We start from the raw sequence: 55,354 nt of genomic DNA, 5'->3' as shown, positions 1-55,354 counted from the left end.
TTCCCCTTCATCCTGCTGCGCGCGGACCACGCTTTCCCGCGCATCATGAAGCATCGCGGCGCGCGCAAGGCCAGGGGCAACTATTATGGCCCTTTCGCCAGCGCCGGATCGGTGAACACCACGATCAACGCGCTGCAGAAGCTGTTCCTGCTGCGAAGCTGTACCGATTCCTTCTTCGCCCGGCGCGACCGGCCTTGCCTGCTCTACCAGATCAAGCGCTGTTCAGCCCCTTGCGTCGGCCGCATCGAAGAGGCCGATTATGCCGAGCTTGTGCAGGAGGCGAAGGATTTTCTGGGCGGCAAGTCCAGCGCCGTGCAGCGCAAGATCGAGGTGCAGATGGCAGAGGCCGCCGAAGCGCTCGACTTCGAACGCGCCGCCATGCTGCGCGACCGGCTGCGGGCGGCGACCTTCATCCAGGGCAGCCAGGCGATCAATGCCGAAGGGCTTGATAATGCCGATATCTTCGCGATGGCGGGCAAGGGCGGGCAGATCGGCGTGCAGGCCTTCTTCATTCGCGGCGGCCAGAACTGGGGGCACCGCGCCTTCTTCCCCACACACACCGAGGGCCTTTCCGAAGAGGACGTGCTGCAAAGCTTCCTGACCCAGTTCTACGAGGAAGTGCCGCCCGCGCGCTGTATCCTCATTGACCGCGAACTGCCCGAGGCCGAGCTTCTGGCCGAGGCGTTCCGCGAGGGGGCGGGGGGTAAGGTCGAGATTTCGGTCCCCCAGCGCGGCGCCCGGCGGCGCCTGATCGCGCAGGCCACGCGCAACGCGATCGAGGCGCTCGACCGCCGTCTGGCCGAGCGCGGCACGCAGGCGAAGACCTTGCGCGAACTGGCCGAGTTCCTGGAGCTTGCCGAAGTCCCGCAGCGGATCGAGATCTACGACAACAGCCACATTCAGGGCGCCAAGGCGGTGGGCGCGATGGTGGTGGCGGGGGCGGAAGGTTTCCTCAAGAACCAGTACCGCAAATTCAATATCCGGACAGCGCAGACCAACGACGATTTCGGCATGATGCGCGAGGTCATGGCCCGTCGTTTCGCCCGGGTGATGGAGGAAGACCCGGAGCGTGAGAGCGGCACCTGGCCGGATCTGGTCCTGATCGACGGCGGCAAGGGCCAGATGACGGCCGTGCGAGAGACCGTGGAGGAACTCGGCATCGAGGATATCGCCCTGATCGCGGTGTCCAAAGGGCCTGACCGCAATGCCGGGCGAGAGATCTTCCATTTTCCGGACGGGAGGGAGAAGACGCTGCCGCTCAACTCACCCGTGTTGTTCCTGCTTCAGCGCCTGCGCGACGAGGCGCACCGTTTTGCCATCGGAGCCCACCGCGCCAAGCGCAGCCGGGCGATCACGGCCAGCCCGCTCGACGAAATTCCCGGCATCGGCCCGGCGCGCAAGCGCGCGCTGCTGCTGCATTTCGGAACGGCGGGAAAGGTGCGCGCGGCAAGCCTTGAGGACCTCCAGCGCGCGCCGGGTGTCAGCAAGGCCGTCGCGCAGACCATTTACGACTTCTATCACCCAAACGGGTAATCGGGCCTAGCGCTCAACTTCCGCCGTGACCCGATGGAAGAAGGGATGGTGCGGAGTCGCGCCATGGTGGATGTTCGTGAACGTGCCCCCGCACAGGCTGGCCAGACGGGCCTCGGCGGTCGAGATTTCCTCGCCGGCGCGAACGTCGACGTGGAGCTTGAGCTTGCCGTCGAATTCGAAAATGATGTTGACTGCCTTGGGAAATTCCGACTTGACTTGGTCAAGCAGCTTACCGAGTTCATCGGCGATGGAGGTGCTTCGTTGCGGCTGCGGGAACGGTTCGATCTGATTGACGTATGTTGCTTCCGACATGGTTCTGCCCCTTGGTCTTCGCGGCATTGTAACCGTTGTGGACCGATTTGGCAGCGGGATTCCGCACTTGCGAACGGTTATCAATCGTTAATCAGACCCGTACACCAAGCCTTCGCATGGCACGCCAGCCATAGGCTTTGGCCAGATTGCGCGCTGGCCAGCGGCCGGGGCTTCGCGGGCGCAGTCCGAATCTGCGCAGCAAGCCGTTGAAAGTCCGGGCGTCCGCTTCCGCGAAGCTCCATTCCGAACGCCAGGTGATCGACAGGGAAACCGAAGGCTCGGGGCCGTTGCGCACGAAATGCGGGGCCATGACGGGTACGAACAGGGCCTCTCCGGCTGCCAGGGGAAATTCGCGTCCGCCGGGGAGCAGATCGTCGCGCCATCGCAGTTCCCGCGCGCCGCCCGTGTGATAGGCCTCATGCGCCTCGTCGGGCGCATAGCGGGGGTTGCCGGCGGGAAACTGCGTCATCACCTTCGAACCGCGAACCTGCAGCAGGATATTGTGCTCGGGATCGAAGTGATAGGGCGTGACGCCCCCGGCCGAAGTCACGAAGACGAAACCCTGTGTCTTCAGCATCCGCCCGGTGCGGGCTTCGATTTCCGGGCGCAATTCGTCCAGGAGATCGGACAGCAGCGCGGCATAGGCCGCGTGCTGTTCGATGTTCTTGAGCACCGCCCAGGAATTGGTGGTCTCTATGTGCCGGATCGTTTCGCCGATGGGAATCCCGGTGGCTGCCGGCTTGCCGTTGACCCCGATCGGCTGGTTGCCGGCGTTGTACTCGATCGAGGCCTCGGGCAGCGCCTCGGCAAGGCGGGCGAGGGTCCCCAGTTCCATCAGCGGGTGAGCGCCGAGAGTGTGGACGAGCTTGTGCGGGGTCTCGGGGTAATGGGAGGCGAACATGGCGCGCGCCTCCGGCGAAAAAATGGTCATCGGTCGAACCCTGCGGGATTGCGCGCGGTTTCGGCGCGCACGAACTGGCGGAAGACGGAGCGGCGCAGACGGCCGCCGATGGCGATGGAAAGGCGGCCGATACGGCTTCGCTCGCGCCATAAGTGATCGATCATGGGATGATCCGCCGATGCGCAGCTATCGCTCCAGGCGATGTCCTGGCGTTCCAGAACGGCAAGATTCTCCCGTTGCAGCAGCACGCCGGGCGAAAAGCGGGCAAAGCGCTCGTCGAACGCGGTCTTGTAGGAGAAGGCGCCGGGCGGGGCCTGAAAGGTCGCCAGCATGGCGAGCGGCCGGCCGTCCAGCGTCAGCGTCAGCCGTTCGAGGCGTCCACGCCGCGCCGCGCCTTCCATGCTTTCGCGAAACATCCGCTCGGTACCCGCATTGCAGGCGAGCGCGGAGCCCGCCTTGCCTTTCCAGCCGGCGGCTTCGAGGACGAGGAAATCGTCGCACCACTTGTCGATGTCCGCAGCGTCCGTTCGGCGGGCAAAGAGGGCTTTGCCTTCTTCGGACAGCCGTTTCGCCTGCCGTCGCAGCTCCTTGCGCTTCTTACCCGAAAGCGAGACTTCCAGGTAGCCCTCGGGTGAGAGGTCCGAGGCCAGCATCGCGCGCTTTTCGAGGTGGACCGTTCCGGCGTGCCGTCCTTCGCGGGCAAGGACATCCTCAAGCGCCTTGTGGAGCGGGCCGCCAAGGGCAATGCCGCGCAAGTGCATGAACAGGGCCGAGCCGGGGTGCGCGTCCGCCCAGTTCAGCACGGCCTGCCAGAAGGGCACCTCGCACCCCCGCGCCACCAGAGGGACGCCGCAAAAGCAGTTGGCATGGAGCCAACTCGCGATCTGCGGCACGGGCCAGCGGTAATAACGCGCGGCGCGTACGACCGGCAGCAGGCCCGCAAGCCGGCCGGCGTGCTCGAAACGCAGTATCCTGACCCCACCGGTATCCGGCAGGTGGCGCAGGGACGGCAGCAGGTACCAGCTTTCGAAAAAGGGATTGGGCTCGGCGGCATCGAGCGCAAGGCGGTCCCACGCGTCCGTCTCCGCCTCCAGCGCCCGCCAGGGAACGCAGGTCAGGGAGGCTTCGGGGACATGCGCGAGGCCCGCTTCGACACCTGCCGCCGAACGCGCGATTTCGTCCTTTGCCTTGCTGGCCACGTTCGGGAACGTCCGGTTGTTGCGCGGAATGCTGCGTGCCGGGCCTAGCGGTTAACCATCAAGGAATTACTAACGGGGCGGGGAGGCGCGAGCGGGCGAACAGCGCGAAGTTCCTCGACGGGCACGAAGAACCCCGCCGGCGCGAACCGGCGGGGTCATTGCAAGGTCAGTGGTAAGGTGCCGTCAGCCGGCCGCGAGAGCGGCCAGCAGCAGCAGTGCGACGATGTTGGTGATCTTGATCATCGGATTCACCGCCGGACCCGCGGTGTCCTTGTAGGGATCGCCCACGGTATCGCCGGTCACCGCGGCCTTGTGGGCCTCGGAGCCCTTGCCGCCGTGGTGGCCGTCCTCGATGTATTTCTTGGCATTGTCCCAGGCACCGCCGCCCGAAGTCATCGAAATGGCGACGAACAGGCCGCTGACGATCACGCCGAGGAGCAGTGCGCCCAGCGCCGCGAAGCCGGCCGCCGGGTCGCCCGCGACGGCGGTGATCACGAAGTAGACCAGGATCGGAGCCAGCACCGGCAGCAGCGAGGGGATGATCATCTCCTTGATCGCCGCCTTGGTGACGAGGTCCACCGTCTTGGCGTAGTCCGGCTTGGAGGTTCCGGCCATGATGCCCGGATCGTTGCGGAACTGGTCGCGCACGTCGATCACGACGTCACCGGCGGCGCGGCCCACGGCGGTCATGCCCATGGCGCCGAACAGGTAGGGCAGCAGCGCGCCGAGCAGCAGGCCCACGATCACGTAGGGGTTCTCCAGGCTGAAATCGACCGTCAGGCCCGGGAAGAACTCGCGAAGGTCGGTCGTGTAGGTGGCGAAGAGCACCAGCGCGGCAAGGCCTGCCGAGCCGATCGCATAGCCCTTGGTCACCGCCTTGGTGGTGTTGCCCACCGCGTCGAGCGCGTCGGTCTTTTCGCGAACAGCGTCGTCGAGGCCGGCCATCTCGGCAATGCCGCCGGCATTGTCGGTGACCGGGCCATAGGCGTCCAGCGCGACGACCATGCCGGCCAGCGCCAGCATGGCGGTAGCCGCATAGGCAATGCCGAGCAGGCCCGCGAGCTGGTAAGTCGCGATGATGCCGGCAACGATCACGATCGTCGGCATCGCGGTCGCCTCGAGGCTGATCGCGAGGCCCTGGATCACGTTGGTGCCGTGCCCGGTTTCCGAGGCCTTGGCGATCGACCTGACCGGGCGGTAATTGGTGCCGGTGTAGTATTCGGTGATCCAGATGATGAGGCCGGTGATGACGAGGCCGAGAAGCGCGCAGTAGAACAGCACACGGCCGTTGAAGTCCGTGTCCGCGATCGGTGCTTCCATGCTGCCCAGGGCATATTGCATGGCGAACCAGATGGCCGGGATGGACAGCACCGCGGTTACCAGGAAACCCTTGTACATTGCGCCCATGATATTGTTCGATTTGCCGAGGCGCACGAAGTAGGTGCCGATGATCGAGGTAACGATGCACACGCCGCCGATCAGCAGCGGAAGCGCCATCATTTCCATCAGGTTGTCCGCCGTCGACAGCAGCAGGGCGGTGAGCACCATGGTGGCACCGACGGTGACGACGTAGGTTTCGAACAGGTCGGCGGCCATGCCGGCGCAGTCGCCCACGTTGTCGCCTACGTTGTCTGCGATGACGGCCGGGTTGCGGGGATCGTCCTCGGGAATGCCGGCCTCGACCTTGCCGACGAGGTCGGCGCCGACGTCAGCGGCCTTGGTGAAGATGCCGCCGCCAAGGCGCGCGAAGATCGAGATCAGGGAGGCGCCGAAGGCAAGGGCGGTCAGCGCCTCTACCACGGTGCGGTCCTCACCGCCGACAGTGTGGCCGGCCGGACCCGTCAGGTACCAGTAGAATACCGAGATCGCGAGCAGGGCAAGGCCCGCCACCAGCATGCCGGTGATCGCGCCGGCCCTGAATGCCAGTGTCAGCCCCGGCTGCAGCCCCGTCTGGGCCGCGGCGGCCGTGCGCACGTTCGCGCGCACCGAGATGTTCATGCCGATGAAGCCGGTGGCGCCCGAAAGGATCGCGCCGATCACGAAGCCGAGCGCCGAAACCCAGGTCAGGGTCACGGCGATGATGATGGCGACGACGACGCCGACCAGCGCGATCGTCGAATACTGCCGCTTCAGGTACGCCTGAGCGCCTTCCTGGATGGCGGCTGCGATTTCCTGCATTTTCTCGTTGCCGGCTGGAGAGCCCAGCACCTGACGACTGGTGACCAGGCCATAGACGATGGCCAGCAGCCCCAGGACAATTGCGATCGTGACTAGGTTCACGTAACGCCCCCTTCCCAATGTGAGTTCGCTATTTCGACGGGTTTTCCCGTTCGAAGGCGCAAGGGCTATAGACAAGAATCAAGGCTGGCAAGCGACTTATCCGCAGGTTGTCGGCAAGTCGCAAAGGGTGCCGCGGTGCTTGCGCCGCAGCGAGATCAGTGTTGGTAGCCGAGGTGTCCGGGAAGCGGTATTGGCTCGCCATTGTGAACCAGGGCCAGTCCCGCGCCTCCTCCGACGCTGCCGATGGCACTGACCTCGCAGCCGAGCCCGGCCGCGGCCTTACGAATTTGCGCGGTTCGCTGGGGCGGAGCGGTGAACAGCAGGCAATAGTCGTCGCCGGCCGTCATTGCCGCCAAGCGCGCGTCAAGATCCTGCCCCGCGACCTCGCGATGCGCATCTGACAGCGGGACCGATTCCACGGATATGACGATGCCGGCCCCGCTTGCCTCAGCCATGCGGCGGCTATCGACGAGCAGGCCGTCCGAAACATCCATCATCGCCGTCACATGAGGCGCCAGGGCGATCCCCAGGACAACGTCCGGGGCAGGGCGGCGATAGCGCCGGACAAGCCAGTCGGCGGTCACGGGGTCCGACCTTGCGGCGAACCGATGTCCCGAGAGGATCGCAAGGCCGAGGCCGGCATCGCCTATCGTCCCGCTCACCCACACCCGGTCGCCGGGCTTGGCTCCGCAGCGGGACGGTATCGCGCAGCCCTTGGGGCCGCGCCCGATGGCAGTCAGCGAAAAGCTGCGCGGGGCGCCTTGTGGCATGCGGACGGTGTCGCCGCCGAGCAGGGGAATGGCGAAGTGGGTCGCGGCCTGCTGAAGTCCCTCAAGGAAGCCGTGATCCCATTCCTCGTCGCCAAGCGCATAGGAAACGAGGCAGCCGACCGGCTCCGCGCCCTTGGCGGCAAGGTCCGACACGTTTACCGCCACGAGCTTCCATGCCACATCCGCTGCCGGATCGCCGGGCAGGCAGTGCACGGTCTCGACGATCGTGTCCATGGTGAGGACCAGCGTCTCGCCGCCGATCTCGATCACCGCCGCATCGTCGGCAAGACCGCGCGCGGCCGGATTGGTGGCGATGGCGCGCAGGGCTTCGATGAAGGCGAATTCACTGGTCACGCCCCGACCATGGCGATCCGGTGTCGGCAAGTCGAGAGGGTCAGCGCACCGCCTTGGCGACGGCGTCCAGCACGCCGTTGACGAACTTGGCCTCGCGTTCGTCGAAGAAGGCGTGCGCGACGTCGACATATTCGCTGATCGCGGCGCCTGTGGGCACGTCGGCGCGGGCCATGAGTTCGAAGGCGCCGCAGCGCAGGATCTGGAGCATGGTCTTGTCGAGACGGGCGATCGACCAGCCTTGCGCGAGCTTGCCGGTGATGCGTTCATCGATCTCGCCGCGACGGGCGATCACGCCCTTCACGATATCGTCGAAAAATGCGGTTTCGGCCTTGGCGTACCGGTCTTCATCGATTTCCATGCCGAGACGGTGCCGGTGGAATTCGTCGAGCAGCGTGGCGGCGGGAGTGCCTTCCATGTCGTGCTGGTAGAGCGCCTGCACCGCGGCGAGGCGGGCGGCGGCGCGCGCCTTCTTGGAACTGGTCATTGGCCGAGCCTTACTTGTATCGAGCGCGCATGCGCGGGGAGCCCTTCCGCGTCGGCAAGGGCCACGGCGGCGGGGCCGATGGCCTCTAGCGCCGCCTGATCGAGCTGGATGAAGCTGGTGCGCTTCATGAAGTCCAGTACCGAAAGGCCGGACGAGAACCGCGCGCGGCGCCCGGTGGGCAGGACGTGGTTGGGGCCTGCGACGTAGTCGCCCACGGCTTCCGGCGTCATGCGGCCGAGAAACACCGATCCTGCGTGGCGGATCGCGCGCATCAGTGTTTCGGGCTCGTCCGTGGCGATCTCCACGTGCTCGGCGGCCAGCGCATTGGCGAGCGCGGGAGCCTCGTCGAAGCTGGTCACGTCGATGATGACGCCGTTGTCGTTCCAGCTCGCGCGCGCGGTTTCGGCAGTCGCGAGGGCGGCAAGTTCGGTTTCGACCGCACGCGCCACCGCATCGGCAAAGGCGGCATCGTCGGTAATGAGGATCGACTGCGAGGTCGGGTCGTGCTCGGCCTGGCTGAGCAGGTCGGCGGCGATGCGGCGCGGCTCGTTCTTCGCATCGGCGATGACGAGGATTTCGCTGGGGCCGGCCACCATGTCGATGCCCACGACGCCGTAAAGCTGGCGCTTGGCTTCCGCGACCCAGGCATTGCCGGGGCCGGTGATGACGTCGACCGGGGCGATCCTGTCCGTTCCATAGGCGAGCGCGCCCACGGCATGGGCACCGCCCACGCGCCAGACTTCGTCGACAGCGGCAAGGTGCGCGGCGGCGAGGACCAGTGGATTGACCTCGCCCCCCGGTGTCGGGGTGACCACGACCAGCCGCTCCACGCCCGCGACCCTGGCGGGAATGGCGTTCATCAGCAGCGACGAGGGATAGGCTGCTCGCCCGCCAGGAACGTAGAGCCCCGCGGCATCGACCGCGCGCCAGATCGCGCCGAGGCGCACGCCGGCCTCGTCAACATAATCCCGGTCCTCGGGAAGCTGGGCCGCGTGGTACGCGCGAATGCGCGCGGCGGCGAGTTCGAGCGCTTCGCGCAGTTCGGGTTTCAGCGCTGCGAAGGCCGCGCGGCAATCTTCGGCGTCGATCCGCCAACCGCTTTCGTCGAGGTCATGGCGGTCGAAGCGACGCGTATAGTCGGCGACCGCCGCATCGCCGCGTTCGCGCACTGCGGCCAGGATGTCCGCAACGTCCCTGGCAACGTCGACGGCGCTCTCCCGGCGGTCGGCAACGACCTGCCGAAAGGCTTCGTCGAAGCCGGCGTCCCTCGTCGACAGGCGCAGCATCAGGCGGCCGCCTTCTCTTCGGCGACGAGGGCGCGGAAGCGCTCCACCAGCGCGGCAACACGCTCGTCGGTCTTGAGCGCGGCGCGGTTGACGATCAGACGCGCGGAAATATCGAGGATGCGGCTCGTTTCGACAAGGCCGTTCTCCTTGAGCGTGCGTCCGGTGGAAACGAGATCGACGATCCGGCTCGACAGGCCCAGCGAGGGCGCCAGTTCCATCGCACCGTTGAGCTTGACCACTTCGGCCTGCACACCCAGCTTCTCGAAATGACGGCGAGTGAGGTTGGGATACTTGCTGGCGATACGCAGGTGCGAGGGCGGCGGCCCGCCAACATCTCCCACCGGCTCGGCGACCGACAGGCGACAATGGCCGATGTCGAGATCGACAGGCGCGTAGAGGTCCGAATAGTTGAATTCCTCGACCACGTCCGATCCGACGATGCCGACCTGCGCCGCACCATGCGCCACGAATGTCGCGACATCGAAGGCGCGCACCCGGATCAGGCGCATGTCGCTGTCTTCACAGGCGAAGGAAAGCGCGCGCGATTTCTTGTCGTGGAACTCCGCGTCGGGCACCACACCGGCGCGTGCCATCAGCGGCAACGCCTCGTCGAGGATACGGCCCTTGGGCACGGCGAATGTCAGCGGTTGAGGCATAGGGCGCGCATTTAGGCGCGCTAAGGTGAAAGGGCAACACGCGATGGACGGCGAAGACAACCGTCGTCATCCCGGACCTGCTCCGGGATGACGGGGTCTTACTCCCCCGGCGCTCGCGCCTTGATGGCGACGGCGTGGACGCGGTTGCCCGGGATGTCGCCCAGCGCGGCGTTGACCATTCGCTGGCGCTGCAGGCGTGAAGCGCCGGCGAACCTCGCGCTCTCGATCTCGATGGTGAAGTGCGATTCGCCGCTGCCATCGTCGCCCGAATGGCCGCTGTGGCTGGCGGAATCGTTGATGATATCGAGGCGGGTCGGGGCAAATGCGGTGTCCAGCAGTTGCCGCATTTCCTGTGTGATGGTTCCAGTCATGGCTTCCATTTAGGCGCAAGTGCCTCCATCTTGAAGCCGGTGAAGTACAGCAGATTTCATGGACGATACGAATCCCGGGGACGCGAATGCCATTGGCCGGGGTGCGAGGAGGCGGGCGAATTCCGGGCGCCGGGGCCGAGGCCGTCCGGCTTTGACGGCCCGGGCGACTATCGCTGGTTCTGCCTTGAACACGTGCGCGAGTTCAATTCGGGCTACGATTTCTTCGAAGGCATGGAGGCGGAGGAGATTCTGCGCGCCCAGTCGCCGCTCTATGGCTGGAACACGCAGACCCGCGCCTTCCGGCCGGATGCGGGCGTGGACGATGTTCCGCGCTGGGCGGACTTTTCCGATCCGCTGGAGGCTATCAGCGGCAGGGCGCAGGCCCATGTGAAGCGCCGGCGGGCGGACATGAAGCCCGGGAACCACCGCTTCACCCCGAACGAGCGGCGCGCGCTCGACGTGCTGGGGCTGGACGGCGATGTCGACCGCAAGGGCCTGCGTCAGCGCTACACGCTGCTGCTGCGAAAGTATCACCCCGACCACAACGGCGGCGACCGGAGCCATGAACGGCGGTTGCAGATCGTCGTGGAGGCGTATCAGTTGCTGAGGAAGGCGGCTGCCTTCGCCTGACGCCGAGCGGGCATCATTCCGCCTCGCAGAGCGCTTTGAGCTGATCGGCGCATGCGCCCCAGCCTTCCACGAAGCCCATTTCCTCGTGGGTCTTGCGATCCTCGTCCCGCCAGTGCCGGGCGCGCGCGGTGTAGCGGGTGCCGTCACCCTCGGGCGTGATTTCCCAGATGCCGATCATGAAAGGGCCGGAGGGCTCAAGGTTGCTGGTCACCGCGTCCGTAGTGGCGAAGCGGCGACCTTCATCAAAGGCGAGGTAGATGCCGTTCTGTGGCTCCCTTTCGCCGTCGGGTCCGTGGAAGGTCATGTTGGAGGCGCCCCCGGGGCGCTTGTCCTGCTCGTCGATCTCGGCGCGCCACGGGACAGGGCACCACCATTCCTCTTGCCGGTTCGTCATGATCTCCCAGACCTTCGCCGGGGGTGCCGCGATGAAGCGGGTGACCGAAAGCTCCTTGTTCGTGTCGGGCATGCTGATCTCTCCTGGGGGTGGTCAGTCTCGGTCGGGGGCGCCGAGCGGAAAGAAGGGGCGGTAGGGGCGGGCATCCTCCACACACCGGGCGACGGGGCGAAGCTGCAGGAGATGCGCCCGCCAGCTCCTGAGCCGGGGGAATTTGTCGGAAATCGGGTGAACCCAGTCGGCATAGAACAGCGAAGGCGACGCCGCGCATTCGATCAGCGTCACATGATCCATCGGAGGATAGAAGCGCAGCCAGTCCTCGAGCCAGGCGTAGGTTTTCTCGAGCCGCGCCCGGGCTTCCCCGCACCGCGCCATGTCGGGACTTTCGGCATTGCACAGGTATTCATCCACGACAATCTGCATCGAATTCATGACATAATTGTCGAAGACCCGGTCGAGCATGCGCATCCCGATCGCGGCGTCCGGATCGTCAGGGATCAGCGTGCCTTCGCCCGTGTGGTGCCGGGCAATGTAGTCGATGATCGTGGTCGCTTCGAACAGCAGGTTTTCGCCGTCCTGAAGTACCGGAAACTTCCCGAGCGGACCGGCGGACTGGACAACCGAGACGTTCTCTGGATGGTCGGCGTCGACGATGCGGAACTCGAATGCCACGTCGTAGGCGTAGAGGGGGATGAGCGCCTTCCAGGTGTATGAGGAGAATGGATGACCGTAGAGCGCCAGCGTCATGCCTTCCATCCCCCATAAGGCACTGTCAGCGCTTCCAGGAAATGCCCATCGGGGCCTTCGAAATAGACGCCGCGGCCGCCGTCGTTGTGGTTGATCTCGCCGGGGTGCTTGCGGGCAGGATCGGCCCAGTATTGCAGGCTCTTCGCCCTGATCTTCTCTATGACCGCATCGAATTCCTGCTCGCTGACCAGGAAGGCGTAATGCTGGGGCGCGATGGCTCCTTCCTTTTCCGCGAAATCCAGCGAGACGCCGTTCGCGACCTCCACCACGCGGAAGTGAAAGAGGTCCTTCGGTTCGGGCAATCCGAACACTTCCGCCAGGAAATCGGCCGAACGAAAGCGATCGGTGCACCACACGATCGTATGGTTGAGCTGAACGCTCACGCCGGCTCTCCCGCGCGTGCTGCCTCGATAGTGGCAATGTCGATCTTTCGCATCGTCATCATCGCGTCGAAGGCGCGCTTCGTCGCCGCCGGGTCCGGATCGTTGTAGACGTCCAGAAGCTGGCGCGGGGTGATCTGCCATGAGAGCCCCCACTTGTCCTTGCACCAGCCGCACATGCTTTCCTGCCCGCCGCCCTCGACGATGGCGTTCCAGTAACGGTCCGTCTCGTCCTGATCCTCGGTGACGACCTGGAACGAGAACGCTTCCGAATGCGAAAACTCCGGGCCGCCGTTCAGGCCCATCGCCGGGATGCCCACGCAGGTGAACTCCACCACGAGCACTTTGCCCTCATCGCCGCCGGGATAGTCTCCGGGCGCCCGTATGATCGATTCGATCCGTGTGTCCGGAAAGGTTTCGGCATAGAAATTCGCGGCCTCTTCGGCATCGTGATTGAACCAGAGGCAGACGCGGTTCTTCGGGTTCATTTCTTCATCTCCGCGATCAGCGTGTTGTCGATGGCCTTGGCGGCCTTGTAGGCGGCGCGGTTCTGCACGCGCTCGGCATAGCCGACGAAAGCGCGGCGGGGGGGCATGATGCCGAAATTGAGGCCCCAGTCGACCGTGCTGCCGACATAGACGTCGGCCATTGTGAAGCGGTCTCCGCACACCCATTTGCTTCCGTCAAGATGCGCTTCGAGAGTGCCTATCGTACGATCGAAGCTGCCCCAGCCGGCCATACCCTCCTGTTCGGGCGACGGCTCGAACCTGAAGTTGCGGGATGTGATCGCCTGCTCCACCGGGCCGGCGGCGAAGAAGGTCCAGCGGTAGTAGTCGGCCATCTCGGCATCGTTCGGCAGGAGTCCGGCTTCGGGATGCATCTCGGCGAGGTAGAGGCAGATCGCGGCCGCCTCGGTCACGATCCGGTCGCCATCCTCCGCGTGGTGGACGAGCGTGGGTACCTTGCCCATGGGATTGGCGGCGAGGAACCCGGCCGGCTTGGCCTTCCAGTCGACGAGGACCTGATCGTAAGCCGCGCGCGCTTCGTGGAGTGCCCAGCGGGCGATCTGCCCGCGCGACATGGGGTTGGTATAGAAGGTATAGTCGGCCACGATCCACTCTCCTCAAGGACAGGCGGTTGATGCGGAACATGCGTAGAACATGAGGTCCGCGTCAATGACTATTCGCTCATCCGCCTTTCGGGCCCACCAGCCCGAACGGCGCTCCTTGAGGATCGCCTGCGATGACGATCCAGTCGCCGCCGGGAACCTCCATCGGACCCATCATCACCCTCCCGCCGTCGGCCTCGATCCTCGCCTTCGCCTCCAGGATCGAGGGCACACCGAAAAAGAACAGCCACATGGCCGGCTGCTGCGCGTTCGTTTGCGGCGAGACGGCGCCGAGGCGCGTGCCGCGGTGATGGATGAAGCAGTAATCGCCCATTTCGCCCATCGGCATCTTCTCATTGAATTCGAAGCCGAAGTGCCGGGCGTAGAAGGCCATCGAGGCGTCCTGGTCCGGGCTGGTCAGTTCGTTCCAGCGCACGCGCTCTGCCTCCGTTTCCGAGAAGACGTCGCTGGGGGCGTCCTGTTTCCCTTCGGGCGGCACGGGGGTCATGATGTAGATCGGTACGCCCTGCGGGTCGGCGACCATGGCGATGCGGCCGACCGGCAGGTCGGTTGCGGGCATCAGCGCCTTGCCGCCCTCCTTCTCGATCGCGGCGATTTCGGCATCGACATCGGGCGTGTAGAGATAGGGCATCCAGCATGGCCGGGCTCCGCCGGACGCCATTTCTTCGGTCAGCCTGAAGACACCACCGGCCATGCCGCCGTCCGAACGCTCGATCATGCGGTAGTCCATTCCCCCCGCTTCGGGCGAAGGCTGTGCCGCGATGTTCCAACCGACAACGGAGCCATAGAACTCCGCCGCCGCGTCGGGGTCGGTGGTCATGAGCTCGTACCAGATGAAATTTGCCGGGCAATCAGTCATGGGTCATGCTCCCACGCTGGATCTGGTCAGTTCGACGACAGGCCGGAAACCGCCGTAGACCATGCGCTTGCCGTCGAACGGCGGTTTCGCGTCCGGGTTCTCGCCCATGAACTTCTTCATCCGCTCGTCCTGCATCATCTTCTCGTGCGCGCCGTCGCAGGCCTCGCGTGAGGACCATTCGACGAATGAGAAGACAACGATCTCGCCGGGCTCGGCCTTGACCGAGCGGAAGAAGTCGGTCTGCTTGCCTTCCGGAACATCGTCCTGCCAGGCTTCGATGACCCGGCTGGCGCCGTAGTCCTTCATGATGTCCCACATCGCCATCGCCGCTTCACGATAGGCCTCCTTGTTGCCCTCCGGGACCGGGACGATGAATCCCTGGACATAGCCTCCGGCGACAGATTCGCCTTCCTCGACGATGGGTGCAAAGCCGCCGTAGATCATGCGCTTGCCGTCGAACGGGGCGGGATTCTTTTCGGGATTGAAGCGGTCGTCGGATTTGGCGAGTTCATCCATCCGGCCCATTACTGCCTGCCGCTCGTCCTTGCCGGGCCATTCGATCCAGCTGAAGACGACCGACTCGCCTTCCTGGCAGTCGACGGCGCCGAAGAAGTCGGTTGTATGACCCTTCTCGACATTGTCCTGCCAGCATTCGACGACCCGCGTGGCACCGTGATCCATGAAGACCGGGTCGCCGAGGTTGGCGTGCTTGAGAAACCTGTCCTTGTTCGCGGTGGGAACCGCGATCACGAATCCGTCTACGTAAGTCATGGTAAGCCTCCTTAGGGGGTAAGAAGCGTCGGGTATGTCTAGGCCGCCTGCTCGACGTATCCGGCTGACTGGTCCGCAAGCGCTTGCCGGAACGCCGGTCGGGCCTCTCCCCGCGCCTTGTAGGCCGAAAGCGCCGGGAACCCTGCGAGGATGTCGGTATGGTCGAGATTGCGCAAGACCGTGACCATCATGATGTCGGCCACCGAGAACGGGCCGGCGAGCCAGTCCTTGTCTCCCAAGGCATTCTCGGTGCTTGCGAGGCGGGCTCGCACCATCTCCACGGCGGAGGGGCGCGCGTCCCTGGTCCAGGGCTGGCCCGCCTGGAACACATCGAGATTGACGATTTGCATGGTCATCGGCTCGACGCTGTTGAGCGCCGCGATCAGCCAACTCGTTGCCGCCCACCGACCGGCCGGGTCACGAGGAAGCAGGCGTTCATCCTGCTCGCCGAGGTAGAGCAGGATCGCGCCGCTTTCGAACAGGCGCAGGTCGCCCTCGGCGAAGGCCGGAACTTGGCCGAAGGGCTGCCAGTCGCGGTATCCCTCAGGCCGGGGAGCGAAGGCGTCCAAGAGCTGCGGGCAGTAGGTACGACCCATCTCCTCCAGCGCCCAGCGGACGCGCAGATCGCGTACCAGGCCACGGGCGAAAGCCGGTACGTTGTCGAAGCCGGTGACGAGAGTGGTGGCGGTTTGATCGACGGGCATCTCGGCTTTTCTCCTTCGAGTGTTGTTCAGGCTGCCTCTTCGGCGGGTGCTTCACCCGACGCTACGGCCGGATCCATCCACATCACTTCCCAGACGTGCCCGTCGGGATCGGCGAAGCTGCGGCTCATCATGAAGCCATGGTCCTGTTGCGGATTGATGTCTGCCGTGCCGCCATGGCCGCCCGCTGTATCGGTGAGGCGGTTCACATCCGCGCGGCTCTCGCACGAAAGGCAGAGCATGACCTCGCTCGAGCCGGTGTCGGGGATGGGGCGACTGGTGAATGTCGCCCATTTCTCATGCGTCAGGATCATGACGAAGATCGTGTCCGACCAGACCATGCAGGCGGCGGTATCGTCGCTGAACTGCGGATTGTTCACAAAGCCCAGTGCTTCGTAGAAGGCTTTCGACCCTGCCAGATCGGCCACGGGCAGGTTCACGAAAATCATTCGGCTCAAGTTACGTCTCCATCGTCGGTGCGAATCGATCTTGCGAAACGATGCTGTTGTGGGTTACAAAAAGCAACCATGAAGTTACAAAAAGATACCAAAGGGTCGAAATCGGCGATGGACGGAGCTGAAACTCCACACGGCAGGTGGTACGATGACGCCTGCGGAGCGGCTTTCGCGATGGAGCTTATCGGAGAGCGCTGGTCGCTGCTGATTGTCCGCGAGATGATGCTGGGCGCGCGGCGCTTCAGCGAACTGCGCGCGGCTCTGCCGAACCTCAGCGCGAAGGTCCTGACCGAACGGCTGGAAACGCTTGAGGCGACCGGCATTGTGGAACGTTCCTGGCGCAAGCCGCCTGTCGCGGCGCAAGTCTATGGCCTGACGGAATGGGGAAGGGCGCTGGAGCCCGTTCTGCAGGAACTGGGCCGCTGGGCCGTTCGCTCTCCGCTGCATGATCCCGCGCTGCCGCTGACGCCGGTGGCGCTGATGCTCTCGCTGCGCACCATGCTGGACACAAACAAGACCGAGGGAATGGAGCTCTGGATAGCTTTCGATGTCGGCGATCAGCATTTCGCCGGCCGGCTGCGCGAGGGTGACCTTGCCATCCATCCCGTTGGTGAGGGGATGGCATCGCCCGACTTGCGCTTTACCGCACCGGAAGCGGTGGATTTCCTGCCCGTGTTCTACGGCAAGGTCAGCCCCGAGGAAGCGGGGGGCAGGCTGGCGATCGAGGGCGATCCCGCCTTGGCCCGGCGTTTCATCGATCTGTTCTCGCTGCCGGCGAAGTGTACTGCCTGACGGGTGACCCTGGCCGCAAACCTTATTGCGGTGCAGCGCCGGGTCCTTTAGGCGGGTTTCGCAATGACTGACTCTGCCATCATCAAGAACGATCGTCGCGATTCCACGCGCCTTGCCGCTCCCGACACGGAGATCGATGTCCGCGAAATGTTCGGAATCGATATCGACATGAAAGTGCCCGCGTTTTCCGAGGCGGACGAGCGCGTGCCCGATATCGACGAGGCCTACGTATTCGATCCGGACACGACGCTGGCGATCCTGGCCGGCTTTGCCTTCAACCGCCGCGTCATGATCCAGGGCTATCACGGAACGGGCAAGTCGACTCACATCGAGCAGGTCGCCGCGCGGCTCAAGTGGCCGTGCATCCGCATCAACCTCGACGCGCATATCAGCCGCATCGACCTGATCGGACGCGACGCGATCGTCCTGCGCGACGGGCTTCAGGTCACCGAGTTCCGTGAAGGCCTGCTGCCCTGGGCGCTGCAGCACCCGGTAGCGCTGGTGTTCGACGAGTACGACGCGGGCCGTCCGGACGTGATGTTCGTGATCCAGCGCATTCTCGAGACCGAGGGCAAGCTGACGCTGCTCGATCAGAACCGCGTGATCCGGCCGGACAAGTATTTCCGCCTCTTTTCGACCGCCAACACCGTTGGTCTCGGCGACACCTCGGGCCTGTATCACGGCACGCAGCAGATCAACCAGGGCCAGATGGACCGCTGGAACATCGTCGTGGGCCTCAACTACCTGCCAGAAGAGGTCGAGGTCGACATCGTCCACAAGAAGGTTCCGGGCGTCGACCCCAAGACGATCGCCGACATGGTCAAGGTTGCCGACTTCTCGCGCCAGGGCTTCATGAACGGCGACATCTCGACGGTGATGAGCCCGCGTTCGGTGATTACCTGGGCGCAGAATACCGAGATTTTCAAGGATGTCGGCTTCGCCTTCCGCCTCACCTTCCTCAACAAGTGCGACGAGACCGAGCGCATGATGGTGGCCGAGTACTACCAGCGCGTGTTCGGCACGGACTTGCCGGAAAGCGTGGTCGGCAAGGTGTGAAGCGTCATCCCGGACTTGCTCCGGGACCGGTGGCCATGGTTACATGCAGCCCCGCCGAGAGGAGATGCCGAAGGACCTCCACCGGTCCCGGAGCAAGTCCGGGATGACGGGGTTGGCTGCCTCATCGGGGTTTGACTACTCCGTCGGATAAAGGGCCCGCACGAAGTACAGCCCGTCCGGCGGCGCGTTGAGTCCCAGCGCCTGCCGGTCACGCGCGGCGAGGGCCTGGCCCACTTGCGCTTCGTCCCAACGGCCCATGCCGACGAGAGCAAGGCATCCCACCATCGATCGCACCTGATGGTGGAGGAAGCTGCGCGCGTCGGCCTCCACCAGCACGAGATCGCCTTCGCGGCGCACATCGAGCCGGTCGAGCGTCTTGAGCGGGCTTTGCGCCTGACAATGGACCGAGCGGAAGGTGGTGAAGTCATGCCGCCCCACCAGCGCCTGCGCCGCGCGGTGCATGGCCTCGGCGTCGAGCGGTTTTGCCACCTGCCACGCCCGTCCGCGCTCCAGCGTCAGGGGTGCGCGGCGGTTAACGATGCGGTAGAGATAGGCGCGGCCGATGCAGGAGAAGCGCGCGTGCCAGTCATCCGGCACTTCCTCGCAGGCGATGACGGCGATGGGGTTCGGCCGCAGCCGGGCGTTGATCGCTTCCGTCAGGCGGAAGGGCGTGAAGGCCTTTGCGATGTTGACATGGACGCGCATCGCCAGGGCGTGGACGCCCGCGTCGGTGCGCCCGGCGGCATGCATGGTAACCCGCTCGCCGGTGACCGCGTGGATCGCCTCCTCGACGCACTGCTGGACCGAGGGGCCATGCGCCTGTCGTTGCAGGCCCATGAAGGGGCCGCCGTCGAATTCCAGGGTGAGTGCGAAGCGCGTCATTTCGCCACGCCGATACAGGACCGCGGGGCTCATGCAAACGGCTTGGCCCCTGCGTCGATGACTGGCACCATGCGGGGCAAATAACGGGAAAGGATGCCGGGATGGCCGAGGAACAAGCCGAAGCGCCGCGTTTCGAGATATTCCGGGGCGCCGACGCGCCCACGCTCGACGAATGCGGGTGCATGACCAGGGAGGGAGAGGCGCCCAATCTCCTGGCCGTCATGCCCCGGATCATGAAAGCAGGCATGGAACGGGGCGAGCAGGTGGATGTGCCCTACCGGCGTCCGGGCATGAGCCTGTCCCGTCTCTGGCTGAAAAGCGGCTTTCCGTTGCCTCTCCACTCTCACGACTGCGACTGCCTCTATTACATCGTCGCCGGCAGCATCCAGCTCGGTTCGGAGACGCTGGCGGCGGGGGACGGGTTCTTCGTCGGCAGCGAGGTTCCCTATGGCTACAGCGCCGGGCCTGAAGGCGCGGAAGTGATCGAATTCCGCGCGACCGACAGCTTCAACATCCGCATCCGGGACAAGCCGGTCGCGGCCTGGGAAAAGGACGCCGAAAAGGTCCGCGCAGCGCAGGAACGCTGGGCGAGTGAGCCGTTTCCGGGGGGCAGGCTGCCGGAACGGGCCTGACCGCTCAGGCGATCCGCGTGCCCGCCGGCACAGGCCGGCCGCGCAGGAGATCGGCGGTCGTCATGGCGGGGCGTCCGGCGCGCTGGACACGGCTCGGACGGATGGCGCCGGTGCCGCAGGCAATGGTGAGCTGGTGGTCGAGCGTCGTGCCCGGAATGCCCATGGCATCGGAGAGTTCCGCGGAGAGGACCTTGTAGCGTTCACCGTCCAGTTCGAAAAAGGCGCCCGGCGCGGGAGCGAAAGCGCGCACCTGCCGTTCGGCCTGCGCGGCCTGACCGGTGAAGTCGAGCTGCGCTTCGGCCTTGTCGATCTTCTTCGCGTAAGTCACGCCGTCATCCGGTTGCGGGACGGGGCGGTGGACCGCAAGATCGCGCAGCGTGGCGACCAGAAGCCGCGCGCCCTTTTCGGCCAGCTCCGCCGTCAGCTCACCCGCCGTCTTGCGGTCGATAACGGTGCGCAGCGTGGCCAGCATCGGCCCGGTGTCGAGGCCCGCCTCCATCTGCATGATCGTCACCCCCGTGGTCGGATCGCCCGCAAGGATCGCGCGCTGGATCGGCGCCGCGCCGCGCCATCGCGGCAGGATCGAGGCGTGGATGTTGAGGCACCCCAGGCGCGGCGCATCGAGAATCGCCTGCGGCAGCAGCAGGCCATAGGCGGCCACTACCGCCACGTCGGCGCCGAGCGCGGCGAAAGCAGCCTGCTCTTCGGCGCCTTTCAGCGAAACCGGATGGCGCACCTCGATCCCGCGCGATTCGGCTTCCTTGTGGACGGGGGAGGGCGTCAGCTCCTTGCCGCGCCGGCCGCCCGGACGCGGGGGCTGGGTATAGGCGGCCACCACCTCGTATCCCGCCTCGATCAGTGCGGCGAGAGCTGGCACGGCGAAATCGGGGGTTCCCATGAAGACGATACGCATGTGGGGGACTTCTCCGGCGGGCTTCCTCTGACGCCCGGCAGGCCCTATCTCCCGAGCCATGGCATCGCAAGAGATCGAGACCCTTACCGCCGCCCTGTCGCGCCTTCCCGGCCTCGGCCCCCGTTCGGCCCGACGCGCGGTGCTCTGGCTGATCAAGCGGCGCGAGACTTCGCTGGTCCAGCTCCTCGAAGCGCTCGCCGCCGTGCGCGAGACGCTGGTGGAATGCGATGTCTGCGGCAATATCGATACCTCGAATCCCTGCGGCATCTGTGCCGATCCGCGCCGCGATGTCCGCTCGATCTGCGTGGTCGAGGAAGTGGCCGACCTGTGGGCGCTAGACCGGGCGCGGCTGTTCACCGGCAAGTACCACGTCCTCGGCGGCCGGCTCTCGGCGCTCGACGGGGTGCGGCCCGAGGATCTGACCATCGACCGCCTGCTGGCCCGAATCGCCGAAGGCGGCATCGACGAAGTGCTCCTGGCCATGAATGCCACGCTCGAAGGCCAGACCACTGCGCACTACATCGCGGAACGGCTGGAGGCCTACCCGGTGCGCGTGACCCAGCTCGCGCATGGCCTTCCGGTCGGCGGCGAGCTCGATTATCTCGACGAAGGCACGCTGGCGCAGGCGATCCGGGCGCGGCGGCCCGTCGGCTGACCGATCACTCTCATCGCGAATCCCGTGCATCGTCATTATTGCGAAATCGCGGCAGCGCGCTTATCTGCGATCCATGGCTATACGCGAGATCCTTGAAGTTCCCGACCCGCGCCTGAAGCAGGTCTCATCGCCCGTCGACAAGTTCGACGACGATCTGAAGACGCTCGTCGCGGACATGTTCGAGACGATGTACGACGCCCCCGGCATCGGCCTTGCCGCGATCCAGGTGGGCGTGCCGCTGCGCGTGCTGGTAATTGACCTCCAGCCGGAGGATCCGGCCGCGGAGCCTGAAGTCTGCACGGCGCACGGCGGCCACGCCCACACGCACCAGCCGACGAAGAAGGAACCGCGGATATTCATCAATCCCGAGATCCTCGATCCTTCGGAAGAGCACTCGGTCTATCAGGAAGGGTGCCTTTCCGTGCCCGAGATCTACGCCGACGTGGAGCGTCCGGCCCGCATTCGCGCGCGCTGGCAGGATATCGAGGGCAAGACCCACGAGGAGGAAATGGAGGGCCTCATGGCCACCTGTCTCCAGCACGAAATGGACCACCTCGAAGGTATTCTTTTCATCGACCATCTCTCGCGCCTGAAGCGGCAGATGGCGCTCAAGAAGCTCGACAAGTTGCGCAAGGCAGCCTGATCCTTCGGCCATTGACCTCGCCTTCGTTCCCCCTGCGGAGGCGAGGACCCGTTTGACTGTTGATAGCTTTCGGTGGAGGCTGGCGTTCCTGAAACGTTCCGGATAGGCTGCCGGAATGGAACTCGTCGTCGTTGCTATCGTCGCACTCGTCATTGGCTTGGGAATCGGCTGGTTCCTGGGCGTCAGGCCGCTTGCCGAAGCACGGGGGCAGACCGAATCGCGGGAACGTGAGCTCAAGGACGTCGAGGAAAAGTTCCGCAAGGCGATCGTGGACCTCGCCTCCGAAAGCGAGAAGGCGAGGCGCGCCGACGATCTTGCCCGCGCTCTAGAAGGCGTGCGCGCGGAGCACGCCGGCACGCTGGAACGCCTGCGCTCCGAACATGCGGCGGCGATCGACCTGCACCAGGGCGAGAAGCGGGCGCTGGCCGAGGAACTCGCTACGTTGCGCGAGAAGACCGCCAACTTTGACGAGCAGAAACGCCTGCTGATCGAGGCGCAGGAAGTGCTGCGCAAGGAATTCGAGAATGCCGGGGCCAAGGTGCTCGAAGGCGCGCAGGAGGCGTTCCTGCGCCGCGCGGGCGCCCGCTTCGAGGAAACCGAGAAGGCCAATGCCGAGCGCCTCCGTTCGCTGCTCGAACCGGTCGGCGCCCGGCTGAAGAGCTACGAGGAACAGGTGCAGGCGCTGGAGGCCAAGCGGGTCGATTCGTTCGGCCAGCTCACCGGGCTGATCCAGTCGATGCGTGAAGGGCAGGAAAAGGTGCGCGAGGAGGCGGCGCGGCTGGGCAACTCGCTGCGCAATGCGCCCAAGGCGCGCGGCCGGTGGGGCGAGCAGCAACTCAAGAACGTGCTCGAACAGTGCGGCCTTACCGAGCATACCGATTTCGTCACCGAACATTCGATCGAGACCGAGGACGGCCGGCTACGGCCCGATGCGATCGTCAACATTCCCGGCCAGAAGCGTCTGGTGATCGACGCCAAGGTCTCGCTCAATGCCTATCAGGAAGCGTTCGAGGCACAGGATGATGTCGCCCGCGACACCGCGCTGCGCCAGCATGTCGCCTCGATGCGCAATCACGTCCAGACGCTGGGCGCCAAGAGCTACCAGAGCCAGTTCGAGGATGCGCCCGATTATGTCGTGATGTTCGTGCCCGGCGAGCACTTCGTGGCCGCGGCCCTGGAATACGATCCGGAACTGTGGGATTTCGCCTTCCGTAACCGGGTCCTGCTGGCGACGCCGACCAACCTCGTCGCCATTGCCCGCACCGTCGCGCAGGTCTGGCGTCAGGACGGCCTTGCCCGCGAGGCGCGGGAGATCGGCCGCATGGGCGGCGAACTCTACGACCGGCTCGCCGTCGCCGCCGAACATATGAAGCGCGTCGGCTCCGGCCTCGAAACGGCGGTCAACAACTACAACAAGTTCGTCGGCAGCTTCGAACGTAACGTGCTCTCCACGGGCCGCCGCCTGAAGGACAAGCACATCGAGATCGGCAAGCGCGAGATCGATGACGTGCCGCAGATCGAGTCGTCACCCCGCTATGGTGTCGAAGCGGTCGCTGAAGGGGATGGCGATGGAGAAGCATTGCCCGCCGCCGCCGAATAGGCGCTGGCCAGTCTTTACCTGTCTTTCGCGTCTGAATCCGGCGTGTGCTTTCGCACCAGTTGTGCGGTGTGTCCGCGCGATTGCAGGGTCATCCGGTTACCTTCGACCTCGATACGCGGGGTGGCGACGAGGAGCGATCCGACCGCCTTCTCCTGGCTCCAGGCCGGCGTTGGGCACGCCATCTCGGTTTGCGTGAAGGGGCCTGCGATGAGCCGCTCTTCGCCCATTCTCCAAGGGCCGCCGAGACGGTTGCATCCCACCTTGACGCCGATGTGATCCTTGCTGAAGGTCAGGCTGGCCGCCTCGGAAGCGGGGCGTTCCCCGTCGATCCGTTCGAAATGCCAGGTGCTGCCGGTCAGGTGCGAGCCGCCATCGGCCCCCGCGTTGCATCCCGCGATGCCGAGAGTGCAGGCGAGGAGGAGGACCAGGCGGTGCATGACCCGGTCATTGTACACCCGGCAGATGATATCCGGATTAACAAACGCCCTCAGTTCGTCGCAAGATGTGCCAGCGCCTCGTAGGCGAGGACGGCGCCGGCCACGGCGGCGTTGAGGCTGTCGGCACGGCCGCGCATGGGGATCGTCACACGCAGGTCGCAGGCATCCTCGTAGGCGTGCGGCAATCCTTGCGATTCGTTGCCGACCATGAGGAAGCACGGCGCGGCATACGGCGCCTTGCGATAGTCGGTCGAGTCGCGCAGCGAAGCGGCGACGAGTTGGCCTTCGTCCTGCCGCAGCCAGGTGATGAACTCATCCCAGCGCGCCACGGCCAGCTTCTGGGTGAAGATGGCGCCCATGCTGGCACGCACCGCCTCGACCGAGAAGGGATCGGCGCAATCGTCGATCAGGATCAGCCCGCCCGCACCGACCGCGTCGCCGGTGCGCAGCATCGTCCCGAGATTGCCGGGATCGCGCAGAGCCTGGGCCACCAGCCAGATCGGCGCGGCGTGGCGGTCGATGCCAGCAAGGCGTGTGTCGAACTCGGCGAAGACGCCCGCGACGGCCTGCGGATTGTCCTTGCCGGTGACCTTGGCGAGGATCTCGACATCCATCTCGACGATCTCGCCGCCGGCGGCGCCAACGGCCTCCTCCAGCGCATCGAGCAGCGGGTGAGGTTCGCGGCCCGCCGCCATGACGAGCATTTCCGGCACGATCCCGCTCTCGCGCGCATCGGTCAGCAGGCGCAGTCCCTCGGCAAGGAAGCGCTGTTCCCGTTTGCGGTGCTTCTTCTCGCGCAGTGAGCGCAGGAACTTGACCAGCGGGTTGGAAAATCCGGTGATGGTACGGCGCGGGGCCAAGATCAATCCTCGCCGAAGCCTTCCCTGACGAGCGAGGCGAGCGTGGCGAGCGCCCGGTCGGCACCGTCGCCGGAACAGGCGATTTCAATCCTGTCACCCTTTGCCGCGCCCAGCATCATCAGGCCCAGGATTGATCCGCCGGCTGCTTCGGTGCCGTCCTTGACGACCGTTACCGTGACCGATGGCGGGAGGTCGGCGACGTGATTGACGAACTTGGCGCTGGCGCGGGCATGAAGGCCGCGTTTATTTACGATGAGCACCGTCTCACGGCAGTCGATCATGCGGTCATGCATCCTGTCCCAGGTATTCCGAAGCTATGGTTATGTAATTCTTTCCGGCATCGCGCGCGGCCACCGCCGCATCGCGCACCGACATGCAACGGCGCGCCTTTGCCAAGCGGATCAGCATGGGCAGGTTGATGCCGGCAATGACCTCGATCTTTCCCGCCTGCATCAGCGAGATCGCCAGGTTGGAGGGCGTTCCGCCGAAAAGGTCCGTCAGGATGACAACGCCTTCGCCGCTGTCGACCGCTGCGATGGCATCGGCGATTTCGCCGCGTCGGCGTTCCATGTCGTCATTGGGACCGATGCACACGGTCTCCACCGCCGTCTGATCGCCCACCACGTGTTCCATGGCGTGAACAAACTCCTCGGCGAGATTGCCGTGAGTGACCAGGATCATACCGATCATGCGGGAAGGGCGCTCCGAAATACCTCTGATCGCACCTGGGATTTACACTTGTTCTTCACCGCCGCGGACCTCCTTCCAGAAGATCGGCTGCTCGCGAGCCCAGGTTGCGGTGCAGCAATGTGGGGGAAAATCCTTCCTGACGCAAGGCCGCAGCGATCTGTTCCGCCATGAAAACCGAGCGGTGTCTCCCTCCGGTACATCCAAATGCGATGTGCACATAGGCCTTGCCCTGCGTTCGATAGCGCGGAAGCAGCATGAGCAGCAGGTCGCGAATGCGCGCGAAGGCCTCCTCGTAGCCAGGGTCCTTGCGGATGTAATCGCCGACCGGCGCTTCCTGCCCCGTCATCGGCCGCAGCTGTTCGTCCCAGTGCGGGTTTTCCAGAAACCGGACGTCGAACACCAGGTCGGCCAGCGGCGGCATGCCGCGCGCGAAGCCGAAGCTGGAGACGGTCACCGTCACGTCGTCCGGCGCGCTCGACGCAAATCTTTCGCGAACCGATCGTTGCAGGTCGTTCGAGGTGAAGTCGGTCGTGTCGATCAGCAGGTCCGCCCAGCCGCGCAACGGCGCCAGCAGTTCGCGCTCGGCGCGGATTCCGGTAGAGGCCGGGGCGTCGGAGGCAAGTGGATGGCGGTGGCGCGTCTCGTTGTAGCGGCGCTCCAGTTCCCTGCTGGAACAATCCAGGAAGAGTGTTGTCAGCTCGAACTCCTCGCGCTCGTCGAGGCCCTGCACCTGGCTGATGATCTGCTGGGGATTGAAGCCACGGGTGCGCGAATCGAACCCGATCGCCAGCGGGGGGCGCGGTCCGGGACCGCCGTTGGGCGAGCTTTCGATTAGGCCTTCCAGCAAGCGGATCGGAAAGTTGTCGATGATCTCCCAGCCGAGGTCTTCCAGCACGCGCAGCGCGGTGGTCTTGCCTGCTCCGAGCATGCCGGTCACCAGCAGCACGCGCTGCTTGGGGTCACAATGTTCCAGATCGTCCTGCATCGCGTCCGTGTTTGCGCCTGCTGTCGATGAAAGAAAAGTGGGGACGGCAGTTAGCTTGTTGAAGGCCTGATCGTCAGACAGCGGCGCCGAAGCGGTCGAGGGCCAGTTCCACCTTGATCGCGAGCAGCCCGCCTCCCGGCCAGACGCGCAGCATGGGAATGGCGACACCCTCGATTTCGACCGTTTCCGCCTCCTCGATGTAGCGGGGCGCATTCGGGTCGAGCCTGATGACGAGGGAGATCGCCGCTTCGTCCAGGCAGGGGAAGGACAGCAATCCCAGATTGCGGACCTCCAGAAGTCCGCGAATCCTCTGGTGGGGGCGGGCGACGAGCCGGCCCTTTTCGGCATGCACGAGGATGCCGTCGTCACCCAGGAAATGCGCGCCGCGATCGATCAGTCCCAGTGCCAGGCTCGATTTGCCCGAACCGGTCGCCCCCTCGATCAGCACGCCGCGCCCGCCGATCGCGACGCAACTTGCCTGCAGGGGGCTGGGTTTTGCCTGTACCATCAACTGGGCCTCCATGCCGGGAGCGAAAGCTCGAAACGCGCGCCTTGCGTGCCGTCGGCGCGTGCGGTGGCGACAAGCCTGCCGAAGTGGGCCTCTACGATCGTGCGGGCTATCGCCAGACCCAGGCCGCTGTGCTTGCCGAACTCCTCGCGCGAGGGGCGCAGCGAATGAAAGCGCTCGAAGATATTCTCTCGCGCGTCCTCCGGAATGCCGGGGCCATGATCCGATACCGAGATCTTCACGCGGTCGTCGCGGCGGCCGAGAACGATCTCGATCGTCTCGTTCTCCGGCGAAAAGGACACGGCGTTGTCGAGCAGGTTCTGCAGCACGCGTTCCAGGCGCGGGGCGTCACCCGCTACTGTGAGATCCGTGTTGCCATCGCGAATTATGGTGATGTTGCAGGATCCGTTGACGCCGCGCTGATCCCGCTCCGCGACGAGGGCGTGGACCATCTGTGCCATGTTCACGGGCTCGAACACGGTGCGGCTGAGTTCGGCGTCGATCCTGCTGGCATCGGCAATCTCGGTCACGAGGAAGTCGATGCGGCGCACATCGTCCTGGGCAATGCTGATGAGCTGGTGGCGCAGATCGGGCCGCTCGACCCGGTCGAGGCTGTCGAGGGCGCTGCGCAGTGAAGTCAGTGGATTCTTGAGCTCGTGCGCGACGTCGGCGGCGAAGCTCTCTACCGCGTCGATGCGCTGGCGCAGCGCGCCGCTCATGTCGGAGATGGCGCGGGCGAGCAGGCCGATCTCGTCGCGGCGGTCCGGCAGGCGCGGAACGACGACGCTGCGATCGCGCCCCAGCCTGACGCGCACTGCCGCGCGCACCAGCTTGCGCAGCGGCTCCACGATCGTGCGCGCGAGGAACAGCGACAGCAGGATCGAAACGCCCAGTGCGCCGCCCACGATGATCGCCAGCGTCTGGCGCGCCATGCGCACGTTCTCGGTGATGTCGCGGGCATTGCGGGTGACGAGCAGCGCCATGCCCTCGTCCCCCACGGGAGTTGCGGCAATGATGACCGGGGTCCGGTCCGGCGCCGACTTGTGATCGACCACCGTTTCGCCGCTCGCCAGCGCCGCGGTGACCTCGGGCCAGGCGGCGGCAGTGCTGTCGGCCGGATCGCGATAGTCGGGGATCGGCGGCGCCCCCAGCAGGAAGTCCATGCCCCGGTCGAGCGCGCGGGCGGCATCCTGATACCAGGGTTCCGTCGCCGGGTCGATCAGCCGGTAAGACGGCGGGGCAAGCTCGAAACTGTCGGCGAGCAGGACGCCCCCGCTGTCAAAGAGGCGCAACCGCAGCGCCTGGCTGGAACCGATCCGGGCGATAAGCTCGCGGCGTCTCTCGCTCGGTTCGCCGGTCAGGGCATCGGCGGTGATTTCGGCTTCGGCCACGGCAAGGCGGTAGCGCTCGGCGAGCAGTTCGCGCCGATAGCTGTCGATGTAGAACAGGCTGCCCGCGAGCAGCGCCAGTGCTATGATGTTGACGGCAAGGATGCGCGCGGTAAGCGAAACGCGCCAGGATAGACCCAGACGCGTCCCGAGCGTGGGCTTCCGGCGCTCGGTGAGTTTCTCAACCATCGGAGAAGGAATAGCCGGCGCCGTAAAGCGTATCGATTGCCGCGAATTCGGGATCTACCGTGCGGAACTTGCGGCGCAGTCGCTTGATGTGACTGTCGATGGTCCGGTCATCGACATAGATGTCGTCGCTGTAGGCCGCGTCCATCAGCTGGTTGCGGCTCTTCACCACGCCGGGGCGAGTGGCCATCGCCTCCAGGATCAGGAATTCGGTCACGGTCAGTGAAACCGGCTTGTCATCCCAGGTCACCTGATGCCGCGCCGGATCGAGGTGCAGCCGTCCGCGCACGACCGGTTCGGGCAGGTCCTCCTGAGGAGTTTCTTCAGGCGTCGCCTTGACGAGCTCGCTGCGGCGCAGGATCGCGCGGATCCGGGCGACCAGCAGGCGCTGGCTGAATGGCTTGGTGATGTAGTCGTCGGCACCCATCGCAAGGCCCAGGGCCTCGTCTGGTTCCTCGTCCTTCGACGTCAGGAAGATCACCGGAAGGCTCGACTGCTCGCGCAGCGCCTGCAACAGGCGCAGCCCGTCCATGCGCGGCATCTTGATGTCGAAGATGGCAAGGTCCGGCGGATTTTCCAGGAGCGCCTTCAGTGCCGTCTCGCCATCGGTATAGACGCGGGTCGTAAAACCTTCCGCCTGCAGGCTGATCGAAAGGGTCGTCAGGATGTTCCGGTCATCGTCGACGAGCGCGATCGACTTGCGCTGCGGTTGCCACGCCTGCCCGTCGTCGGTGGATCCGTTGGGTGTCGATGCATCGGCCATGAAGACGAAGTCGTTGCCTTTGCTGCAAATCTGAAATTGCTGATTAGCCGGTCGGGCTGTGCGTGACAATCGCTCAGCCGATGGTCCAGTATCGTTGGTATTATACAGGGCTGGTCGGTTCCAATTTTCGCGAAATTGACGGAAAAGGGGGTGTCGACTATCGGCCGTCCGATTCTTGCGTGGAATCGTCGATGCACTGACCGCTTCGTGCCGGCAGCCGTGTCTATCTGGAGGAGATAACATTGACCGCTACCCTTAGCTATCCGCTATCCCGTCAGGGAATAGCGACGAAGGCGCAGATTTTTGCGAACCTTGGCACTGCGCCACTGGTGGAACATGCGGTCAGCAACGGGGAGGGGATGCTTTCGGTTGATGGTCCTCTGGTCGTCGCCACTGGCAAGCACACCGGCCGGTCCGCAAAGGACAAGTTCATCGTCAAGGACGCCGAAACGCAAGACACCGTCTGGTGGGGCAAGACCAACGTTCCGATGACGCCCAAGCACTTCGCGGCGCTCAAGGAGGATTTCCTGAAGGCGGTGGCGGAGAAGGAGAAGCTCTACGTCGCGGACCTGTTCGGCGGCTCGCAGGCGGAGAACCGCGTCAACGTGCGCGTTATCAACGAACTTGCCTGGCACAACCTGTTCATCCGCACCCTGCTGGTGCGCCCGGCCAAGGATGAGCTGGAAGGGTTCGAGCCTGAATACACCATCATCGACCTGCCCAGCTTCCGCGCCGATCCGGCGCGCCACGGGTGCCGCACCGAGACTGTGATCGCGGTCAACTTCACGGAAAAGCTGATCCTGATCGGCGGCACCGCCTACGCGGGCGAGATGAAGAAATCCGTCTTCGGCATTCTCAACTACCTGCTGCCGGTGAAAGGCGTGATGCCCATGCACTGCTCGGCCAACATTGGCCCCGCTGGTGACACCGCCGTGTTCTTCGGCCTGTCGGGCACCGGCAAGACGACGCTTTCGGCCGATGCCAGCCGCACGCTGATCGGCGACGATGAGCATGGCTGGTCGGACACCGCAGTGTTCAACTTCGAAGGCGGCTGCTACGCCAAGATGATCCGCCTTTCGGCCGAGGCCGAGCCCGAGATCTTCGCGACCACCAAGCGATTCGGCACGGTGCTGGAGAACGTGGTGATCGATCTGGAAACCCGTCAGATCGACCTTGATGACAACTCACTGGCCGAAAACAGCCGTGGTTCCTATCCGATCGACTTCATTCCGAATTCCTCTGAAGAGAATCTCGGTCCGGTCCCGAAGAACATCATCTTCCTGACCGCCGATGCCTACGGCGTGCTGCCGCCGATCGCGCGGCTCACGCCAGACCAGGCGATGTACCACTTCCTCTCGGGCTACACCGCGCGTGTCGCCGGCACCGAGATCGGTGTGACCGAACCGGAAGCGACATTCTCGACCTGCTTCGGCGCGCCGTTCATGCCGCGCCACCCCACGGTCTACGGCAACCTGCTCAAGGAACGCATCGCCAAGGGCGGTGTGAAGTGCTGGCTGGTCAACACCGGCTGGTCTGGCGGCAAGGCGACGATGCCGGGCATCAAGCGCATGCCGATCAAGGCCACCCGCGCGCTGCTCAACGCCGCGCTCGACGGGAGCCTCAACGGCGCGGAGTTCAAGGAAGATCCTAACTTCGGCTTCGAGGTCCCGGTCGAGGTTCCGGGCGTCGATTCCAAGCTCCTCGACCCGCGTGGTGCATGGGCCGATCCCGCCGAGTACGACAAGACCGCGCAAACATTGGTCAAGCAGTTCATCGAGAACTTCGGGCAATTCGAAGCCCACGTCGACGAAAGCGTACGCAAGGCGGCGCCGGTCGCGGCCTGATCCGGGTCTGCCTGGACCCACAGTGAAAAAGGCTCCGGGACAAGATTCCGGAGCCTTTTTCATGTCTCGGGGCGCCCCAGGTGCCGCGCCCGGCCGACCGGGCATCGTCCGGGTGATCCTCTCCATCGGTCCGGTTGGAGGGACTCGCTAGGCAGCGATAGTGTATACTATCCAATGTGCATTCGGACGGGGAGTGAGGGTAAATGAGCGACGGTGATCTTCTCGATCTGGGGGGACAGGTGGCCGTGGTAACGGGTGCCGGTCAGAACGCGGGCCGCGCGATCGCGCTGGAACTGGCGCGTCACAACGCAGGCGGCATCGCCGTCAACGATTTCGTTGCGGAGCGCGCCGAGGCCGTGGCCGAGGAAGTGCGAGCGATGGGCGTGCCGGCGCTCGCCGTCCCGTTCGATGTCGGCGATCTAGATGCGATCAAGGCCGCCGATGCCGAGATCAAGGACAAGCTCGGAGCCGCGACGGTGCTGGTGAATAACGCCGGCATGGCCGGGCCGGGTGGCTCGCTGCGGCCCAGGCAGAATTTCTGGGAAGAAGATCCGGCCAATTGGGACCTATACCTGCGCACCAATCTTTACGGCGTGTACAACTGCTGCTTCGCCTTGATCCCGAACATGGTCGAGGCGAAGAGGGGCCGCATCGTCACGATCGTATCGGACTCGGGCCGCCTGGGGGAACCGAAACTGGCGGTCTACGCCTCGGCAAAGGCAGGCGCGCAGGGCTTCGTGCGTTCCATCGCCAAGGAACTGGGCCGCTACAACGTCACCTGCAATGCCGTTTCGCTCTCCGCGCTGATGCCAGACATGCCGGAGGAGAAACTGGCAGAATTCATGCAGACCGATCAGGCCAAGGCGATGATGTCGCGTTACACAATCCGTCGCTACGGCAAGTCGCGGGACGTGGCCGCGCTGGTTGCATTCCTCTGCTCGAACACGGCCGAGTGGATCACGGGCCAGACCTATCCGCTGAACGGAGGCTATGCACCGTCGATGTGACCGTGACTCGCGGTTTGCCGGTTGACGAAAGCGGCGGCGGACCCGACCTTGTCCCGACAGGATCATCCGGCAGGGGAGTTCAATGCCGTCACCAGCCTTTCACGCACCTGACACCGTGGAGGGCGCCATTGCCCTCCTTGCTGCCGATCCCCTGGCGCGGCCGCTCGGCGGCGGGACCGACCTGATCGTGCAGGTGCGATCGGGGCGCGTGACACCTTCATCCATTGTCGATCTGAAGCGGATCGGCGGACTCTCCGGGGTGCGCCGGGATGGTGAGGCTTTCGTGATTGGTGCGGCAACTCCGTGCACCTCGCTGAAGGACGATGCTCAGTTCAGCGCTGCCTGGCCCGGCGTGGTCGAGGCGGCGAACCTGATCGGCTCTGTCCAGGTTCGCAACCGTGCCACCATGGCCGGCAACCTGTGCAATGCCTCACCCGCCGCGGACAGCGTTCCGGCGCTGGTCGCGGCCGGCGCCACCTGCGTGATCGCGGGGCCTGCCGGCAGGCGCGAAGTCCCGGTTGAGGCGGTGCCGGTGGCGCCGGGCCGGACCTCTCTGGCCGCCGGCGAATTCGTGATTGAAATCAGGCTTCCCGCAGGCCGGCGGAGTGGATCGGATGCCTATCTGCGCTCTATCCCACGTACCGAGATGGACATCGCCGTCGTGGGCACCGCCGCCAATCTCGAGTTCGATGGCGAGGGCACCTGCACTTCGGCTCGCATCGCGCTTGGCGCCGTGGCTCCCACGGTCGTACTGGTCGAGGCGGCGGGCGCGGCGCTGATCCGCACCAGACTGGACGATGCGGCGCTTGATGCCATGGCCGAGGCGGTCAGGGCGGCCTGCGATCCCATCGACGATAAGCGCGGTACGATATCCTACCGCAAGGCCATGGCTGGCGTACTGGCAAGGCGTGCGGTCCGGATCGCCGCGGAGCGCGCGGGAGTGAAGGCATGAACAAGATCCACGTCAACTGCGCCGTCAATGGCGACGCCACCGAGTTCCTCTGCGATCCGGGGGCCACGTTGCTCGATGTCCTGCGGGATACGCTGGGTCTCACCGGTTCCAAGGAAGGTTGCGGTTCGGGCGACTGCGGGGCCTGCACCGTGGTGCTTGATGGCGAGATGGTCTGTTCCTGCCTCGTGCTCGCGCCTGAAGCGGAAGGGCGCTCCGTCGCCACCATCGAGGGCGTCGCCGAAGGCTCGGTGTTGCATCCCGTTCAGCAGAAATTCCTCGAACATGCCGCGCTCCAGTGCGGCTTCTGCACGCCGGGCTTCATCGTCGCGGCCAAGAACCTGCTGGACCGCAATCCCGATCCCACCGAAACCGAAGTGCGTTACTGGCTCGCCGGCAACCTGTGCCGCTGTACCGGCTACGACAAGATCGTGCGCGCGGTTCTGGCCGCCGCCGCCGAGCTTCGCCAGGAAAGGACGCCGGCATGCACGCGCCCGAGACAATGAAGCCTTTCCGTCATATCGGCACGCGCCCGGTGCGGCCGGATGGTGTGGACAAGGTCACCGGAAAAGCGCTGTACGGCCCGGACTTCAAGGCGCCAGGCATGCTCTGGGGCGCGATCCTGCGCAGTCCGCACCCGCACGCCCGCATTGTCTCGATAGACACGCGGGAGGCGGAAAGGCTGGCCGGCGTAAAGGCGGTGGCGACGGGCAGGGACTTTCCCACGTTGGAATCTCTCGTCATGCATGTGGGCGAGGGCGCTTCGGATATTGTCGATGTAGCGCACAATTGTCTGGCGCTGGACAAGGTGCTCTATGAGGGACACGCGGTTGCGGCCGTCGCGGCCACGTCGCCGGAAATCGCGCGCGATGCCCTTGCGTTGATCGAAGTGGAATACGACGTCCTGCCCTTTGTCCTCGGGCTGGAAGAAGCGCTCGCCCAGGATGCGCCGCTGCTTCACGACAATATGTTCACAAAGGGTGTGAAGCCCAGGCCGGACAAGCCCTCCAACGCCTCCATGCGGGTGGAAATGGGAGCGGGCGATATCGAGGCGGGGCTGGCGGGCGCGGCGGTCACGGTCGAGGGCCGCTACACCATGGAGCCCGTGCACCAGGGCTATATCGAGCCGCACGCCTGCGTGGCCTCCTGGAACGGAGACGGGCAGGCGCAGATCTGGTGTTCGAGCCAGGGCCATTTCTCCGTGCGCTCGCTGACAGCCTCTGTGCTGGCCATCCCGCAGTCGGACATCCGCGTCATGCCGCTGGAGATCGGAGGCGGCTTTGGCGGCAAGACAACGATCTATCTCGAGCCGGTGGCGATGATCCTCTCGCGCAAGTCGGGCCGTCCGGTGCGTCTGGCGATGAGCCGCGAGGAGGTGTTCCGCGCGAGCGGCCCGGCTCCCGGCGCAATCATCGACGTGCGCATCGGCGCCGACGCGGACGGCAGGCTCGTCGCGGCCGACGTAGAGTTCAAGTATCATTCGGGCGCCTATCCCGCGGTGGATGCCGGTGCGGGCGTGTCCAGTGCCATTGGCCACTACCGTATCGCCAACACGCGCGTTGTCGGCACGGAAGTTCTCTGCAATCGTCCCGCCGCCAAGGCCTACCGCGCGCCGGGCGCGCCGCAGGTCAACTTCGCCGTGGAAAGCGCGTTGGATGAACTGGCCGCCAGGCTGGGCATGGACCCGCTCGAACTGCGGTTGAAGAACGCCGCGAAGCCCGGCGATCCGCAAACCTCGGGCCTGCCTTGGGGCAAGATCGGCTGGATCGAATGCCTGGAAGCTGCCAAGGCCCATCCGCATTGGTCGTCGCCGCTCGGCCCGAACCAGGGGCGGGGCATCGCCGGGGGATACTGGGGCAATTACGGCGGTCCTTCGACGGTCAACCTAAGCGTGGCGGAGGACGGAACCTTCACTGTCGCCACCGGCAGCCCCGACATTGGCGGTAGCCGCGCATCGATGGCGATCATGGCGGCCGAAGTGCTCGACGTGCCTTACGAGCAGGTCCGCTGCGTCGTCGCCGACACCGCCTCTATCGGCGTTTCGATGGTTACCGGCGGCAGCCGCACGACTTTCGCGACCGGCATGGCCACGGTCGAGGCGGCCGGGGAAGTGAGGCACCTGCTGTGCCAGCGCGCGGCGCGGATATGGGGCGCCTCGCCCGAGCAGGTCCAGTGGCGTTCGGGAGAAGTCGTCTGTCTTTCGGGCGACAAGCAGGGCGAGACGATGTCCGTGGCGGACATCGCCTCTCGCTCGTTCCACTCGGGCGGGCCGATCGCAGCGGTCTCCGCCCTCAGTGCCAGGGGGTGGCTACCCGGCTTCGGTTTCCACATCTGCGATGTCGAAGTCGATCCCGAGACCGGTCACGTCGCCGTCGTGCGCTATACAGCGATCCAGGACGTGGGCCGCGCGATCCATGCCGACTACGTCGAGGGCCAGATCCAAGGCGGCGTGGCGCAGGGCATCGGCTGGGCTCTCAACGAAACGTACATCTACAATGAGGAAGGCCGGCTCGATAACCCCGGCTTTCTCGACTACCGCATGCCTGTCGCCTCCGACATGCCGATGATCGAAGCGGTCATGGTCGAAGTGCCCAATCCCGATCACCCTTTCGGCGTCAAGGGCGTGGGCGAAGTACCGATCGTGCCGCCGCTCGCTGCCGTGGCCAATGCGATCAAGGCGGCGACCGGCAAGCGCCTGAACTCGCTGCCGATGTCGCCGGAACGGGTCTACGCGGCGCTCCATCCCGAGGGGTGAAGGGCGCGTGACCGGCCATGCCTTGCGGATCATCATCATGCCGCCGTTCGACAAGGAGTTCTTCGGCACGGACCGGCTTTCGCTAGCCGCCGTCAACCTGTTCGACCTCATCGGCAAGCTTGACGCGCTGGCGCCGGGATTTGCCGCGATCGCCCAACCGCGCGTTCATCTCGCGGTCGACGGCGTGCTGGAAACGGACTGGACGCGTCCGCTTGCCGACGCGAGCGAAGTGATCGTGCTGCCGCGCGTGGGAGGAGGATAGGCCGGCCGATCCGGTTGGTGGCAGATTATCCAGGTGTTTCGCGCGCGACCGCCGGTCAGCGGTTCACGGCGATCACAGACCTTCGACTATGAACGTCTGATAGCCGGCGGCCTTGAGGCGGTGGGGAAGTGCCGCCTGGTAATCGGGGCTGTTGTACCAGGCCTTCGCGTCCTCGACGCTCGCAAACTCGATCATGACGACGCCATCTGGCGCTTCCCCCTCGAGCGGGATTGTAGTGCCATGAACGACCAGAGGTTTCAGGGGAACGGTTGGCGCCGTTTCGCGCGTCTTGCGCTGGTATTCGACCATCGCGGCTTCGTCGCGAACCGGTTCCGTGCGCAGGACGATCAGGTAGGCTGGCATGAAGGTACTCCGGTTTGACTGGCGAGAGAAGGGAGCGGAAGGCGTCAGTCGCTGCGACGGTGACCGGTTCAGCCGGCATCGAGCAGACGCTTGGCCTCGGCGATGTAGTCGATGTGGGCATCGATGTTGTTTCCGAGGCCTTTGCCCATCGAGGGCACGCAGCCGTGTGTGCCGCCCGCATCGCGAAAGGTGCGCAGGTGATCCGCGCATTCCTGGGGGGTGCGTGCGAACAGCGCGAGCAATTCGCGTCCATAGTCGCTCTCGTCGCGGTCCAACTCCTTAAGATGGAACCTGATCCGCTCCCACGCCTCAACCGCGGGGCCTCCGGGTGCGGCGAAAATGAAGCCGTCGCCGATCCTCGCGCCGCGTTCGTAGGCAGGCTCGCTGTTTCCACCTACCCAGAGAGGAATCTGTCGGCGCGGACGCGGGTTGATGCAGCCCCTGTCGACCCGGTCAAACCGCCCGTCGAACGTCACCAGAGGTTCGCTCCAAAGCCGGCGCAGCAAGTCGAACTGTTCCTCCAGCCGCTTGCCGCGCGTCTTGAAATCCTGCCCGAGCGCTTCGTACTCGACGTAGTTCCAACCGATTCCCATCCCCAGCCGCAGGCGTTCGTTCGAGAGCAGGTCCACATCCGCGGCTTGCTGAGCGACAAGAACGGTCTGGCGCTGGGGGAGCACCATAACGCCCGTGGCGAACTCCAGCTTTTCCGAAATCGCGGCCGCGAAGGCGAACAGCACGAAGGGATCGTGAAAGCTGTCCTTGTCGGTGTAGGGTCCCGTCAGCTTCGGTTCGCGGCCTTCGTGCGGTGTCTTGAGCACGTGGTCGTAGGCCATCATGTGCTTGTAGCCGAGTTCTTCGGCAGCCCTCACGAACTTGCGGATGGCCTTCGGATCGCCCGCCACTTCGGTCGTCGGATAGGATACGCCGATCTTCATACAGGTTCACCTCTCCCGTTGTTCCTTGGGGAACTCGTCTTGGGATCGCGCATAACAGCAGGGCAGTCCCCTAGCTATTCCAAACAATGTCGCGGGGTATGTGTTGCGGCTATGGGTAGGCCGCATCAGGATTCCCCGATCCCGCAGGCCCGGGCTGCGGACCAGGTGCCCTGCTGGATCAGCGCGCCGACTTCCTGGCGAATGAAACTTTCGACCTGCAACGAGGCTTTCGCCGCTTCTCCTTCAGGCTTCAGCGCCAGGAAAAGCTGCCGCGTCAGCCCGGGCTTCGTGATACGCACGAATGCCAGCCGGCCCATCGCCGCCTCGCGCGCGAAGGCGCAGTGCGGCAGGATTGCGTAACCAAGGCCGGCTTCCACAAGCTCCTTCATCAACTGGTGGGAATCGGCCTCGACCGCGATGTTGAGCTTTATCCTGGCCTTTGCCGCGCTGCTTTCGATCAGTTGGGTCAGGCCATGGACCGCACCGGGAAGGATGAGGGGGAGGTCCGCCAGACGCCTGAATTCGATCGTGGCCTCCCGAGCCACCTGCGATTGCGGAGGAGCAACAAGCATCAGCTCATCCTCCAGCAGGCGCGAAGCGTTGAGACCGGACGGAGTGGGGCCGTAAAGGATCCCGATGTCGAGCTCTCCCGATTGCATTCGCTCGAGCAGGTGCGCCGAGTTCGCATCGATGATCCGCAAGGAAACCTTGGGAGCATGTGTCGCCACCCGGCGAGCCATGCCTCCGGCCAGCATTTGTACGATCGTGGGAGGCATTCCCACCACGACGTGGCCGCCCGCCTCGGTCGGCAGAGAGCGAACTTCGTAGATCGCGTGGCCGATCTCGCGCAGCGGCCCCGCTATGCGGGCATAGAGCATTTCTCCCGCTTCGGTGAGGTGCATGCCGCGCGCGCCGCGCACGAACAGCGTGACGCCGAGTTCTTCTTCCAGCAGCCGCATCTGCCGGCTCAGCGAAGGCTGGGTAATCCGGACGCGATCGGACGCCTTTGAAAGCGAGCCCAGTTCGGCCACTTGTGCGAAATAGCCCAGTCGCTTGAAGTCCATGCCCTCTTGTTCCGCCTTGCCGCTATAGGCTGATCCTATACCCCGGGACACGCTTTGTCATGGCCAACCTTGGCGCAACCGCGATAGACTCGCATGAGGATGCGAATGGGCCCAGCCAAGCCTTCGCGAAGGAACAGATGGAACATTGCGCCCGTTCGAAAAGGTCTGGCGCGGATCATGGAGAACAAGATGAAGTTCGAGACCCCCGAGCTTACGCCTCGGATTGGCACTGAAATCATCGCCGACAAGGCCGAACTGCTCAAGGGCGGGTTGCGTGATGAAGTCCGTGAACTGCTCGAACAACGCGGCGTGCTGCTGTTCCGTGAAATCGGCATAACGGACGAGGAGCAACTGGAATTCGCCAGAACCCTTGGTGAAGTCATCCCGCAAGGTATCCGGGGTATCTACAAGATCAGCCTCGACCCGGAAGTCAACGACACTGCGGAATATCTGCACGGTACCTATTACTGGCACATCGACGGGGCCCAGGACGACGTGCCGACCCGCGCCTCGCTGCTCAGCGCGCGCGTCTTGTCGAAAGAGGGCGGACAGACGGAATTCGCCAATACCTATGCGGCCTATGAGGACCTGCCGGACGAGAAGAAGCGTCAAGTGGATGGGCTCAGGATCGTCCACAGCCAGGAATACATCCAGCGCGCGGTTGTGCCCAATCCCACGGAAACCCAGGTCGAGCGGTGGCGTGCGCTCGGCGTGAAGGTTCACCCGATGGCGTGGACCCACAAATCCGGGCGCAAGTCACTGGTGCTCGGCCTGACGGCCGGCCAGATCGAAGGCATGGAGCCTGAGGAGGGCCGCGCCCTTCTGGACGAGATGCAGGCGTGGACGACGCAGCCGCAGTTCGTCTATCGGCATGAATGGACCGTTGGCGACATGATCATCTGGGATAACACCGGGGTCATGCACCGGGTGGAGCCCTATCCGGCGGACAGCGGCCGCCTGCTGAGCCGCACGACACTGGAGGGCGAGGAGCCCATTCTCTGACGGGGCAGGCGCTAGAGGCCCTTGCAGCGCAGGCGCCCGCCCAGTTTGTGCCTCGGTTGCACGGTCGCAACGTTCGGCAATTCATTCGTCGGTGTCGGCTGCCTCCAGACGATTTCTCAAGCGCATCAGTCCTTCCACGTACGTGCGGGAAGGCGGACGGTGACCGTACGGCCGAGTTGCTCGGCGCTCTTGCCGACGGCGAACCCGTAAGTTCCCGGAGGCTGGGACCAGCCGCCATTTTCCCACTCGGCCAGGAGCCGCGGCTCGATGTCCAGTTTGACCGTCTGCGAGCCGCCGGGCGCAAGATCGACCCGCTGGAACCCGACCAGTCGCCGTTCTGTCTTGCCGTTGCGCGACACAAGATAGAGTTGAACCGCCGTCGCCCCCGCGCGGTCGCCGGTGTTGCGCACCGCTACCTCGGCCGTCTTGCCTGACACTTTCGGCGTCTCGAAGGCGAACTGCGTGTAGCTGAGACCGTGCCCGAACGCGAACAGTGGCTTGAAGCCCTTCTGCGCGTACCAGCGGTAGCCCACGTTCGAGCCTTCCGGGTAGGTGATCTCGAGCGTCTGCTCTTCCTCCGGTAGGTCATAGAGATCCCGCCCCTTGGCCTGGTCAATCATAGCGGCTCCCGGGAGCGTGGGATTCGGAAGCTGCGACACGGACGCCGGGAAAGTCACCGCAAGATGGCCGGACGGGTTGACCTGGCCCGACAGGACACGGGCAATCGCGTGCCCGCCCCGGTTGCCGGAGTACCATGCCGCCACAACGGCCGGGACCTTGTCGAGCCACGGCATGAGTACCGGGCCGCCAGTCTCGAGCACGACCGCCGTGCGCGGATTCGCGTCCGCCACGGCCTCGATCAAGGCATCCTGGTTGTCGGGCAGGTTGAGAGGGACGTCGTGCCCCTCTGCGGTGAACTGATCCGCGAACACAATGGCGATATCGGCATCGCCGGCGGCCTTCGCGGCGCGCGCCGGATCGGTGCCATCGTCAAAGTCGATCGTGGCCTGGGGAAACTGCTTCTTCAGCTCATCCAGGGGCGACGAAGGCATGTAGAGCCGCGTATGGTAGACGGGTTCACCGGGGATCGGCAGCCGCAATGACGCGCCACCCACCGGCCATACCTGCGAGGAGCCACCGCCTTGCGGCACACCCTTGTCCGCATGGGCGCCGACCACAAGGATGCGCTTGGCGTTCGCCGCGACCGGAAGGAGGTTGCCCTCGTTCTTGAGCAGCACGATGCCCTGTTCGGCGACCTTCTGCGCGAGATCGAGGTGCTGATCGAAATCGATCGGATTGCCCGGCTTCACAGGATCATCGGCCAGCCCGAGTGCGTAGATCGTGCGCAGGATGCGCGTCACCGAACGATCGATGTCCGCCTGCGTGACGGAACCCGAGGCCAGCGCTTCGCGCAGCGGCGTGCCGAAATACGCCGTCTTCCGTTCGTCATATGTCCTGCCGGACTCCTGATCAAGCCCCTGCCGGATCGAGACGCTGTGGACCGCACCCCAGTCTGACAGAACCCATCCCTTGAAGCCCCAGTCTCCGCGCAGCACGTCGTTGAGTATAAACGGATTCTCGCAGGCGTATTTGCTGTTCACCTTGTTGTATGAGCACATAACCGCGCCGGGCTGACCGATTTCGTGCGCCAGCTGAAATGCCAGGAGGTCGCTTTCCCGCATCTCAGGCTCATCCATCCGTACGTCCGCGAATGAGCGACCGGTTTCCTGGGCGTTGAGCAGGTAGTGCTTCACCGTCGACACGACGTGGTTCGACTGGATGCCTCGCACCGAGTACCCCGCAAGGACGCCCGAAAGCAGCGGATCTTCACTGAAATACTCGAAATTCCGCCCGTTGCGCGGCTCCCGGATCAGATTGACGCCGCCGGCAAGCAGGACATTGAACCCTTTCGCGCGGGTTTCTGCGCCCATGACGCGGCCCGCCTGCTCGATGAGCGAGGGATTCCATGTCGAGGCCATCAGCAGCGCTGAAGGCATGGCCGTGGCCTCGTCATTGCGGCGCATGAAGCCGCCCATGTTAGCAATGCCCAGGCTTGCGTCGCTCTCGGCCAGCGCCGGGATCCCGAGGCGGGGAACGCCCGGTACGAAGCCTGCGCCTGTCGGTACGTTCTCCGGTATCTGATCCTCGGGAACGCGGGGCGTGAGATAGCCCATCAGCATGCCGAGCTTTTCGTCCTCGGTCATCCGTGAAAGCGTGCTTGCGGCCCGATCATCCGGATTGCTCGGCTGGGCCGCGGCGGGAACCGCCAGCGCCGCGCCGAGAAGGAGAACAGCTGATATGCTTAGTTTCATGCACAATCCCTCGTTTGAGCGGCGGCCGTCCTGACGACGGAAATCCGCCGTATAGCAAGGATATTCGGCTGATGCGCGATATTCAAGAAAGGCGCCAGCCGGCGGTCAGTTCCATCAGCACCTCTCTGGCAGGGCGGTCGACCATGCCGATGCCGAGGCCGTCGATGCGGTAGATGATGTGCCCGCCTGGCTGCGCGTTGCTCGTGCCCCAATCGCCGAGGATCGCGTTGCCCGTCATGCCTGGCGCATGCGTGAGCGGCACCCCGGCGCGGGGGTGCCGAATGCGATGAGCCTTCCGGAAGGTGGCTCGCGATTCACGCCAGTACTTCCGGCTCCTGGACGTCGGTGGGACGGCTGCCCCACAGGGCATAGAAAATGATGTAAACTTCGCACACCACGGTCAGCCAGAAGCTGTTCTGCAGACCGATGGTGTCCGCCAGCCAGCCTTGGGCAACGACCAGCGCGCCTCCGGCGATGGCGGTAATCAGCAGCCCCGACCCTTCCTCGGTGAGCGGACCGAGGCCCTTGATGCCGAGCGCGAAGATGGTCGGGAACATGATCGAATGACCGAGGCCGACAAGCACGAGGCACCACATGGCGGCCGGGCCGTGGAGCGTCGCCGCGCCGATCATCACCACCATCGAGAACAGGGCGAAAACCGCCAGCGTGCGGTCCGCCGGGAAAACGCGCATGATGAAGGCGCCGGCAAATCGGCCGACCATCATCCCGCCCCAGAGCAAGACGAGGTAATTCGCGGCCTGGGCGGGCGTGATGCCGGCGATCTCGGGCAGGATCGCGAAGTTGATGAACAGGTTGGCGACGCCGATCTCGGCGATCAGATAGATGAAGATCGCCGGAATACCGAAGACAAGGTTGCGGTGCGACCAGAGCGAGAGATGCTTGCGTTCCTCGGCATTGGCCCTGCGGGTGCTGGCGCCCAAAGTCGGCAGCTTCGCGCGCCAGATGATGAGCGCAAGGATGACGAGGACGACAGCGACAAGGATGTACGGCAGCTGGGTCGCATGGGCATCGGCCAGACGTTGCTCCAGCGAAATTTCGGTACCCGCGAGCGCATTGCCTCCGACCGTGCGGCTGAGGATCAGGTAGCCGCCGAAGTAGGGCGCGAAGAACGTTCCCATCGAGTTGAAGGCCTGCACCAGCGTCAGGCGGGATTCCGCGCTCTCGGGCGGGCCGATCACCGCGACATAGGGATTGGCGGCAACTTGCAGCAGGGTGATGCCGCTGGCGATGATGAACAACGCGAACAGTGTCACGCCGTAGGACGGGATCTGGGCTGCCGGGACCATGCCCGCCGCGCCGATCGCCATCACGGCAAGGCCCACGATCAGGGCGTTCTTGTAGCCGATGCGCTCGATCAGGAACGCCGAGGGCATGCCCATTACGCCATAGGCGATGAACCAGACCGATTCGATCAGCGTCGTCTGCGTGTAATTGAGGTCGAACACGCTCCTCAGGTGCGGCAGCAGCGTATTGTTGATGACTGTGATGAAGCCCCACATGAAGAACAGGCTCGCAAGGAGCGCCAGGGACTTCTTGTAGGGGGCGGCCGGGCTGTGGCTCGCGGTGGGCATGGCTGCGGAAGGGGATGTTGGCACTGGCGATCCTCGATCTGATTTCTATTTGTACGAGTATATACGCCGCTCGAAGAGGTCAATCCACGAGGTGTCGTGACGCGCCAATGTCCGAGCGCCCCGATTTCCGATAGCCGTACGGCAGGGGTGGGCAGACCGGAACGGTGGCGCCAATCGCGGAAACGGAACGGGAGGCTGCTTGGTATCAGTCGGTGCGGCGGGGCAGTGGGAGACGCGCTTAGGCCACGCGCTCGCCCTCTTCCGCGCAATTCCTATCGCGAGCCCATGGCCGTCCGTTCAGCGATCGAAGCGCTACGCGGACGGCGCGCGGCAGGCCATGCAATACCTGCCGTGACGGGCTTTGGCCGATATGAACGTCTCCAGACCGGCGCCACCAAGGCGCCGGCAAACTGATCTCACGCGATGAGTTCGGTGACGGTACGCCGGGTTTCCATCGAGAGCGCCCCCCACTTTTCGACCTGAACCCCCATCGCCTGCTGGACCGTGAGGCCGAGGCGCGTGATCGGGTCGCCTTTGCCGGCGAGATGGTAGCCTGTGCGAACCTTGCCGCCCGCGTTACCGGCGACCATGGCCGGAATCCCCTCGACGGCGTGCGACTTGGCGATCGAACAGTCGGAGTGCGCAAAGACCAGGCAATTGTCGAGCAGCGTTCCGTCGCCTTCGGGGATGGCGTCGAGCGCATCCAGGAAATCCTTCCAGGCGATCATGCTTTTCGTCGCGAACCAGGAGACTTCCCTCTGATAGCCGAGCTGCTTGTCTACCGGTTCCTCGTGCGTCAGCGTGTGATGGGTCGTGGTCTCGCCCTCACGGCGCAGGTTCGAAGCCGTGTCGGAGAGCAGGACGTTGAAGACCCGGGTCTGGTTGCATTGCAGCGCCTTGGCCAGGAGACCGGCCATAAGCCGGTGGGTTTCCATGACCGCTCCCATCTCCGAATTGAGCGGCACTTCGGGTGGCGGAGCCGGCTTCGTGAAATCCTGGACCGGAGCGGGGGGCTCCAGCCGCAGGGCGAGCTGCTGTTCGATCTGGCGTAGCGAGGTGAAGTACTCGTCGAGGCGCTGGCGATCCGAGGCGCCGACCGTGCGCATCAGTTTCTGCCGGTCTTCGGAGACGGCCGAAAGCACGCTCTTCTGGGCCATTGTGCGCGTATCGGGAGTGAAAATCGCGGCGTTCGGGTCCTGAAATCCTTCGCCGAACAGGCGCCGGTAGAGGGTGAGGGGAGAAGTCTCGCTGGGGTTGGGTGAACCGGCCGCGTGGTAGGAATAGGAACGCTCGACACCCGAGGTGCTCACTTCGATCGAACGGAAGCGCGAATCGCCACCGATCTTCTGGCCGATCAGGACGTCGAAGGTGGGTGCTTTCACACTTTCATTGGGAACTGGCACGCCGGTGCGCAGGCCGAGGCAGCCGGTGACGTGGGGCTTGTTGGGCACGCCGTCGAGCTTGACGTCGAAGCCGCTGAAGATCGCCAGCTTGTCGCGGTAGGGTTCGAGCGGGGCGAGGTCCTCGGGCATGAGGTATTCGCGCCCGACGGTGGTCGGGACCCACTTCTCGGGGATGAAGCCGCAGCCCCAGATCCACGTGCCGAAGCGCACCGGAATACGCTGCCCGGTCGCGGCGATCGCCGTGCCGTTGTTGTCGAGGAAGCAGTCCAGCAACGGAATGCCTACGCCTACCGCCGCGCCGCCAAGCGCGCCGCGCAGGATGGACCGGCGTGTGATCTTGGTCATGACTTGTCTCCGGGTTCGGATGTTCGGCCTGTTACGACCTGCGGTTTGCCGCGGGCGTCGTCCCCGCCGGACACTGCGAAGAAATTGCGGCTGAGGGCAATGCGGCGCATGAGTTCGGGAACGCGATAGCCGTCGTCCGCAAACTGCTCGTCGAGCCAGTCCAGGTACGCGCGTTCGCCCCAGGTGATATCGCGCCCGACCGCAGCCTTGAACATGCGCTCGGCCACGCAGCGTGGCGTTTCGGGATGGTTGCGCAGGGCCTGCGCGAGCCCCGCCGTCGTGTTGAAATCGGTCCCGTCGAGCGACCCTGAGGTGTCGATGAACGCGCCGTTTTCCCGCGTACGGAACGTGCCGACACCATCGTACTGTTCCATGGTCAGGCCCAGCGGGTCCATGACCTTGTGGCAGCCCGCGCAGGAAGGCTCGGTCGAGTGCATGACGAGACGGTCACGCGCGGTCGAGTTCTTCTGGTGGGCATTTTCCTCCACGGCGCTGAAATCCACGTTGGCCGGCGGATCCGGCACGTGCTGGCAAAGGAACACCTGCCGGACGGCATAGCCGCGCAGCGTCGGAGAGGAGCGGCCCGGGTGCGAATGGAGCGCAAGGAACGAAACGTGCGACTGGATGCCCGCGCGGTTCGCATCATTTGCAAAGACCACATGCTCCCAGTCTCCACGTGTCGGCACCGGCGTACGGTAGATCACGCCAAGCGGACGGGTGAGAAACGTCTCGCGCGTGGTGAACAGGTCGCGGTAATCGGCATCCTCGGTGACGAGGTGGTTGACGATGGTGCGCAGCGTCTGCTCCTGCGCGTCCGCGATCACATCCGAATTGAAAGCGGGATAGATCGCCGGGTCCTTGCTCAACTCGTCAAAGCGGTCGAACTGCAGCATGTCGGCGAAGAAGGCTTCGACGGCGCCTTCGAAGCGATCGGAAGCCATGAGCCGGTCGACCTGCCGCGACAGGCCCCAGCGGCTGTCGAGCTCCCCTTCGCCCGCCGCCCGCAGCAGTTCGCGGTCAGGTGTCGAGTTGGTCAGGAAATAGCTGAGACGGGCAGCCTTCGAATAGGCATCGAGTTCACCTGTCCCGTCGTCCGCGCCGGGCTTTGCCTGCTCGATGCGGAACAGGAACTCCGGCGAAACCAGCATCGTATAGAGACTGAGTTCGAGGCCGGTGTAGAAGTTGCCCAGCTGCTCCTGCGTGCGCCGCGCCAGCCCCACGTAACGCGAGACTTCCGTGGCGCTGAGTGGTCGGCGGAACAGCATCAGCCCGACATCGCTCAGGAATTCGCGCGCGCACTCCTCGTGGAAGGCCTTTGCGTTCGCGGGCAGGCAGGGGAGGAAATCCTTGCGCCGCTTCGCACTGAGCACCGCCGCGGCAATTCCCTGAGCCGCCGTGTCGTACTGTTCCATGGCGAAGGGAGACATGCCCGAGGTGCCGGTCCCGATGGCCACCAGCCCTTCGTATCTGACCGGCTTTTCAAAGCGCGCGTTGACCGGAATGTCCGGCGCGAAGACATCGGCGATCGTCGCGCGGTACTGCGTTTCCGTGAGCCGGCGCAGCACGGTCGGTCCGCCCACGGGGTCCGGTTCACCCGACCCCAATGAAAGCGCGATCAGCGCCAATGCGCCGAGGCCAAGGAGTGCCGCGGCAACCTGGCGGCGGCGTGAGGAAAGCGCTTCGGCGAGCCGCGTCCGCGAGGGGAGGGCGAGGAACCTAGTCATTTCGCACCAGCTTCTCGTTCACGCTCTTCGTGTCGACATCGACAACGAAGGCCGGGCGCGCCTCGAAAGCATATTGCGTCGAGATCGCCGTAAACTTGCCGGTGCGCGGATCGGGATGCGCGTCGGCAAGCCGGTGCAGCGCCTGATATACGCCCTGGCAGGTATAGCCGAGGACGCGGGCAGCCCCGTTCGACGAGTGTATGATACGGCCCAACGGCGCGGGCTTACCGGACACATCTTTCGCGTTTCTGAAAGCGAACTGATAGTCATAGAGTTGCTCAACCGGAGCATATCCGGCCAGATAGCCCTTGAGGACGCCGTCCTTCGACAATGTCGCCTGGATGCGGGCATCGCGCAGGGGGCGCTCCAGCGTCAGGGCGTTGACGTCGCTGCGAAGTCGGATGTCGACAGGATCGGTCGTGAGCACGCCGCCACGTATTCGTCCGCGCGTGGTCGCGCGAAAGTTCTCGTCCTGATCCATTGCGTAAGTGGCGTATTCAAGCGCTTCGCGCGTGGGGCTGAGCTGGATCGGGTCGGCATTGGCGTAGATGCCGACCTCGACATCGTCGTCGTTTTCGAGGTCGTCGACGTCGTCCAGGCTCAGCACTACCCCCCAGGATCCGCTATACATTCCGATCTCGAACGAGTTGGACTGGCCGTCGGACTGGAACGAGCGACTGCACCCGACAGCCCGGAAGAACTGGTTGTCGACACCCTTCGCGCCGTTCTTTCCGGCGAAGTCGGCAAGGTGTCGCGGGGTGCCGGGCCGGCCGCGCGAATCGATGCCGTCGATGTCTATCCCGTCGGCGCGGACCGAAAGGCTGTCGAGCGTGCGGAAATGCGTGTCTGGCGGGGCGAGTTCGGGGTGCATGCAATAGTTCTTGCCGTCCGCCGAGGCAGATATCCGCTCTCCGCCGTCTTCCAGGCGCTTGCTGTAGACGCCTTCATCCTCACCGGGGCGTTGCTGGCCTTCGGGCGTGAGCGCGAAAATCTGGGAGACGTCCTTCGACATGCCATCGGTGCAGGCGCCGCTCTCCGATGCGTCGGGACCGAGGGCATAGGCGATACGGGTGACGATGAATCCGGCCTTGCCATCACGCAGGAACGAGCCGGTCTCCGCCGTCGCCGGCCCGGACGGCGATAACGCGAAGACACCGACGACGATGGCTGCCGCCATTGTCACGCCGGCGCCGATGGCAAGCGTCTTTCTGTAATTGCGCACTGCGCCCACGTTCTCTCCTCTCACTCCCACCGCACTGCCTTGGTCTTGTTCGATGCGGCGGATGCCGGCTTGCCACTCGTAGAGATTGCAAACTGACGCGGGTGTTAGTAACACTGCTGGTAGAAACTTCAACAGCCTTCGGGCGAAGCGAATGAAAAAGGCAGCCCATGGCCCGTCCCTTCACGGCGACCGACGAGCAGATTATCGATGCAGCCCACGCGGTTATGGCCAGGCGCGGTGCCGATCACTTCACGGTTTCCGAAGTGGCGCGCGAAGTTGGCCTTTCGCGTGCGGCCATTACGCAGCGCTTCAACGGCGTGGAGGCACTCCGCTCGATCGTGGTCAATCAGCTGTCGAGCTCCTTTGAGCAGAAGATCGCGCAGTTGAATGTCGCGCCCGGCGCACCAGGCCTGCTCGATATCGCCAACCTTGTCGGGATGATGGCCGGTGCAAGAAGCAGGTTCTCGGCGTTTCTGCTGGATTACACTTCGAACATCAGCGATCGCAGTCGACGTGAGTTCGAGGAACGGCGTGGGGCCGTATTGCGGGCAGCGGTGGCGCGGGTGATGCCGCCGCTTGCCATATCGCAATCGGCGGCGGTTGACGCGTACATGGCCAATCTCATCGGATCGCTGATTGCCTGGCAATCGAGCGAGCATCCGGACGCAGCGGAATTCCTGCGCCGGAGAACCCGCGACTGGCTGCTGTTGGCCGGCATCCTCGAGGTTGTGCCGGTCGAGCCGGACTGAACATTCAGACATTCGAAAGCGGCACTGCGCCGCCAAAAAAAGCAATGCGCAACGCGCATTGGTGGGAGATCAGGATTGTTACGTCGCATTACCTTCAACTGGCGGAAAGTCGGGCTGGCGGCGCTGTTGGGCGTCATTCTGACGGGCGCATCGGCGGCCTACGTGTTCCGCCCGATGGAGAAACCCGCCGCGCCGCGTCTGGACACACTCGATGCGAGTTTGGAGGAGGGGCGCTATCTCGCGACGATCGGCAATTGCGCGGCATGCCACACGGTCAAGGGCAAGGCCGATTATGCGGGCGGAGTGCGTTTCGAGACGGATTTTGGAGCCATCTATTCGACGAACATCACGCCGGATGCCCGGCATGGTATCGGCGGCTGGTCCTACGCCCAGTTCCGCGATGCGATGAAGCATGGCGTGCGCCCCGACGGGACGCACCTCTATCCCGCGTTTCCCTACACGTCGTTCGCCAGATTGAGCGATGCGGACATCGCCTCGCTCTACCTCTATTTCATGTCGCTGAAGCCAGAAGATGTGCCCAACCGGCCCAATGCGATGAAATTTCCCTTCGGCAACCGCGAACTGCTCTATTTCTGGAAGCGGCTGTTCCACGACGATGCGACGTTCGCGCCGCGCGCGGACAAATCGCCGGCGTGGAACCGCGGGGCATACCTTGTGGAAGGTCCTGCCCATTGCGGTGCCTGCCATACCCCTCGCAACATGCTCGGCGGGCTGGATCAGGACAGGGCGCTCGAGGGCGGAACCTACACCGATCGCGTCGCCAGCGGGCAGTACCGGACATGGGCGGCCGTTGATATCACCGCTGGCGAGCGCGGCCTCGCGAACTGGAGCCATCAGGACATCGCCGCCTATCTCAAGACGGGCAAGAATCGTCACGCCGTCGTTCACGGGCCGATGGGCGAGGTGATCGAATCGACGCGCCACCTGACTGACGCGGACGCGCAGGCCATAGCCGATTACCTCAAGGGCACCTCCGCCGGCGGCACGAGGATCGGGCTGCCGTCCTTGTCGTTCTTCGGCACCGGCGGGAGCAAGGGGGAGGTGATGTACACCGTCCACTGCGGGACCTGTCACCTGCCCGAAGGCCAGGGGGATCGTATTCTCGGCGTGCCTTTGGCGGGCAATCCCGTGGTTCAGGCCCACGACCCGTCCTCGCTTATCAACGTGGTCCTCTATGGTCCGGACCTGCCGCCTCCGCCGTTCGCCTCCGGCCGGACCCGGATGCCGCCATTCGGCAAGCGTCTGTCGGACGAGGACATTGCCGCCATCGCGACCTATCTGCGCTCGCAATTCGGCAACCAGGCAGGCGCGGTTACGCCCGAACAGGTGCTGGAGCAGCGTTAGGGGGGCGGAAGCGAAGTTCGCCTTGGGGTGTGCGGGATACCGGACCGGCTTCGACGGCGATTGCGCGCGGGCGGCTTGTCTTGTCCGAGACCTGGCGGTGTTTCCCCCGGTCGGGTTGACTATCGCCATTTCAGGTCTAACCACGTGGGGGAATTGGTAATAGTCCGGACGGCTCACGGGTCGTCACGGCGTCCGCGCCGGGTATTGGGCAAGGGAGGGAGAGAACTCATGGCAGTAGTGAAGGCGGTTGCCTCGGCGATTCTCCTGGGAGCGTCCCTGGCAGGAGGATCGGCGGTCGCATTGGCGGCTGCGGCGCAGCAGGATCCCAATGTCCCATCGCAGCGTGAGGCGATCGAGCTGGCCACCGGCTGGCGTTTCCACTTCGGCGACGTGCCTGCCTCGGTCACGGGCAGCAATTTCGACGACAGTGATTGGGAAGCGGTCTCGGTCCCGCACACCTGGAATCGCGTCGGCGAGTATGCGCTCGAGCGCGGCCCGGCCTCGAACAACGCTCAGGGCGTCGGCTGGTACCGACTGACGCTTGATGCGCCTGCCGCCGCGCGGGGCATTCGACAATATCTCGACTTCGCGGCGGTCGGGAAGATCGCCGAAGTCTGGGTGAACGGGCAGCGGGTTGGCGGGCACAAAGGTGCCTTTTCGCGCTTTCGTCTGGACGTGACCGACCAGTGGCGGCCGGGGCAGCGTAACCTCGTGGTCGTGCGCGCGGACAATTCCAAGCCCACGGCGGACAACGCCGCCGGACAGGTTATCCCTCTGGCCGGCGACTTTTTCGTGCATGGCGGTCTCTATCGACCGGTCACCCTGCTGCAATTGCCAGAAGCCTCGATCGATCCGCTCGACTATGGTGGCCCCGGGGTCTATGCGCGGACGGCTGAAGTGACGGATGCGCGGGCGGTTGTCGATGTGCGCACGCGCCTGCGTAACCAGGGCGACGCCCGCGATCTCGAGCTGACCACGCAGATTACCGACGCGAAGGGGAAGGTCGTCGCGCGAACGGTTCGCCCGGTGCAGCTTGCTCCCGGCACAGCCGAAGTCTCCGACCGCCTGATCGTCGAGCGGCCGCACCGCTGGGACGGGCGCGCCGATCCCTATCTCTACAAGGTCACCGCCACGCTCCGCGGCAAGGGCAAGGTGCTGGACCGGGTGACGCAGCCGCTGGGCCTGCGTACGTTCCGCTTCGACGCGGACCAGGGTTTCTTCCTCAATGGTCGTCACGTGAAGCTGCACGGCGTTTCCCGGCACCAGGACTGGCTCGGATCGGGCTGGGCGCTCACACCGGAACAGCACGAGCGCGACATGGAGCTTATCGAGGAACTGGGCGCCAATACCGTCCGGCAGGCCCACTATCAGCATGCGGACATCTGGTCCGATCTGGCCGATGAGGCCGGCATGGTCGTCTGGGCGGAACTGCCTTATGTGACTGCGCCTTCGCTCTCGGGTGGCAAGGGGTCGGAGAGCCTCTGGGCCAATGCCGAGCAGCAGCTGCGCGAGCTGATCCGCCAGAATTACAACCACCCGTCGATCATGATGTGGGCGGTCGGCAACGAGGTCGATTCCGCCAAGGGCTTCGGGATCAAGGGCGATCCGCCCAAGCCGCTGGCACTGCTGCAACACCTGAACGAAATCGCCAAGCGGGAAGACCCCGATCGGCCAACAACCTTCGCCGATTGCTGTGAAGGCCTGGGCATGATGCAGACGGCCGGTGAGAAACTGGCAGGGACCGCCGACCTCATCGGCTACAACCGCTACTACGGTTGGTATTACCCCAAGCCGCTCGAAGCGCGCGCGCAACTGGGGGAAATGCTCGACAAGATGCACGGCGAGCATCCCGAGCTGCCCATCTCTGTCAGCGAATACGGGGCGGGCGGAGCGATCAGCCAGCACACCGACGATGTGACGGGCGGCTTCATCAATTTCGTCGGCCGGCCCCATCCGGAGGAATACGAGGCCTGGGTCCACGAACAATCCTGGCCGGCCATCAAGGAGCGCGATTTCGTCTTCGCGAGCTGGGTCTGGAACATGTTCGATTTCGCGAGCGACCTGCGTGACGAGGGCGACGCCGTCGATCTCAACGACAAGGGCCTCGTGACCGCTGACCGCAAGGTGAAAAAGGACGCGTTCTGGTACTACAAGGTCGCCTGGAGCGATACGCCGGCGATCCACCTTGCCGGGAAACGCTATGTCGATCGGTCCTATCCGGCCATGACCGTCAAGGCATATGCCAATTCGCCCAAGGCGAGCCTGACCATGAACGGCCGTGCGGTCGGTGAGACGATCTGTGTCGATTTCGTATGCGAATGGCGGAACGTCCCCCTCGTGCCCGGACCCAACAAGGCGCAAGTCACGACAGTCGGCGGCGAGGCGGTCCTTGACGACGCGGCGACGTGGAACGGCCCCGATCCTGAGAAGGGCGTTCGCATCGATGCCGGCAACCTCGCGACGCGGAACCTGGACGGCCAGCGCTTCGGCTCCGATACCTTCGTTACCGGCGGCGCACCGATGGTGCTCAATCTCGTGGGCTTCGGGGGACGATCGCTGCGCCCGCGCCGCGATGTCGCCGCCACGCGCCCTGAACTGTTCGAATACTGGCGTCAGGGTGAGGCGTTCTCATACGCAGTTCCCGCGCCCGACGGCGACTGGACCGTGACGCTGTACCTGTTTGAGCCGAATGAGGAAGCGACCGCCGGCCAGGCGTTGACGGTGACGGCCAACGGCAAGCCGGTTATCCGTGGGCTGAATGTGAGCAAGGCGGCAGGCGGTTCGCTCAAGGAACTCGTCCGGACCTTCCCGGTCACGGTTTCCGGCGGCGTTCTCAAACTCGACTTCGCCAGCGTCGGGGGCAATGCGTCGCTCGCGGCCGTCGAGATATCGCGATGATCGCCAGCCGCTGCACCCGCCGCGCGGCGATCGGCGCGCTTGGCGCGCTGGGCGTGACCGCCTGTGCGACGCCGCTTCCCCCTGTCGGGCCGCGCCGTCCGCTTGGCCTGGCCGACATTACCGTGCTGAAGGCGCTCAAGCAGGACTATGGCGCCACGTTGCGCGACGTGAAGGCCATGGGTTACACGCACTTCGGTTTTCGCCTTGCCAGCTATTCGCCTGCGGACAGTTCGGAGCTGCCGCCGGAACAAAAGGCCCGGTTGGTCCGCGACGCGGGGCTGGAACTCGGTGTCGTCCGTTATGGCTATGGGCGCGGTTTCCGCGAGCAGGCGGAACAGGCGGCCGGAATCGGCGCCTCGATCATTGCCTATTCGGCGGCTCCGGTCTTCTTCAGAAGCGGCAAGCTGGGCGAGACGACGCGGGAGGCGTTCGACGGCTGGTTGCCCGAACTTGGCGAAATGGCTGCAACGGCTCGCGAGCTGGGCCTGACGCTCGTTTATCACAATCACTGGTGGGATCACGTCCCGCTCGGGGGCGAAACCCCGCTCGACATTATCGCGCGAACCTTTTCTCCCAGGGACGTTGGCTTCGAGATCGATCTTGCATGGACCTGGCTTGGCGGGGTCGATCCCCTGACGCTGGTTACGTCGTTGGGGCCGCGCGTGAGGTCGATGCATTTCAAGGACGTGGATCCGTCGCGAGGCGATGACAGGATGAAGCAACTCGTCGAACCGGGTGCAGGGCGCCTGGACTATGCCGCGCTCCTGCCGAGGCTGGATGCGGTGACCGACGCGATCGGCTACGTCGAGGTCGATGCGCCGGCCGACGGTATGGCGGCGGCGGCTTCCGCGGCCCGATTGATCCTCGCCGTGCGGGCAGGCGCCGCATGATCCGCCGCGTTCCTTTGCGTTGGTGGATCATCAGCCTCGTTACCCTGGGAACGATCCTGAACTACCTTGCCCGCTCGACGCTGTCGGTCGCGGCCCCCACGATCAAGGCCGAGTTCGGCATGTCGACCGAGCAGTACAGCTGGGTCGTCCTTGCGTTTCAGGCGGCATATACGGTGATGCAGACGGTCGCCGGGGCCGTGCTCGACGCCTTGGGGACACGGTTGGGCTTCTTCATTTTCGCTGTGGGCTGGGCGCTTTCGAACATGGCCCATGGTCTTGCCGGCAGTTGGCAAGGGCTTGCCTTCTTTCGCGGACTGCTCGGCGCGACGGAGGCCGCGGCGATACCGGCCGGCACCAAGGCCGTGTCCGAATGGTTTCCTTCGCGCGAGCGTCCTCTGGCCACCAGCGCCTTTCAGATGGGAACGAGCGTCGGCAACATGATCGCGCCGCCGCTGGTGGTCTTCTGCATTCTCAACTGGGGATGGCAGTCGGCATTCCTGGTGACGGGATCGCTCAGCCTGGTCTGGGCGGTGCTCTGGTGGTTCGCCTATCGCGCGCCTGACGCCCATCCGCGCCTGAAGCCTGCCGAGCGCGAGCTGATCGAGCAGGACCGGCAAAGCGCGGATGTCGGTGTGCGGCCGGCGACGCGCAAGGCCGTGCTGCGTTCGCGCGGGTTCTGGGCCATCGCCGTTCCCCGCTTCCTCGCCGAGCCGGCATGGCAGACATTCAACTTCTTCATTCCGCTCTACCTCGTGTCGGTCTGGGGGCTGGATCTTGCGAGCGTGGCGCTCTGGGCGTGGTTGCCATTCCTTGCCGCCGACTTCGGCTCGCTGGCCGCGGGATTGTTGCCGCCGGTGCTGATGCGGCGCGGCGTGGGCATGGTCGCTTCGCGCAAGGTGACGATGACGCTTGGCGCATTGTGCATGATCGGGCCGGCCTGCATCGGGCTCGCGGGCTCGCCAGGGCTTGCGATCGCGCTTTTCTGTGTCGGCGGTTTCGCCCACCAGATGCTGAACGGTGCGCTGATTACGCTGTGCTCCGACCTGTTCGAGCCCCGTACCGTAGCCACGGCAAGCGGCATGGCCGGGACATTCGCCTGGATCGGCGGCATGCTGTTCACGCTTCTGATCGGTCAGAGCGCCGATGTCTATGGCTACAACCCGCTGTTCGTGGCGCTTGCAGCGCTGGACCTCGTGGGTGCGGTAGTGCTCTGGACTGTGCTGCGCGGCGGCGGCGTGACGAAGCGCGCTCAGTGATACCAAGCTGCAGCGATCCCGACCTATGAGGTCGGGATCACTGTAGCTTGGTATATGGCGCGGCCTCGTCCCTGCGCGGAATGGCGCCGCGCCGCATGACGTTCCAGCCGGCAAGGGCATGTCCGGCCAGCGCGGCTTCGGTGACCGGCACGTCATTCATTCGCGCTGCCAGATAGCCGCCGTTGAAGGCATCGCCCGCGCCGCTGGTATCCACC

At 64.9% G+C, this 55,354-nt stretch carries 58 protein-coding genes (2 of these 58 running past the window's edge); 20 read left to right on the top strand and 38 right to left on the bottom strand.

Features of this window, described 5'->3' with window-relative positions; all coding sequences use genetic code 11:
• Positions 1-1,533, top strand: partial view of an excinuclease ABC subunit UvrC gene (gene uvrC / locus IEX32_RS01295; protein ID WP_229735773.1) — the 3' portion only. The gene continues 426 nt to the left of window position 1, outside the view; only the last 1,533 of its 1,959 coding nucleotides appear in the window; the start codon falls outside the window, past its left edge; the stop codon is at positions 1,531-1,533.
• A 6-nt stretch (positions 1,534-1,539) separates the two neighbouring features.
• Here the strand turns inward: uvrC and IEX32_RS01290 are convergent, their stop codons facing one another.
• The 9 genes from IEX32_RS01290 to IEX32_RS01250 form a co-directional block, all read right to left on the bottom strand.
• Positions 1,540-1,845, bottom strand: coding sequence for a hypothetical protein (locus tag IEX32_RS01290; RefSeq protein ID WP_188767427.1), 306 nt, complete (start codon positions 1,843-1,845; stop codon positions 1,540-1,542).
• Between the two features lie 91 nt (positions 1,846-1,936).
• Positions 1,937-2,776, bottom strand: a complete 840-nt coding sequence (locus IEX32_RS01285) for a cupin domain-containing protein (protein WP_188767425.1) — start codon at positions 2,774-2,776, stop codon at positions 1,937-1,939.
• The gene (locus IEX32_RS01280; protein WP_188767423.1) at positions 2,773-3,945 is read right to left on the bottom strand and encodes a GNAT family N-acetyltransferase; all 1,173 of its coding nucleotides are present in this window, start codon (positions 3,943-3,945) and stop codon (positions 2,773-2,775) included. The genes IEX32_RS01285 and IEX32_RS01280 overlap by 4 nt, the downstream gene beginning before the upstream one ends.
• Positions 3,946-4,128: 183 nt before the next feature.
• Positions 4,129-6,225: a sodium-translocating pyrophosphatase gene (locus IEX32_RS01275; RefSeq protein WP_188767421.1), complete on the bottom strand. Its 2,097-nt coding sequence runs from the start codon at positions 6,223-6,225 to the stop codon at positions 4,129-4,131.
• Between the two features lie 155 nt (positions 6,226-6,380).
• Positions 6,381-7,349, bottom strand: a complete 969-nt coding sequence (thiL, locus tag IEX32_RS01270) for a thiamine-phosphate kinase (protein WP_188767419.1) — start codon at positions 7,347-7,349, stop codon at positions 6,381-6,383.
• A gap of 40 nt (positions 7,350-7,389) precedes the next feature.
• Positions 7,390-7,833, bottom strand: a complete 444-nt coding sequence (gene nusB, locus IEX32_RS01265) for a transcription antitermination factor NusB (protein WP_188767417.1) — start codon at positions 7,831-7,833, stop codon at positions 7,390-7,392.
• Positions 7,830-9,119 (bottom strand): histidinol dehydrogenase, encoded by a 1,290-nt coding sequence (gene hisD, locus IEX32_RS01260; RefSeq protein WP_188767415.1) that lies wholly within the window; start codon positions 9,117-9,119, stop codon positions 7,830-7,832. Before hisD ends, nusB begins: the two co-directional genes overlap by 4 nt.
• Complete coding sequence (gene hisG / locus IEX32_RS01255) at positions 9,119-9,775, bottom strand: ATP phosphoribosyltransferase (protein WP_188767413.1); 657 nt, start codon at positions 9,773-9,775, stop codon at positions 9,119-9,121. Before hisG ends, hisD begins: the two co-directional genes overlap by 1 nt.
• Before the next feature lie 98 nt (positions 9,776-9,873).
• Positions 9,874-10,146: a BolA family protein gene (locus tag IEX32_RS01250; protein WP_188767409.1), complete on the bottom strand. Its 273-nt coding sequence runs from the start codon at positions 10,144-10,146 to the stop codon at positions 9,874-9,876.
• A gap of 39 nt (positions 10,147-10,185) precedes the next feature.
• Between IEX32_RS01250 and IEX32_RS01245 the strand changes: the two genes are divergently transcribed.
• Positions 10,186-10,776, top strand: a complete 591-nt coding sequence (locus tag IEX32_RS01245) for a J domain-containing protein (protein ID WP_188767407.1) — start codon at positions 10,186-10,188, stop codon at positions 10,774-10,776.
• Between the two features lie 13 nt (positions 10,777-10,789).
• On the opposite strand, the gene IEX32_RS01240 is transcribed toward IEX32_RS01245, so the two are convergent.
• The 9 genes from IEX32_RS01240 to IEX32_RS01200 all read right to left on the bottom strand — a co-directional run bounded on the left by IEX32_RS01240 (position 10,790) and on the right by IEX32_RS01200 (position 16,215).
• The gene (locus tag IEX32_RS01240; RefSeq protein WP_188767404.1) at positions 10,790-11,242 is read right to left on the bottom strand and encodes an SRPBCC family protein; all 453 of its coding nucleotides are present in this window, start codon (positions 11,240-11,242) and stop codon (positions 10,790-10,792) included.
• 21 nt (positions 11,243-11,263) lie between these two features.
• Positions 11,264-11,917: a glutathione S-transferase family protein gene (locus IEX32_RS01235; RefSeq protein WP_188767402.1), complete on the bottom strand. Its 654-nt coding sequence runs from the start codon at positions 11,915-11,917 to the stop codon at positions 11,264-11,266.
• Entirely contained in the window at positions 11,914-12,300 is a 387-nt protein-coding gene (locus IEX32_RS01230) for a VOC family protein (protein ID WP_188767400.1), read from the bottom strand. The genes IEX32_RS01235 and IEX32_RS01230 overlap by 4 nt, the downstream gene beginning before the upstream one ends.
• Complete coding sequence (locus IEX32_RS01225) at positions 12,297-12,785, bottom strand: VOC family protein (RefSeq protein WP_188767398.1); 489 nt, start codon at positions 12,783-12,785, stop codon at positions 12,297-12,299. The genes IEX32_RS01230 and IEX32_RS01225 overlap by 4 nt, the downstream gene beginning before the upstream one ends.
• Positions 12,782-13,408: a glutathione S-transferase family protein gene (locus tag IEX32_RS01220; RefSeq protein WP_188767396.1), complete on the bottom strand. Its 627-nt coding sequence runs from the start codon at positions 13,406-13,408 to the stop codon at positions 12,782-12,784. Before IEX32_RS01220 ends, IEX32_RS01225 begins: the two co-directional genes overlap by 4 nt.
• Before the next feature lie 76 nt (positions 13,409-13,484).
• Positions 13,485-14,285: a VOC family protein gene (locus tag IEX32_RS01215; RefSeq protein ID WP_188767394.1), complete on the bottom strand. Its 801-nt coding sequence runs from the start codon at positions 14,283-14,285 to the stop codon at positions 13,485-13,487.
• A gap of 3 nt (positions 14,286-14,288) precedes the next feature.
• Positions 14,289-15,056 carry a DUF1428 domain-containing protein gene (locus tag IEX32_RS21160; RefSeq protein ID WP_188767392.1) on the bottom strand — a complete coding sequence of 256 codons (768 nt, stop codon included), beginning with the start codon at positions 15,054-15,056 and terminating at the stop codon, positions 14,289-14,291.
• Between the two features lie 38 nt (positions 15,057-15,094).
• Positions 15,095-15,760, bottom strand: a complete 666-nt coding sequence (locus IEX32_RS01205; protein WP_188767390.1) for a glutathione S-transferase family protein — start codon at positions 15,758-15,760, stop codon at positions 15,095-15,097.
• A 26-nt stretch (positions 15,761-15,786) separates the two neighbouring features.
• Positions 15,787-16,215: a VOC family protein gene (locus IEX32_RS01200; RefSeq protein WP_188767388.1), complete on the bottom strand. Its 429-nt coding sequence runs from the start codon at positions 16,213-16,215 to the stop codon at positions 15,787-15,789.
• Between the two features lie 69 nt (positions 16,216-16,284).
• On the opposite strand from IEX32_RS01200, the gene IEX32_RS01195 reads away from it, so the two are divergent.
• Both IEX32_RS01195 and cobS read left to right on the top strand, forming a co-directional pair.
• The gene (locus IEX32_RS01195; protein WP_188767386.1) at positions 16,285-17,004 is read left to right on the top strand and encodes a winged helix-turn-helix transcriptional regulator; all 720 of its coding nucleotides are present in this window, start codon (positions 16,285-16,287) and stop codon (positions 17,002-17,004) included.
• A 63-nt stretch (positions 17,005-17,067) separates the two neighbouring features.
• Positions 17,068-18,060, top strand: a complete 993-nt coding sequence (cobS, locus tag IEX32_RS01190; RefSeq protein ID WP_188767384.1) for a cobaltochelatase subunit CobS — start codon at positions 17,068-17,070, stop codon at positions 18,058-18,060.
• 135 nt (positions 18,061-18,195) lie between these two features.
• Here the strand turns inward: cobS and truA are convergent, their stop codons facing one another.
• On the bottom strand, positions 18,196-18,942 hold the full coding sequence (truA, locus tag IEX32_RS01185) for a tRNA pseudouridine(38-40) synthase TruA (RefSeq protein WP_188767377.1): 747 nt from the start codon (positions 18,940-18,942) through the stop codon (positions 18,196-18,198).
• A gap of 101 nt (positions 18,943-19,043) precedes the next feature.
• Between truA and IEX32_RS01180 the strand changes: the two genes are divergently transcribed.
• Positions 19,044-19,574 (top strand): cupin domain-containing protein, encoded by a 531-nt coding sequence (locus IEX32_RS01180; RefSeq protein WP_188767375.1) that lies wholly within the window; start codon positions 19,044-19,046, stop codon positions 19,572-19,574.
• Between the two features lie 4 nt (positions 19,575-19,578).
• On the opposite strand, the gene fmt is transcribed toward IEX32_RS01180, so the two are convergent.
• Positions 19,579-20,487 carry a methionyl-tRNA formyltransferase gene (gene fmt / locus IEX32_RS01175; protein WP_188767373.1) on the bottom strand — a complete coding sequence of 303 codons (909 nt, stop codon included), beginning with the start codon at positions 20,485-20,487 and terminating at the stop codon, positions 19,579-19,581.
• A gap of 58 nt (positions 20,488-20,545) precedes the next feature.
• On the opposite strand from fmt, the gene recR reads away from it, so the two are divergent.
• The 3 genes from recR (at position 20,546) to IEX32_RS01160 (ending at position 23,385) form a co-directional block, all read left to right on the top strand.
• Positions 20,546-21,142, top strand: coding sequence for a recombination mediator RecR (gene recR / locus IEX32_RS01170; RefSeq protein ID WP_188767371.1), 597 nt, complete (start codon positions 20,546-20,548; stop codon positions 21,140-21,142).
• Between the two features lie 73 nt (positions 21,143-21,215).
• Positions 21,216-21,785 (top strand): peptide deformylase, encoded by a 570-nt coding sequence (gene def, locus IEX32_RS01165; RefSeq protein WP_188767369.1) that lies wholly within the window; start codon positions 21,216-21,218, stop codon positions 21,783-21,785.
• Positions 21,786-21,900: 115 nt separating this feature from the next.
• The gene (locus tag IEX32_RS01160; RefSeq protein ID WP_188767367.1) at positions 21,901-23,385 is read left to right on the top strand and encodes a DNA recombination protein RmuC; all 1,485 of its coding nucleotides are present in this window, start codon (positions 21,901-21,903) and stop codon (positions 23,383-23,385) included.
• Positions 23,386-23,399: 14 nt separating this feature from the next.
• Here the strand turns inward: IEX32_RS01160 and IEX32_RS01155 are convergent, their stop codons facing one another.
• The 8 genes from IEX32_RS01155 to IEX32_RS01120 form a co-directional block, all read right to left on the bottom strand.
• Complete coding sequence (locus IEX32_RS01155) at positions 23,400-23,822, bottom strand: META domain-containing protein (protein ID WP_188767365.1); 423 nt, start codon at positions 23,820-23,822, stop codon at positions 23,400-23,402.
• Between the two features lie 50 nt (positions 23,823-23,872).
• Positions 23,873-24,682 (bottom strand): TrmH family RNA methyltransferase, encoded by an 810-nt coding sequence (locus tag IEX32_RS01150; RefSeq protein WP_188767363.1) that lies wholly within the window; start codon positions 24,680-24,682, stop codon positions 23,873-23,875.
• A gap of 2 nt (positions 24,683-24,684) precedes the next feature.
• Positions 24,685-24,963: an HPr family phosphocarrier protein gene (locus tag IEX32_RS01145; protein ID WP_188767362.1), complete on the bottom strand. Its 279-nt coding sequence runs from the start codon at positions 24,961-24,963 to the stop codon at positions 24,685-24,687.
• Between the two features lie 4 nt (positions 24,964-24,967).
• Positions 24,968-25,372: a PTS sugar transporter subunit IIA gene (locus IEX32_RS01140; RefSeq protein ID WP_188767360.1), complete on the bottom strand. Its 405-nt coding sequence runs from the start codon at positions 25,370-25,372 to the stop codon at positions 24,968-24,970.
• Between the two features lie 55 nt (positions 25,373-25,427).
• Complete coding sequence (gene rapZ / locus IEX32_RS01135) at positions 25,428-26,357, bottom strand: RNase adapter RapZ (protein WP_188767358.1); 930 nt, start codon at positions 26,355-26,357, stop codon at positions 25,428-25,430.
• Positions 26,358-26,430: 73 nt separating this feature from the next.
• Positions 26,431-26,865: an HPr kinase/phosphorylase gene (locus IEX32_RS01130; RefSeq protein WP_188767356.1), complete on the bottom strand. Its 435-nt coding sequence runs from the start codon at positions 26,863-26,865 to the stop codon at positions 26,431-26,433.
• A complete protein-coding gene (locus IEX32_RS01125) occupies positions 26,865-28,442 on the bottom strand; it encodes a sensor histidine kinase (protein WP_188767354.1) in 1,578 nt (525 codons plus the stop codon). The genes IEX32_RS01130 and IEX32_RS01125 overlap by 1 nt, the downstream gene beginning before the upstream one ends.
• Positions 28,435-29,202: a response regulator transcription factor gene (locus IEX32_RS01120; RefSeq protein ID WP_229735772.1), complete on the bottom strand. Its 768-nt coding sequence runs from the start codon at positions 29,200-29,202 to the stop codon at positions 28,435-28,437. Before IEX32_RS01120 ends, IEX32_RS01125 begins: the two co-directional genes overlap by 8 nt.
• A 242-nt stretch (positions 29,203-29,444) precedes the next feature.
• Between IEX32_RS01120 and IEX32_RS01115 the strand changes: the two genes are divergently transcribed.
• From IEX32_RS01115 to IEX32_RS01090, 6 genes are all read left to right on the top strand, one after another.
• The gene (locus IEX32_RS01115) at positions 29,445-31,046 is read left to right on the top strand and encodes a phosphoenolpyruvate carboxykinase (protein WP_188767352.1); all 1,602 of its coding nucleotides are present in this window, start codon (positions 29,445-29,447) and stop codon (positions 31,044-31,046) included.
• Positions 31,047-31,249: 203 nt separating this feature from the next.
• A complete protein-coding gene (locus IEX32_RS01110; RefSeq protein ID WP_188767350.1) occupies positions 31,250-32,053 on the top strand; it encodes an SDR family NAD(P)-dependent oxidoreductase in 804 nt (267 codons plus the stop codon).
• 82 nt (positions 32,054-32,135) lie between these two features.
• Entirely contained in the window at positions 32,136-33,005 is an 870-nt protein-coding gene (locus IEX32_RS01105) for an FAD binding domain-containing protein (RefSeq protein WP_188767348.1), read from the top strand.
• Positions 33,002-33,508, top strand: coding sequence for a (2Fe-2S)-binding protein (locus IEX32_RS01100; RefSeq protein WP_188767346.1), 507 nt, complete (start codon positions 33,002-33,004; stop codon positions 33,506-33,508). The genes IEX32_RS01105 and IEX32_RS01100 overlap by 4 nt, the downstream gene beginning before the upstream one ends.
• Positions 33,487-35,757: a xanthine dehydrogenase family protein molybdopterin-binding subunit gene (locus IEX32_RS01095; protein WP_188767344.1), complete on the top strand. Its 2,271-nt coding sequence runs from the start codon at positions 33,487-33,489 to the stop codon at positions 35,755-35,757. Before IEX32_RS01100 ends, IEX32_RS01095 begins: the two co-directional genes overlap by 22 nt.
• A gap of 7 nt (positions 35,758-35,764) precedes the next feature.
• Positions 35,765-36,019 carry a MoaD/ThiS family protein gene (locus IEX32_RS01090; RefSeq protein ID WP_188767343.1) on the top strand — a complete coding sequence of 85 codons (255 nt, stop codon included), beginning with the start codon at positions 35,765-35,767 and terminating at the stop codon, positions 36,017-36,019.
• Between the two features lie 72 nt (positions 36,020-36,091).
• Here the strand turns inward: IEX32_RS01090 and IEX32_RS01085 are convergent, their stop codons facing one another.
• The 3 genes from IEX32_RS01085 to IEX32_RS01075 form a co-directional block, all read right to left on the bottom strand.
• On the bottom strand, positions 36,092-36,382 hold the full coding sequence (locus IEX32_RS01085; RefSeq protein ID WP_188767342.1) for a DUF1330 domain-containing protein: 291 nt from the start codon (positions 36,380-36,382) through the stop codon (positions 36,092-36,094).
• Between the two features lie 68 nt (positions 36,383-36,450).
• A complete protein-coding gene (locus IEX32_RS01080; RefSeq protein ID WP_188767341.1) occupies positions 36,451-37,317 on the bottom strand; it encodes an LLM class F420-dependent oxidoreductase in 867 nt (288 codons plus the stop codon).
• A gap of 125 nt (positions 37,318-37,442) precedes the next feature.
• Positions 37,443-38,381, bottom strand: a complete 939-nt coding sequence (locus tag IEX32_RS01075) for a LysR family transcriptional regulator (RefSeq protein ID WP_188767340.1) — start codon at positions 38,379-38,381, stop codon at positions 37,443-37,445.
• A gap of 189 nt (positions 38,382-38,570) precedes the next feature.
• Here IEX32_RS01075 and IEX32_RS01070 point away from each other — a divergent pair, with 189 nt between their 5' ends.
• Complete coding sequence (locus tag IEX32_RS01070; protein ID WP_188767339.1) at positions 38,571-39,383, top strand: TauD/TfdA dioxygenase family protein; 813 nt, start codon at positions 38,571-38,573, stop codon at positions 39,381-39,383.
• Between the two features lie 125 nt (positions 39,384-39,508).
• On the opposite strand, the gene IEX32_RS01065 is transcribed toward IEX32_RS01070, so the two are convergent.
• From IEX32_RS01065 to IEX32_RS01040, 6 genes are all read right to left on the bottom strand, one after another.
• A complete protein-coding gene (locus tag IEX32_RS01065; protein WP_188767338.1) occupies positions 39,509-41,695 on the bottom strand; it encodes a glycoside hydrolase family 3 C-terminal domain-containing protein in 2,187 nt (728 codons plus the stop codon).
• Positions 41,696-41,777: 82 nt separating this feature from the next.
• Positions 41,778-41,933: a hypothetical protein gene (locus tag IEX32_RS01060; RefSeq protein ID WP_188767337.1), complete on the bottom strand. Its 156-nt coding sequence runs from the start codon at positions 41,931-41,933 to the stop codon at positions 41,778-41,780.
• Positions 41,934-42,009: 76 nt separating this feature from the next.
• Positions 42,010-43,287 (bottom strand): sugar MFS transporter, encoded by a 1,278-nt coding sequence (locus IEX32_RS01055; protein WP_188767583.1) that lies wholly within the window; start codon positions 43,285-43,287, stop codon positions 42,010-42,012.
• A gap of 416 nt (positions 43,288-43,703) precedes the next feature.
• On the bottom strand, positions 43,704-45,035 hold the full coding sequence (locus tag IEX32_RS01050; protein WP_188767336.1) for a DUF1552 domain-containing protein: 1,332 nt from the start codon (positions 45,033-45,035) through the stop codon (positions 43,704-43,706).
• Positions 45,032-46,759: a DUF1592 domain-containing protein gene (locus IEX32_RS01045; RefSeq protein ID WP_188767334.1), complete on the bottom strand. Its 1,728-nt coding sequence runs from the start codon at positions 46,757-46,759 to the stop codon at positions 45,032-45,034. The genes IEX32_RS01050 and IEX32_RS01045 overlap by 4 nt, the downstream gene beginning before the upstream one ends.
• Positions 46,752-47,990: a hypothetical protein gene (locus IEX32_RS01040; protein WP_188767332.1), complete on the bottom strand. Its 1,239-nt coding sequence runs from the start codon at positions 47,988-47,990 to the stop codon at positions 46,752-46,754. Before IEX32_RS01040 ends, IEX32_RS01045 begins: the two co-directional genes overlap by 8 nt.
• 158 nt (positions 47,991-48,148) lie before the next feature.
• Here IEX32_RS01040 and IEX32_RS01035 point away from each other — a divergent pair, with 158 nt between their 5' ends.
• The 5 genes from IEX32_RS01035 (at position 48,149) to IEX32_RS01015 (ending at position 55,139) form a co-directional block, all read left to right on the top strand.
• Positions 48,149-48,730 (top strand): TetR/AcrR family transcriptional regulator, encoded by a 582-nt coding sequence (locus IEX32_RS01035; protein ID WP_188767330.1) that lies wholly within the window; start codon positions 48,149-48,151, stop codon positions 48,728-48,730.
• Between the two features lie 75 nt (positions 48,731-48,805).
• Positions 48,806-50,095 carry a cytochrome c gene (locus tag IEX32_RS01030; RefSeq protein WP_229735770.1) on the top strand — a complete coding sequence of 430 codons (1,290 nt, stop codon included), beginning with the start codon at positions 48,806-48,808 and terminating at the stop codon, positions 50,093-50,095.
• 228 nt (positions 50,096-50,323) lie between these two features.
• On the top strand, positions 50,324-52,993 hold the full coding sequence (locus IEX32_RS01025) for a glycoside hydrolase family 2 TIM barrel-domain containing protein (RefSeq protein WP_188767328.1): 2,670 nt from the start codon (positions 50,324-50,326) through the stop codon (positions 52,991-52,993).
• Positions 52,990-53,883, top strand: coding sequence for a sugar phosphate isomerase/epimerase family protein (locus IEX32_RS01020; protein WP_188767326.1), 894 nt, complete (start codon positions 52,990-52,992; stop codon positions 53,881-53,883). Before IEX32_RS01025 ends, IEX32_RS01020 begins: the two co-directional genes overlap by 4 nt.
• A complete protein-coding gene (locus IEX32_RS01015) occupies positions 53,880-55,139 on the top strand; it encodes an MFS transporter (RefSeq protein WP_308421012.1) in 1,260 nt (419 codons plus the stop codon). The genes IEX32_RS01020 and IEX32_RS01015 overlap by 4 nt, the downstream gene beginning before the upstream one ends.
• A gap of 37 nt (positions 55,140-55,176) precedes the next feature.
• On the opposite strand, the gene IEX32_RS01010 is transcribed toward IEX32_RS01015, so the two are convergent.
• Positions 55,177-55,354 carry the 3' end of a sugar kinase gene (locus IEX32_RS01010; protein WP_188767324.1) on the bottom strand. It continues 734 nt past the right edge of the window, so the window shows 178 of its 912 coding nt (coding positions 735-912); its start codon lies beyond the right edge, outside the window; its stop codon occupies positions 55,177-55,179.

Source organism: Novosphingobium endophyticum, from assembly GCF_014640675.1.
GTDB lineage: Bacteria > Pseudomonadota > Alphaproteobacteria > Sphingomonadales > Sphingomonadaceae > Novosphingobium > Novosphingobium endophyticum.
The sequence above is the reverse complement of the archived record's forward strand: the minus strand, read 5'-3'. Positions and strand labels throughout refer to the sequence as shown.

What these genes read in the sequence shown, in the direction of transcription:
- IEX32_RS01290 (WP_188767427.1), bottom strand. Translation starts at nt 1,845, where the DNA reads ATGTCGGAAGCAACATACGTCAATCAGATCGAACCGTTCCCGCAGCCG.
- IEX32_RS01285 (WP_188767425.1), bottom strand. Translation starts at nt 2,776, where the DNA reads ATGACCATTTTTTCGCCGGAGGCGCGCGCCATGTTCGCCTCCCATTAC.
- nusB (WP_188767417.1), bottom strand. Translation starts at nt 7,833, where the DNA reads ATGACCAGTTCCAAGAAGGCGCGCGCCGCCGCCCGCCTCGCCGCGGTG.
- hisD (WP_188767415.1), bottom strand. Translation starts at nt 9,119, where the DNA reads ATGCTGCGCCTGTCGACGAGGGACGCCGGCTTCGACGAAGCCTTTCGG.
- hisG (WP_188767413.1), bottom strand. Translation starts at nt 9,775, where the DNA reads ATGCCTCAACCGCTGACATTCGCCGTGCCCAAGGGCCGTATCCTCGAC.
- IEX32_RS01250 (WP_188767409.1), bottom strand. Translation starts at nt 10,146, where the DNA reads ATGACTGGAACCATCACACAGGAAATGCGGCAACTGCTGGACACCGCA.
- IEX32_RS01240 (WP_188767404.1), bottom strand. Translation starts at nt 11,242, where the DNA reads ATGCCCGACACGAACAAGGAGCTTTCGGTCACCCGCTTCATCGCGGCA.
- IEX32_RS01235 (WP_188767402.1), bottom strand. Translation starts at nt 11,917, where the DNA reads ATGACGCTGGCGCTCTACGGTCATCCATTCTCCTCATACACCTGGAAG.
- IEX32_RS01225 (WP_188767398.1), bottom strand. Translation starts at nt 12,785, where the DNA reads ATGAACCCGAAGAACCGCGTCTGCCTCTGGTTCAATCACGATGCCGAA.
- IEX32_RS01215 (WP_188767394.1), bottom strand. Translation starts at nt 14,285, where the DNA reads ATGACTGATTGCCCGGCAAATTTCATCTGGTACGAGCTCATGACCACC.
- IEX32_RS21160 (WP_188767392.1), bottom strand. Translation starts at nt 15,056, where the DNA reads ATGACTTACGTAGACGGATTCGTGATCGCGGTTCCCACCGCGAACAAG.
- IEX32_RS01205 (WP_188767390.1), bottom strand. Translation starts at nt 15,760, where the DNA reads ATGCCCGTCGATCAAACCGCCACCACTCTCGTCACCGGCTTCGACAAC.
- IEX32_RS01195 (WP_188767386.1), top strand. Translation starts at nt 16,285, where the DNA reads ATGAAGTTACAAAAAGATACCAAAGGGTCGAAATCGGCGATGGACGGA.
- cobS (WP_188767384.1), top strand. Translation starts at nt 17,068, where the DNA reads ATGACTGACTCTGCCATCATCAAGAACGATCGTCGCGATTCCACGCGC.
- truA (WP_188767377.1), bottom strand. Translation starts at nt 18,942, where the DNA reads ATGACGCGCTTCGCACTCACCCTGGAATTCGACGGCGGCCCCTTCATG.
- IEX32_RS01180 (WP_188767375.1), top strand. Translation starts at nt 19,044, where the DNA reads ATGGCCGAGGAACAAGCCGAAGCGCCGCGTTTCGAGATATTCCGGGGC.
- fmt (WP_188767373.1), bottom strand. Translation starts at nt 20,487, where the DNA reads ATGCGTATCGTCTTCATGGGAACCCCCGATTTCGCCGTGCCAGCTCTC.
- recR (WP_188767371.1), top strand. Translation starts at nt 20,546, where the DNA reads ATGGCATCGCAAGAGATCGAGACCCTTACCGCCGCCCTGTCGCGCCTT.
- def (WP_188767369.1), top strand. Translation starts at nt 21,216, where the DNA reads ATGGCTATACGCGAGATCCTTGAAGTTCCCGACCCGCGCCTGAAGCAG.
- IEX32_RS01160 (WP_188767367.1), top strand. Translation starts at nt 21,901, where the DNA reads ATGGAACTCGTCGTCGTTGCTATCGTCGCACTCGTCATTGGCTTGGGA.
- IEX32_RS01155 (WP_188767365.1), bottom strand. Translation starts at nt 23,822, where the DNA reads ATGCACCGCCTGGTCCTCCTCCTCGCCTGCACTCTCGGCATCGCGGGA.
- IEX32_RS01145 (WP_188767362.1), bottom strand. Translation starts at nt 24,963, where the DNA reads ATGATCGACTGCCGTGAGACGGTGCTCATCGTAAATAAACGCGGCCTT.
- IEX32_RS01140 (WP_188767360.1), bottom strand. Translation starts at nt 25,372, where the DNA reads ATGATCGGTATGATCCTGGTCACTCACGGCAATCTCGCCGAGGAGTTT.
- rapZ (WP_188767358.1), bottom strand. Translation starts at nt 26,357, where the DNA reads ATGCAGGACGATCTGGAACATTGTGACCCCAAGCAGCGCGTGCTGCTG.
- IEX32_RS01130 (WP_188767356.1), bottom strand. Translation starts at nt 26,865, where the DNA reads ATGGTACAGGCAAAACCCAGCCCCCTGCAGGCAAGTTGCGTCGCGATC.
- IEX32_RS01125 (WP_188767354.1), bottom strand. Translation starts at nt 28,442, where the DNA reads ATGGTTGAGAAACTCACCGAGCGCCGGAAGCCCACGCTCGGGACGCGT.
- IEX32_RS01120 (WP_229735772.1), bottom strand. Translation starts at nt 29,202, where the DNA reads ATGGCCGATGCATCGACACCCAACGGATCCACCGACGACGGGCAGGCG.
- IEX32_RS01110 (WP_188767350.1), top strand. Translation starts at nt 31,250, where the DNA reads ATGAGCGACGGTGATCTTCTCGATCTGGGGGGACAGGTGGCCGTGGTA.
- IEX32_RS01105 (WP_188767348.1), top strand. Translation starts at nt 32,136, where the DNA reads ATGCCGTCACCAGCCTTTCACGCACCTGACACCGTGGAGGGCGCCATT.
- IEX32_RS01100 (WP_188767346.1), top strand. Translation starts at nt 33,002, where the DNA reads ATGAACAAGATCCACGTCAACTGCGCCGTCAATGGCGACGCCACCGAG.
- IEX32_RS01095 (WP_188767344.1), top strand. Translation starts at nt 33,487, where the DNA reads ATGCACGCGCCCGAGACAATGAAGCCTTTCCGTCATATCGGCACGCGC.
- IEX32_RS01085 (WP_188767342.1), bottom strand. Translation starts at nt 36,382, where the DNA reads ATGCCAGCCTACCTGATCGTCCTGCGCACGGAACCGGTTCGCGACGAA.
- IEX32_RS01080 (WP_188767341.1), bottom strand. Translation starts at nt 37,317, where the DNA reads ATGAAGATCGGCGTATCCTATCCGACGACCGAAGTGGCGGGCGATCCG.
- IEX32_RS01075 (WP_188767340.1), bottom strand. Translation starts at nt 38,381, where the DNA reads ATGGACTTCAAGCGACTGGGCTATTTCGCACAAGTGGCCGAACTGGGC.
- IEX32_RS01070 (WP_188767339.1), top strand. Translation starts at nt 38,571, where the DNA reads ATGAAGTTCGAGACCCCCGAGCTTACGCCTCGGATTGGCACTGAAATC.
- IEX32_RS01065 (WP_188767338.1), bottom strand. Translation starts at nt 41,695, where the DNA reads ATGAAACTAAGCATATCAGCTGTTCTCCTTCTCGGCGCGGCGCTGGCG.
- IEX32_RS01060 (WP_188767337.1), bottom strand. Translation starts at nt 41,933, where the DNA reads ATGACGGGCAACGCGATCCTCGGCGATTGGGGCACGAGCAACGCGCAG.
- IEX32_RS01055 (WP_188767583.1), bottom strand. Translation starts at nt 43,287, where the DNA reads ATGCCCACCGCGAGCCACAGCCCGGCCGCCCCCTACAAGAAGTCCCTG.
- IEX32_RS01050 (WP_188767336.1), bottom strand. Translation starts at nt 45,035, where the DNA reads ATGACCAAGATCACACGCCGGTCCATCCTGCGCGGCGCGCTTGGCGGC.
- IEX32_RS01045 (WP_188767334.1), bottom strand. Translation starts at nt 46,759, where the DNA reads ATGACTAGGTTCCTCGCCCTCCCCTCGCGGACGCGGCTCGCCGAAGCG.
- IEX32_RS01035 (WP_188767330.1), top strand. Translation starts at nt 48,149, where the DNA reads ATGGCCCGTCCCTTCACGGCGACCGACGAGCAGATTATCGATGCAGCC.
- IEX32_RS01025 (WP_188767328.1), top strand. Translation starts at nt 50,324, where the DNA reads ATGGCAGTAGTGAAGGCGGTTGCCTCGGCGATTCTCCTGGGAGCGTCC.
- IEX32_RS01020 (WP_188767326.1), top strand. Translation starts at nt 52,990, where the DNA reads ATGATCGCCAGCCGCTGCACCCGCCGCGCGGCGATCGGCGCGCTTGGC.
- IEX32_RS01015 (WP_308421012.1), top strand. Translation starts at nt 53,880, where the DNA reads ATGATCCGCCGCGTTCCTTTGCGTTGGTGGATCATCAGCCTCGTTACC.